58 protein-coding genes, 1 tRNA gene and 1 pseudogene (2 of these 60 running past the window's edge) are annotated in these 54075 nt (G+C 63.1%); 36 read left to right on the top strand and 24 right to left on the bottom strand.

Annotated features, from left to right (window positions below):
* From ACVILI_RS01410 to ACVILI_RS01400, 3 genes are all read left to right on the top strand, one after another.
* A protein-coding gene (locus ACVILI_RS01410; protein WP_038650140.1) for an NAD(P)H-quinone oxidoreductase crosses the window boundary here: on the top strand, positions 1-844 show its 3' portion. Its footprint begins 167 nt before the window's first position; the window shows 844 of its 1011 coding nt (coding positions 168-1011); its start codon lies beyond the left edge, outside the window; the stop codon is at positions 842-844.
* A 299-nt stretch (positions 845-1143) separates the two neighbouring features.
* Positions 1144-1284 (top strand): DUF1127 domain-containing protein, encoded by a 141-nt coding sequence (locus tag ACVILI_RS01405; protein ID WP_064981134.1) that lies wholly within the window; start codon positions 1144-1146, stop codon positions 1282-1284.
* A gap of 383 nt (positions 1285-1667) precedes the next feature.
* Positions 1668-2360, top strand: coding sequence for a DUF1013 domain-containing protein (locus ACVILI_RS01400; RefSeq protein ID WP_019861638.1), 693 nt, complete (start codon positions 1668-1670; stop codon positions 2358-2360).
* Between the two features lie 61 nt (positions 2361-2421).
* Here the strand turns inward: ACVILI_RS01400 and ACVILI_RS01395 are convergent, their stop codons facing one another.
* The 4 genes from ACVILI_RS01395 to ACVILI_RS01380 all read right to left on the bottom strand — a co-directional run bounded on the left by ACVILI_RS01395 (position 2422) and on the right by ACVILI_RS01380 (position 4584).
* Positions 2422-3141 carry a helix-turn-helix transcriptional regulator gene (locus ACVILI_RS01395; protein ID WP_457102289.1) on the bottom strand — a complete coding sequence of 240 codons (720 nt, stop codon included), beginning with the start codon at positions 3139-3141 and terminating at the stop codon, positions 2422-2424.
* 65 nt (positions 3142-3206) lie between these two features.
* Complete coding sequence (locus ACVILI_RS01390; protein ID WP_019861636.1) at positions 3207-3614, bottom strand: hypothetical protein; 408 nt, start codon at positions 3612-3614, stop codon at positions 3207-3209.
* Positions 3615-3680: 66 nt separating this feature from the next.
* Positions 3681-4271 carry a DJ-1/PfpI family protein gene (locus ACVILI_RS01385; protein WP_038650137.1) on the bottom strand — a complete coding sequence of 197 codons (591 nt, stop codon included), beginning with the start codon at positions 4269-4271 and terminating at the stop codon, positions 3681-3683.
* Positions 4272-4416: 145 nt separating this feature from the next.
* On the bottom strand, positions 4417-4584 hold the full coding sequence (locus ACVILI_RS01380) for a hypothetical protein (protein WP_019861634.1): 168 nt from the start codon (positions 4582-4584) through the stop codon (positions 4417-4419).
* Between the two features lie 287 nt (positions 4585-4871).
* On the opposite strand from ACVILI_RS01380, the gene ACVILI_RS01375 reads away from it, so the two are divergent.
* Positions 4872-5825: a ring-cleaving dioxygenase gene (locus ACVILI_RS01375; protein ID WP_038650134.1), complete on the top strand. Its 954-nt coding sequence runs from the start codon at positions 4872-4874 to the stop codon at positions 5823-5825.
* 114 nt (positions 5826-5939) lie between these two features.
* Positions 5940-6101 carry a hypothetical protein gene (locus tag ACVILI_RS01370; RefSeq protein WP_080643995.1) on the top strand — a complete coding sequence of 54 codons (162 nt, stop codon included), beginning with the start codon at positions 5940-5942 and terminating at the stop codon, positions 6099-6101.
* A gap of 28 nt (positions 6102-6129) precedes the next feature.
* Here ACVILI_RS01370 and ACVILI_RS01365 read toward each other — a convergent pair whose 3' ends face one another.
* From ACVILI_RS01365 to tkt, 7 genes are all read right to left on the bottom strand, one after another.
* The gene (locus ACVILI_RS01365) at positions 6130-6843 is read right to left on the bottom strand and encodes an SGNH/GDSL hydrolase family protein (protein WP_019861631.1); all 714 of its coding nucleotides are present in this window, start codon (positions 6841-6843) and stop codon (positions 6130-6132) included.
* A gap of 83 nt (positions 6844-6926) precedes the next feature.
* Entirely contained in the window at positions 6927-7664 is a 738-nt protein-coding gene (locus ACVILI_RS01360; RefSeq protein WP_019861630.1) for a DUF899 domain-containing protein, read from the bottom strand.
* A gap of 165 nt (positions 7665-7829) precedes the next feature.
* Positions 7830-8855: a class I fructose-bisphosphate aldolase gene (locus ACVILI_RS01355; RefSeq protein WP_027047477.1), complete on the bottom strand. Its 1026-nt coding sequence runs from the start codon at positions 8853-8855 to the stop codon at positions 7830-7832.
* Between the two features lie 255 nt (positions 8856-9110).
* Complete coding sequence (locus ACVILI_RS01350) at positions 9111-10307, bottom strand: phosphoglycerate kinase (protein WP_038650132.1); 1197 nt, start codon at positions 10305-10307, stop codon at positions 9111-9113.
* A 158-nt stretch (positions 10308-10465) separates the two neighbouring features.
* Positions 10466-12349, bottom strand: coding sequence for a potassium/proton antiporter (locus ACVILI_RS01345; RefSeq protein WP_038650129.1), 1884 nt, complete (start codon positions 12347-12349; stop codon positions 10466-10468).
* Positions 12350-12545: 196 nt separating this feature from the next.
* Positions 12546-13556 (bottom strand): type I glyceraldehyde-3-phosphate dehydrogenase, encoded by a 1011-nt coding sequence (gap, locus tag ACVILI_RS01340; RefSeq protein ID WP_038650127.1) that lies wholly within the window; start codon positions 13554-13556, stop codon positions 12546-12548.
* A 213-nt stretch (positions 13557-13769) separates the two neighbouring features.
* Positions 13770-15761, bottom strand: coding sequence for a transketolase (gene tkt, locus ACVILI_RS01335; RefSeq protein ID WP_038650124.1), 1992 nt, complete (start codon positions 15759-15761; stop codon positions 13770-13772).
* A gap of 262 nt (positions 15762-16023) precedes the next feature.
* Between tkt and ACVILI_RS01330 the strand changes: the two genes are divergently transcribed.
* From ACVILI_RS01330 to ACVILI_RS01315, 4 genes are all read left to right on the top strand, one after another.
* Complete coding sequence (locus ACVILI_RS01330; protein ID WP_006200774.1) at positions 16024-16296, top strand: DUF4164 domain-containing protein; 273 nt, start codon at positions 16024-16026, stop codon at positions 16294-16296.
* A gap of 10 nt (positions 16297-16306) precedes the next feature.
* On the top strand, positions 16307-16669 hold the full coding sequence (locus ACVILI_RS01325) for a cell division protein ZapA (RefSeq protein ID WP_019861624.1): 363 nt from the start codon (positions 16307-16309) through the stop codon (positions 16667-16669).
* 163 nt (positions 16670-16832) lie between these two features.
* On the top strand, positions 16833-17492 hold the full coding sequence (locus ACVILI_RS01320) for a peroxiredoxin (RefSeq protein ID WP_019861622.1): 660 nt from the start codon (positions 16833-16835) through the stop codon (positions 17490-17492).
* 153 nt (positions 17493-17645) lie between these two features.
* Positions 17646-18506, top strand: a complete 861-nt coding sequence (locus ACVILI_RS01315) for an MBL fold metallo-hydrolase (RefSeq protein ID WP_394811829.1) — start codon at positions 17646-17648, stop codon at positions 18504-18506.
* Between the two features lie 285 nt (positions 18507-18791).
* Here the strand turns inward: ACVILI_RS01315 and rpoH are convergent, their stop codons facing one another.
* Positions 18792-19703, bottom strand: coding sequence for an RNA polymerase sigma factor RpoH (gene rpoH, locus ACVILI_RS01310; protein ID WP_019861619.1), 912 nt, complete (start codon positions 19701-19703; stop codon positions 18792-18794).
* 213 nt (positions 19704-19916) lie between these two features.
* Positions 19917-20972 (bottom strand): RluA family pseudouridine synthase, encoded by a 1056-nt coding sequence (locus tag ACVILI_RS01305; protein WP_038653457.1) that lies wholly within the window; start codon positions 20970-20972, stop codon positions 19917-19919.
* Positions 20973-20997: 25 nt separating this feature from the next.
* Between ACVILI_RS01305 and ACVILI_RS01300 the strand changes: the two genes are divergently transcribed.
* The 7 genes from ACVILI_RS01300 (at position 20998) to ACVILI_RS01270 (ending at position 25206) form a co-directional block, all read left to right on the top strand.
* On the top strand, positions 20998-21399 hold the full coding sequence (locus tag ACVILI_RS01300; protein ID WP_019861617.1) for a hypothetical protein: 402 nt from the start codon (positions 20998-21000) through the stop codon (positions 21397-21399).
* 52 nt (positions 21400-21451) lie between these two features.
* On the top strand, positions 21452-21859 hold the full coding sequence (locus tag ACVILI_RS01295; protein ID WP_019861616.1) for a VOC family protein: 408 nt from the start codon (positions 21452-21454) through the stop codon (positions 21857-21859).
* A gap of 90 nt (positions 21860-21949) precedes the next feature.
* Positions 21950-22024, top strand: a tRNA-Glu gene (locus ACVILI_RS01290).
* A gap of 203 nt (positions 22025-22227) precedes the next feature.
* Complete coding sequence (locus tag ACVILI_RS01285; RefSeq protein WP_196774170.1) at positions 22228-22617, top strand: hypothetical protein; 390 nt, start codon at positions 22228-22230, stop codon at positions 22615-22617.
* 459 nt (positions 22618-23076) lie between these two features.
* Entirely contained in the window at positions 23077-23658 is a 582-nt protein-coding gene (locus ACVILI_RS01280; RefSeq protein WP_019861615.1) for a VOC family protein, read from the top strand.
* Positions 23659-23686: 28 nt separating this feature from the next.
* On the top strand, positions 23687-24568 hold the full coding sequence (locus ACVILI_RS01275) for a glutathione S-transferase family protein (RefSeq protein WP_038650121.1): 882 nt from the start codon (positions 23687-23689) through the stop codon (positions 24566-24568).
* A gap of 269 nt (positions 24569-24837) precedes the next feature.
* The gene (locus ACVILI_RS01270; RefSeq protein WP_051726875.1) at positions 24838-25206 is read left to right on the top strand and encodes a hypothetical protein; all 369 of its coding nucleotides are present in this window, start codon (positions 24838-24840) and stop codon (positions 25204-25206) included.
* 31 nt (positions 25207-25237) lie between these two features.
* Here ACVILI_RS01270 and ACVILI_RS01265 read toward each other — a convergent pair whose 3' ends face one another.
* Positions 25238-25453 (bottom strand): hypothetical protein, encoded by a 216-nt coding sequence (locus ACVILI_RS01265; RefSeq protein ID WP_457102288.1) that lies wholly within the window; start codon positions 25451-25453, stop codon positions 25238-25240.
* A gap of 324 nt (positions 25454-25777) precedes the next feature.
* Between ACVILI_RS01265 and ACVILI_RS01260 the strand changes: the two genes are divergently transcribed.
* Both ACVILI_RS01260 and ACVILI_RS01255 read left to right on the top strand, forming a co-directional pair.
* Positions 25778-26692, top strand: coding sequence for a DUF2865 domain-containing protein (locus tag ACVILI_RS01260; protein ID WP_038650119.1), 915 nt, complete (start codon positions 25778-25780; stop codon positions 26690-26692).
* 119 nt (positions 26693-26811) lie between these two features.
* Entirely contained in the window at positions 26812-27048 is a 237-nt protein-coding gene (locus tag ACVILI_RS01255) for a hypothetical protein (RefSeq protein WP_038650115.1), read from the top strand.
* Positions 27049-27077: 29 nt separating this feature from the next.
* Here the strand turns inward: ACVILI_RS01255 and ACVILI_RS01250 are convergent, their stop codons facing one another.
* Entirely contained in the window at positions 27078-27407 is a 330-nt protein-coding gene (locus ACVILI_RS01250) for a hypothetical protein (RefSeq protein ID WP_240564988.1), read from the bottom strand.
* 205 nt (positions 27408-27612) lie between these two features.
* Between ACVILI_RS01250 and ACVILI_RS01245 the strand changes: the two genes are divergently transcribed.
* The 7 genes from ACVILI_RS01245 (at position 27613) to phoB (ending at position 37512) form a co-directional block, all read left to right on the top strand.
* A complete protein-coding gene (locus ACVILI_RS01245) occupies positions 27613-31785 on the top strand; it encodes a PAS domain-containing protein (protein WP_457102287.1) in 4173 nt (1390 codons plus the stop codon).
* Positions 31786-32309: 524 nt separating this feature from the next.
* On the top strand, positions 32310-33365 hold the full coding sequence (gene pstS / locus ACVILI_RS01240; protein ID WP_081295890.1) for a phosphate ABC transporter substrate-binding protein PstS: 1056 nt from the start codon (positions 32310-32312) through the stop codon (positions 33363-33365).
* A gap of 66 nt (positions 33366-33431) precedes the next feature.
* Positions 33432-34415 (top strand): phosphate ABC transporter permease subunit PstC, encoded by a 984-nt coding sequence (pstC, locus tag ACVILI_RS01235; protein WP_019861606.1) that lies wholly within the window; start codon positions 33432-33434, stop codon positions 34413-34415.
* A gap of 3 nt (positions 34416-34418) precedes the next feature.
* Complete coding sequence (gene pstA / locus ACVILI_RS01230; protein ID WP_019861605.1) at positions 34419-35270, top strand: phosphate ABC transporter permease PstA; 852 nt, start codon at positions 34419-34421, stop codon at positions 35268-35270.
* A complete protein-coding gene (pstB, locus tag ACVILI_RS01225) occupies positions 35267-36070 on the top strand; it encodes a phosphate ABC transporter ATP-binding protein PstB (protein ID WP_020629059.1) in 804 nt (267 codons plus the stop codon). Before pstA ends, pstB begins: the two co-directional genes overlap by 4 nt.
* A 25-nt stretch (positions 36071-36095) precedes the next feature.
* Complete coding sequence (phoU, locus tag ACVILI_RS01220) at positions 36096-36803, top strand: phosphate signaling complex protein PhoU (RefSeq protein ID WP_010911897.1); 708 nt, start codon at positions 36096-36098, stop codon at positions 36801-36803.
* A gap of 19 nt (positions 36804-36822) precedes the next feature.
* Positions 36823-37512 (top strand): phosphate regulon transcriptional regulator PhoB, encoded by a 690-nt coding sequence (gene phoB / locus ACVILI_RS01215; RefSeq protein WP_010911896.1) that lies wholly within the window; start codon positions 36823-36825, stop codon positions 37510-37512.
* A gap of 12 nt (positions 37513-37524) precedes the next feature.
* On the opposite strand, the gene ACVILI_RS01210 is transcribed toward phoB, so the two are convergent.
* The gene (locus ACVILI_RS01210) at positions 37525-38775 is read right to left on the bottom strand and encodes an ROK family protein (RefSeq protein ID WP_038650105.1); all 1251 of its coding nucleotides are present in this window, start codon (positions 38773-38775) and stop codon (positions 37525-37527) included.
* A 273-nt stretch (positions 38776-39048) separates the two neighbouring features.
* On the opposite strand from ACVILI_RS01210, the gene xylF reads away from it, so the two are divergent.
* The 4 genes from xylF to ACVILI_RS01190 all read left to right on the top strand — a co-directional run bounded on the left by xylF (position 39049) and on the right by ACVILI_RS01190 (position 44195).
* Positions 39049-40089, top strand: coding sequence for a D-xylose ABC transporter substrate-binding protein (gene xylF / locus ACVILI_RS01205; protein WP_019861602.1), 1041 nt, complete (start codon positions 39049-39051; stop codon positions 40087-40089).
* Between the two features lie 145 nt (positions 40090-40234).
* Positions 40235-41566: a sugar ABC transporter permease gene (locus ACVILI_RS01200; protein ID WP_069090310.1), complete on the top strand. Its 1332-nt coding sequence runs from the start codon at positions 40235-40237 to the stop codon at positions 41564-41566.
* A 13-nt stretch (positions 41567-41579) separates the two neighbouring features.
* Entirely contained in the window at positions 41580-42404 is an 825-nt protein-coding gene (locus ACVILI_RS01195) for an ATP-binding cassette domain-containing protein (protein ID WP_019861600.1), read from the top strand.
* A 150-nt stretch (positions 42405-42554) separates the two neighbouring features.
* Positions 42555-44195 carry a CHASE domain-containing protein gene (locus tag ACVILI_RS01190; RefSeq protein ID WP_038650101.1) on the top strand — a complete coding sequence of 547 codons (1641 nt, stop codon included), beginning with the start codon at positions 42555-42557 and terminating at the stop codon, positions 44193-44195.
* A 98-nt stretch (positions 44196-44293) separates the two neighbouring features.
* Here the strand turns inward: ACVILI_RS01190 and ACVILI_RS01185 are convergent, their stop codons facing one another.
* The gene (locus tag ACVILI_RS01185; RefSeq protein ID WP_019861598.1) at positions 44294-44539 is read right to left on the bottom strand and encodes a YMGG-like glycine zipper-containing protein; all 246 of its coding nucleotides are present in this window, start codon (positions 44537-44539) and stop codon (positions 44294-44296) included.
* 83 nt (positions 44540-44622) lie between these two features.
* Positions 44623-44949, bottom strand: coding sequence for a hypothetical protein (locus ACVILI_RS01180; RefSeq protein WP_027047471.1), 327 nt, complete (start codon positions 44947-44949; stop codon positions 44623-44625).
* 237 nt (positions 44950-45186) lie between these two features.
* On the opposite strand from ACVILI_RS01180, the gene ACVILI_RS01175 reads away from it, so the two are divergent.
* Complete coding sequence (locus ACVILI_RS01175) at positions 45187-45477, top strand: hypothetical protein (protein ID WP_457102286.1); 291 nt, start codon at positions 45187-45189, stop codon at positions 45475-45477.
* 4 nt (positions 45478-45481) lie between these two features.
* On the opposite strand, the gene ACVILI_RS01170 is transcribed toward ACVILI_RS01175, so the two are convergent.
* The 3 genes from ACVILI_RS01170 to ACVILI_RS01160 all read right to left on the bottom strand — a co-directional run bounded on the left by ACVILI_RS01170 (position 45482) and on the right by ACVILI_RS01160 (position 47994).
* A complete protein-coding gene (locus ACVILI_RS01170) occupies positions 45482-46516 on the bottom strand; it encodes a sensor histidine kinase (RefSeq protein WP_038650096.1) in 1035 nt (344 codons plus the stop codon).
* Between the two features lie 189 nt (positions 46517-46705).
* The gene (locus tag ACVILI_RS01165; protein WP_010911886.1) at positions 46706-46870 is read right to left on the bottom strand and encodes a DUF1328 domain-containing protein; all 165 of its coding nucleotides are present in this window, start codon (positions 46868-46870) and stop codon (positions 46706-46708) included.
* A gap of 329 nt (positions 46871-47199) precedes the next feature.
* Entirely contained in the window at positions 47200-47994 is a 795-nt protein-coding gene (locus tag ACVILI_RS01160; RefSeq protein WP_010911885.1) for a response regulator, read from the bottom strand.
* Positions 47995-48217: 223 nt separating this feature from the next.
* Between ACVILI_RS01160 and ACVILI_RS01155 the strand changes: the two genes are divergently transcribed.
* Entirely contained in the window at positions 48218-48421 is a 204-nt protein-coding gene (locus ACVILI_RS01155; RefSeq protein WP_019861594.1) for a NepR family anti-sigma factor, read from the top strand.
* Positions 48422-48424: 3 nt separating this feature from the next.
* On the top strand, positions 48425-48976 hold the full coding sequence (locus ACVILI_RS01150) for a sigma-70 family RNA polymerase sigma factor (protein WP_019861593.1): 552 nt from the start codon (positions 48425-48427) through the stop codon (positions 48974-48976).
* A 32-nt stretch (positions 48977-49008) separates the two neighbouring features.
* Here ACVILI_RS01150 and ACVILI_RS01145 read toward each other — a convergent pair whose 3' ends face one another.
* Entirely contained in the window at positions 49009-49329 is a 321-nt protein-coding gene (locus ACVILI_RS01145) for a response regulator (protein WP_051112925.1), read from the bottom strand.
* A 208-nt stretch (positions 49330-49537) separates the two neighbouring features.
* Between ACVILI_RS01145 and ACVILI_RS01140 the strand changes: the two genes are divergently transcribed.
* The 3 genes and pseudogenes from ACVILI_RS01140 (at position 49538) to ACVILI_RS01130 (ending at position 51321) form a co-directional block, all read left to right on the top strand.
* Positions 49538-50299, top strand: coding sequence for a Crp/Fnr family transcriptional regulator (locus ACVILI_RS01140; protein ID WP_038650091.1), 762 nt, complete (start codon positions 49538-49540; stop codon positions 50297-50299).
* A gap of 227 nt (positions 50300-50526) precedes the next feature.
* Positions 50527-50854, top strand: a pseudogene (locus tag ACVILI_RS01135) (DUF883 family protein).
* Between the two features lie 8 nt (positions 50855-50862).
* Positions 50863-51321, top strand: a complete 459-nt coding sequence (locus ACVILI_RS01130; RefSeq protein ID WP_019861588.1) for a hypothetical protein — start codon at positions 50863-50865, stop codon at positions 51319-51321.
* A gap of 26 nt (positions 51322-51347) precedes the next feature.
* On the opposite strand, the gene ACVILI_RS01125 is transcribed toward ACVILI_RS01130, so the two are convergent.
* Entirely contained in the window at positions 51348-52880 is a 1533-nt protein-coding gene (locus tag ACVILI_RS01125; RefSeq protein WP_038650088.1) for a sensor histidine kinase, read from the bottom strand.
* A gap of 154 nt (positions 52881-53034) precedes the next feature.
* Between ACVILI_RS01125 and ACVILI_RS01120 the strand changes: the two genes are divergently transcribed.
* A complete protein-coding gene (locus ACVILI_RS01120; protein WP_081295889.1) occupies positions 53035-53208 on the top strand; it encodes a hypothetical protein in 174 nt (57 codons plus the stop codon).
* Positions 53209-53237: 29 nt separating this feature from the next.
* Here the strand turns inward: ACVILI_RS01120 and ACVILI_RS01115 are convergent, their stop codons facing one another.
* A protein-coding gene (locus tag ACVILI_RS01115; RefSeq protein WP_027047468.1) for a diacylglycerol/lipid kinase family protein crosses the window boundary here: on the bottom strand, positions 53238-54075 show its 3' portion. The gene runs 83 nt beyond the window's last position; 838 of the gene's 921 nt are visible here — the last part of the coding sequence; the start codon falls outside the window, past its right edge; the stop codon is at positions 53238-53240.

The raw sequence follows: 54075 nt of genomic DNA, 5'->3' as shown, positions 1-54075 counted from the left end.
GCGCAAGGGCGCCTATCCACCGCCGCCCGGCGCATCGGACCTTCCGGGCCTCGAAGTGTCGGGCGAAGTGGCTGCCCTTGGCGACGAGATATCGCGCTGGCGCATCGGCGACCGGGTGTGCGCGCTCACCCCCGGCGGCGGCTATGCCGAATATGTCAAGGTTCATACCGGCAGCGTGCTGCCGCTGCCCGCCGGTTTCACCCACACGGAAGCAGCGGCCGTGCCGGAAAACTATTTCACCGTCTGGCACAATGTGTTCGAACGCGGCGGCCTGACGAAGGGCGAGACGCTGCTGGTGCATGGCGGCTCGTCGGGCATCGGCACGACGGCGATCCAACTGGCCTCGGCCTTCGGCGCCTATGTCATCACCACCGCCGGATCCAGGGAGAAATGCGACGCCTGCCTGAAGCTCGGCGCCGACCGGGCGATCAATTACCGCGAGGAGGATTTCGTCACGGCGGTCAAGGAGGCGACGGAAGGCAAGGGCGCCAATGTCATCCTCGACATGGTCGGTGGCGACTATGTCCAGCGAAACTACGAGGCGGCGGCGGTCGAGGGCCGCATCGTCCAGATCGCCGTGCAGGCGGGTGCTGTCGCCAGCGCCGATTTTTCCAAGATCATGGTCAAGCGGCTGACCCATACGGGGTCGACGCTCAGGCCGCGCACCGTCGAGTTTAAGGCGGCGATCGCGGCGGCACTGGAGGCACAGGTGTGGCCGCTGCTCGGCACGCGCAAGGTCGCACCCGTCATGGACATGATCTACCCGCTGACCGATGCCTGGCGCGCGCATGAGCGGATGGAAGAGGGCGAGCATATCGGCAAGATCGTGCTCGACGTCGGCTAGGACGTATCGATATTCCGGTGAGGCCGGCCTGCAAATGGCTAATACCTGCGCTTCCGGTGCTCGCGTACGAAAAGTACGCTCCGCTCCGGTTCTCGGTACCAACCATTTTCGACTCGGCCTGACCGGAATCTCGACACGTCCTGGGACAGCGCCCTTCGCCCCTGCCTACAAGATGAACAGAGGCTTAATGGTGCAATGCAGCATTTGCATCATTGCTATGCAAAATCGGCCGTTCAAGTCCTCATCGATGATCACTATCTGTGCAGCATCGAAACGAACACCCCATCAGGAGGACTACCATGAACCCGATCCGCGCTTACCGTAACTGGCGCATGTACAACGAGACCGTGCGCGAACTGAACCGTCTCAACGCCCGTCAGCTCAGCGATCTCGGCATCAACCGCGCCGACATCGAACGGATCGCCCGCCAGGCGATCTGATATCAAGCATGATCCGGCCGCAGGGCCGGGCTCATGTTGAGAAGTAGAGCCGTCGCAGACGTTCCCCGTTTCCGGTTCCGAGCCCGCTGGACCTTGTCCAGCGGGTTTTGTCTTTTTGGGGCCAGTGCAATTGCCTGGCGATTCCAGGAGCGCGCGCGGCACTTGCGCGGCCTGCCCAAAAGTGCGGGTCCCCTTGGCTAATGTCGCTGGCGGCCCAGCCATCCGAACGTGCTTGCCTGCTCCCGAACCCATCGGAGCGGCCGCGCTTCCAAAAACATTGCGAAACGGCAAGGGAACGGTTATACAGGCCGCGAATTTCCCATTTTGGTGGCTCTAAACCACCGCCCGCGCGGGAACGCGGGCGAACGAGAAGGATTTTTCTAATGGCCAATACGCTGTTGATGCCCAAGGCGACCGCCGTCTGGCTGGTCGACAACACCGCGCTCTCCTTCGAGCAGATCGCGCAGTTCTGTGGGCTGCATCCGCTCGAGGTCAAGGCGATCGCCGACGGCGAATCGGCGCAAGGCATCAAGGGCATGGACCCGATCATGACCGGCCAGCTGACTCGCGACGAGATCGCGCGCGCCGAGAAGGACCCGAACCAGCGCCTGAAGCTTTCCGACCCTAAGGTGCGGGTGCCGGAATCCAAGCGCAAAGGCCCGCGCTACACGCCGCTGTCGAAGCGCCAGGACCGGCCGAACGCCATCCTGTGGCTGGTGCGCAATCATCCCGAACTCAAGGACGCGCAGATTTCGCGTCTCGTCGGCACCACCAAGTCGACGATCGAGCAGATCCGCGAACGCAAGCACTGGAATTCGGCCAATCTGCAGCCGATGGATCCTGTGACGCTGGGTCTCGCCTCGCAGATCGACCTCGACATGGAAGTCAACCGCGCCTCGCGCGGCCGCGAACAGGCGCAGCCGGTCGGCGACACGCTGCTGCCGGCGGCCCTGACCGAGCGGCTGGTTCCGGCCCCCGAAAAGCCGAAGGACGAGGATGCCGAACTCGACGCCAGCGCCGTGTTCGCCAAGCTCTCGGCGCTGAAGTCGAAGAACGAAGACGCTGACGACGAGTAAGGTCTGCGACAGTCCAAAAAAAAGCCCGCTTCGAGCGGGCTTTTTTATTCCATATGCAATCTCAGTTTCGCGCCACGCGGTCCGGCGCCATACCGTAATCCTCGCTGCGCTCCACGGCCCGGTAGAAGTCGGCAAGCTGCTTGCCGCGCTCCGGCTTGAAGATGCGGCCGGCGATCACCACCGAGGCGATGCGGTCGATGCGGAAGGCGCGGAAGTCGTCGCGCATCTCGCACCAGGCGACCAACGTCCACACCTTGCCCCAGAACCACAGGCCGAGCGGCCTGATGTCGCGCGCGGTGCCGCGCCCGGCCTCGTCGCAATAGTCGATGGTCAGCACCTGGCGCTTTTCGACAGCACGCTCGATCAGATCGATCGCCTCGCGGGCGGCGTCGCTGACCACCCACATCGGCGTGTGGATCTCGGTACGGGCGATGCGGTCCTTCTCGGCATCGGGCAGCACCGCGCCGATCTTGACCAGCGCCTCGTTGGCGGCCCGTGCCATGGCGGCGCCGCCAAAGGCGCGCACCATGCGCGCACCGGCAACCAGCGCCACGATCTCGTCACGCGTGAACATCAGCGGCGGAAGATCGAAACCCTCCCTCATCATGTAGCCGACGCCGGCCTCGCCGTCGATCGGCACTCCCGTCGACTGCAGGTCGGCAATGTCGCGATAGATCGTTCGCTCGGAAACCTCGAGCCACGTGCCGAGCTTCTGGGCGGTGACCAGACGGCCACCCCGCAGATGCTGCACGATCTGAAAAAGCCTGTCGGCGCGGCGCATCGTTTGCTTCCCAGTGTTGTTGCTGGAGCGTCTCCTGGACCGGAGCCGCTTCCAGACGGCATTCATTACGGTTTCAGTCCTTCGCGCTTGCGCTGCGCGGCGACGAATTCCGCGCCAAAGGACAGTTTCTTCGTTGTCGGCGTCTTCGCATCGAGTACGCGCCAGAAGGGCGCGATGTCGCTCATCGTCATGCCGCGCTCAAGGTCTTCCTTGGCGGCCTCGGCAACCGTGCGCAGATGATAGCCAATAGTCACCGGACATGTCACTTCGGCGCCGTGTTCGATGGCAAGGGCCGTGCGCAACGCGCGGACATCCATCTCGACGCCTTTCGGAATCGAACGGATGAAAGTGTCGACCTGGCGCGCGGTAGGCACCAACATCGGCTGGCCTTCGACCACGTCACCCACCGTGCGTGGCGTCGGTTTCACGCCGTGGATGCCAGGCGTGTTCAGCCTGTCGTTCCAGCTCTTCATCGATCTTTCTCTCGGCCGGCCATGCGCATTATCCCACCATCGCACGTCTCTCCTGACAGCATACTGTCAGGAGGGTTCAGCATATTCCCTGGCAAACAACGTCCGCATCTGCGCGAGATCGCCGCCTCGTTCGGGATAGAGCGTCTTCAGAAAGGCAAGGGCAAAGGTGCCAGGCGCCGAACCCGGCGCGGACACGATCTTGCCATCGGCGACCGCATGCGGCACGTCCTGATAGTTGCTGTCGCCGGCATAACCGGCTTCGTGTCCGTTGATCCAGTCGCGGCGATTGCTGGTATGTTTGGCTTGTTCGAACATGCCAGCCCGGGCCAGTGCCAGCGTACCGGCGCAGATGCCGCCGACGACGCCGCCGCGCGTTGCAACGGCATTGAGCAGTTGAGCGACATCCGGCGGCGTCTTGCCCGCCCATTGGTCGGAACCGATGACGGCGACTGCGTCGAGATCGGCATTCTCGTCGACGCCGGCCGAACGGTCGGGCGTCAGCCGAAAGCCGCTGATCCCGGTCACCGGCTTGCCTCCAGGGGTCAATGACACGGCACGAGCACCGAACCACTCAACCGCCGAGGCTGCCAGCAAGCCGTATTCCCAGTCGGCAAAACCTTCGATGAAGACGAAGCCGATTGTCTTCTGATCAGGCATAAGCTCGCTCCGTCCCCCAACGCGCCGCGTCTTTGTTTTCATGCATGTCGCACCCCCCAAAACCGGAGGCCACTTTTGGGCGACATGCATTGATATCTGGGTATTGGCGCGCCCCATGTCCAATATCGATGTCGAAAAATTCGCCTCAATTGCCGCGGGAGCGACGTTCCGCATACATATCGGGCCAGCCGATATCCTTGCGGATGTCCGCGGGCAGCGCGTTCATGAAACGCTGCGTGCGAATTTCGTTGCGCATGGTGCGAACCTTGCCGACATAGTGCTGCATGCCGCGCAGGATGGTAAAACCGTTCATGGCTATTCTCCTCTCTCTAACTGGAGGCAGTATCGCACACCCCTCCTGACAGCAGTCTGTCAGGAGGGTGGCAGGGCGCGCGGCGATCGTTCCGGCTGGTGGAAATTGTCCACAACACGTGATCTTCGGCCCAGTTGCGAATGGAGGATTGTTCACCGCGAGGCTGCCTACGGAGCATCATTGTTCAGTTGGAGACGACGGACTGTCGGGATAGGCGACCTTCAGCGAGGTGACCGGAGTTCTGATATGAAGGGAGAAAATTCTTCCCCAAAACCAGGGAGACGACCATGAGCCTGCAACTGACAGGAATCCACCATCTGACCGCCATCACCGCCAACGCTCCTGGCAATCTTCATTTCTATACGAAGGTGCTGGGCTTGCGGCTGGTCAAGAAGACGGTGAACCAGGACGACACGTCGGCCTATCACCTTTTCTATGCCGACGGCGAAGCGACGCCAGGCACCGACCTGACCTTCTTCGACTGGCCGGTTGGCCGCGAACGGCGCGGTACCCACAGCATCGCGCGGACCAGCCTAAGGGTCGGCAGCCCGGAGAGCCTGGCCTGGTGGAAGCAGCACCTGGCCGGCGAAGGCATCGTGACAGGAGAGATTGCCGACAACGGCGGCTATCCGTCGTTCGATTTCGAGGATCCCGAAGGCCAGCGCCTGCGGCTCGTCAGCGATGGCGGCAAGGGTGGCAGCCATCCCTGGGCGCAAAGCCCGGTGCCGGCCGATTATCAGATCCGCGGGCTCGGGCCGATCGTCATCAGCGTCCCCGACATCACAAACACCGAGGCGGTGCTGACCAGGGTGATGAACATGCGCAAGGGCCGCGACTATGCTTCGCCGGATGGCGAAGGCCAGGTCCATGTCTTCGAAATGGGCGCTGGCGGGCCGGCGGCGGAGCTTCATGTCGCCGTGCAGCCCGGGCAGGCTCCCGCAAGGCAAGGCGCCGGTGCGGTTCACCATGTCGCCTTCAGGGCGCCGGACCAGGAGACGCTGCATCAATGGACCGCCCGTCTGGCCGAATTCCGCCTGCCGTCTAGCGGCGAGGTCGAGCGCTATTACTTCCGCTCACTCTATTTCCGTGAGCCCAACGGCATCCTGTTCGAGATCGCCACAGACGGGCCGGGTTTCACCGCCGACGAGCCGCTGGAAACGCTGGGCGAAAGCCTGGCCCTGCCGCCGTTCCTCGAACCGAAGCGCGCCTCGATCGAAGCCGGCCTTAAGCCGCTGAAGTAGATCGCCGCCTGAAAGGTGGGCGCCGCGTTTCCGGTTCGGGACGCGGCCCCTGTTCTTTCCCAGAGATCGAACAAGGCGCTTTGACAGCCGGCAACGTTGCTGATCAAAAGCGGCATGACGAAACTCCTCGCCCTTGTCATCATCGGCTTCATGGTGATCCAGCTGATCAAACCGATCGGCTGGCCAGGGCTCAAGCGCCGCGGCGATTTCTGGAAGCTGGCGCTGCTGGCCATGGCCGCAATCTCGCTGGCGGCCGTGCTCGGGCATTTGACATAGGTCTGCAGGCCGCATCGGCCGTCGGTGTTCAGCTGGCGAGCACCAGGCCGACGAGATGCTCGGCCCAGGCGCGGTAGCCCGCCTCCGAGGCGTGGAAGCCGTCCGAGGCGAAACCCTGTTCGGGATTGGTGATCGGCAGGCGCGGGGCCGGCACCGCGCCGCGCTCCAGGCAAAGCCGTTCACCCATCCGGTTCATCGCGGTGGCGCGGATTTCGAGGATCTTGCCGAGCAGCGGCGGCATGGCCGGCGCCCGCGTGAACTCCAGCACCGGCGACCACACGACGCGTGCCTCCGGCCATTTGGCGCGCAGGCCATAGAGCAAGCCGCCGAACTCCTTCTTGAAGCGCGGCACCGAATGAAAATTCTTGGTGTCGTTGGTGCCGATGGCCAGCACGATATGCGTCCATGGGTCGGCCGACAGGTTGGGCAGGACATGGTCGCGGATCTGGCCCGATGTCGCCGAATTGAAGCCGGCGGCGCGCCAGCGCACGGCGCGGCCGGTGCGCTGCGCAATCAGCATGGCGAGCTGCGCGGCAAGCCCGTCCTCCGAATTGCCGATGCCGACCGAGGCAGCCGAGGAGTCGCCCAGCACCAGAAGCGAGATATCAGGCGCCTTGCCAGCGAGTTCGTGCATGACCGGTCCCTGTGCCGGCAGCATGCGCGTGGTGCGGCGGCGCACGCCGAGCCCTTGCCAGACATAGACGGGGAAGGCGAGCCAGGTGAGAGAGGCCGGGAAGCGCATGGCGGAACCGTGGAATGATCTGCGGCAGGCTTAGCGCATGTTTGGGCCGAGGTGAACGGATCCTTGCATGGCCGGCCGGTGCCCTAAGGGTATATGTCGTCCTGTTGGGACCTGTTCCCATATTCATCGTGCAGCCGCACCCAGTCCATGAAGGTCCCGTAAGGACCGGTCTCGTCACGACCTTTCGGAGCGATGTCGAGATACTGATAGGCGCCGATGAACTGCTCGCTGCCGCGGGCGCGCGACATGAAGGTCAGGAAGATGTCACCGGTTTCGCCCTTGTAGAAGACAGTGGTGCCGGGCAAGTCCTTCGACGTCAGCACCGGTGTTTCGAAATTGTAGACCGCTTCGCCGGATGCGATCTGTTTGTCGGTGAAGGACACCTGCATATCGAAGTTGAAGTCGGACGCATAGGAAGACACCCAGTCGAATGTCCAGCCCATGCGCTGCTTGTAAGGCAGCAGCTCGGCCAGCGGCGCCCGCGATATGGTGACAAGCGACACGTCATGATGCCTGAGATGCCGGTTGGCGCCATCGATATGGTCGGCGACGAAGGCACAGCTTTCGCAGTGATGGGTGGAACCTGGCGCGAACACGAAGTGGTAGACGATCAACTGGCTGCGGTTGGCGAAAAGCTCGGCCAGTTTCTTCGGCCCTTGCTCCGTCTCAAAGACGTAGTCCTTCCTTAGTTTCAGCCAGGGCAGTTCCCGCCGCTCGGCCGCAACACGTTCCCGCAACCGCGTCAGTTCCTTTTCACGCGCCAGATGCCCCTTGTGCGCCTGGAACCAGTCCTCGCGTGAAACGACCTTGTTGCGATGCATGAACCTCTCCCTGTCTCTCATCCCAAGGACGTTCGGGACGAGCGCAAACCGACATCGCCGGCAACGCCCAGAGGAAATAAGGATGAGGAGGTCTTCCCCCAAATCGCAGACAACGAAAACCCGGGCGCGTTGGCCCGGGTTTGAACGGTGACGGAAGCGGTGTGCTCAGGCGGCCTGTTCGAGGCTCGCCTTCCATTTTCCGAGTGCGGCCAGATAGTTCATGTGGGCGCGATGGGTGAAGGCGGCCTGGCCGGCGGCGACGTTCGACGCCTTGCCGCTCCATGCCTTCTGCGGGGCAGCCTGCAGCGCGCGGCCATAGGAGAAGGTCAGCTTCCACGGATGCGGCCCGATGGCATTGATGGCGTTGAGGTTGGCGGTTGCCTCCTCGTCCTCCTGGCCGCCGGAGAGGAAGGCGATGCCCGGGACCGCCGCCGGCACCGTCTCGCGGAACAGTTTTATGGTCATCTCGGCGACTTTTTCGGGACTGTCCACCGTGCCCGACTTCTTGCCCGACAGCACCATGTTGGGCTTGAGGATCGTGCCTTCCAGCACGACGCGCGCCGCATGGAGTTCATCATAGAGTTTGATCAGCGTCGCCTTCGAGACCTCGTAGCAGGTGCCGATGTCGTGGGCGCCGTCCATCAGCACTTCCGGCTCGACGATCGGCACGATGCCGGCTTCCTGGCAAAGGGCGGCATAGCGGGCGAGCGCATGGGTATTCGCGCTGATCGAATTGGTCGAAGGCACGCCCTTGCCGGTATCGATGTCGATCACCGCGCGCCATTTGGCGAAGCGGGCGCCGAGCTTGTAGTAGTCGGCAAGGCGCTCACGCAGGCCGTCGAGGCCCTCGGTGACGGTGTCGCCGGGAAAGCCGGCCAGCGGTTTGGCGCCGGCATCGACCTTGATGCCGGGGATGGCGCCTGATGCCTTGATGATGTCGACCAGAGGCGTGCCATCCGCGGCCTTCTGGCGGATGGTTTCGTCATAGAGGATGACGCCGGAAATGTATTTGGTCATCGCGTCCTTGGCGCGGAACATCATCTCGCGATAGTCGCGGCGACTGTCGGCTGTCGATTCAACGCCGATGACATCGAAGCGCTTCTTGATGGTGCCGGAACTTTCGTCGGCGGCCAGCAGGCCCTTGCCGTTGGCCACGATCGCGGCGGCTATGTCTTCGAGACGTTCGCTCATTATGCTTCTCCTGAAAGGGGTTCGTTCCGCGCTTAGCGGAAGTCTACCGCCAAAGGAATGGCATCGGAAAGCTCGAATCGATTGAAAGTCCCGGGCGCCTCTTTGTGTTGATTGCCTTGCTTGTTCCAGCCGCATTTCTGTGGCGCCAGGCGTTTCCGCCTGGCTGCAAAATGCGCTTCAGTCTTGACGCAATTCCCAAGGGAAAGCGCTACGCGCTTTTCCCGGGAAAACCGTTCACAGTTTTCCCGGAACTGCTTACCGCTTCAGCACGTCGACGCCGGGCAGCGGCTTGCCTTCCATCCACTCCAGGAAGGCGCCGCCGGCGGTCGAGACATAGGTGAAGTCGTCGGCGACGCCAGCGTGGTTGAGGGCCGCCACCGTATCGCCGCCGCCGGCGACGGAGACCAGCTTGCCGGCCTTGGTGCGCGCGGCCGCGTGTTTTGCCGCCGCCACCGTGGCGTGATCGAACGGCTCGATCTCGAAGGCACCGAGCGGGCCGTTCCAGACCAGCGTCGCGGCGCGGTCGATCCATTCGCCGATCGTCTTCACGGTCTTCTCGCCGACATCGAGGATCATGCCATCGGCCGGGACTTCGGAGATGGCGACGGTCTCGCAGGCGGCGCCCGCCTTGAATTCCTTGGCGACGACACCGTCGACCGGCAGGATGATGGCGCAGCCGGCTTCGGCAGCCTCGATCATGATCTGCTTGGCAGTGGCGGCAAGGTCATGCTCGCACAGCGACTTGCCGACATTGGTGCCGCGCGCGGCAAGGAAGGTGTTGGCCATGCCGCCGCCGATGACCAGCGCGTCGACCTTCTTCACCAGGTTCATCAAAAGGTCGATCTTGGTCGAGACCTTGGCGCCGCCGACGATGGCGACGACCGGGCGGACCGGGTTGCCCAGACCCTTCTCCAGCGCTTCGAGCTCGGCCTGCATGGTGCGGCCAGCAAAGGAAGGCAACAGACGCGCCAGCCCTTCTGTGGAAGAGTGGGCGCGGTGCGCCGCGGAAAAGGCGTCGTTGACGAAAATGTCGCCATTGGCCGCGAGCCGCTCGCTGAAGGCCGGGTCGTTCTTTTCCTCGGCCTTGTAGAAGCGGGTGTTTTCGAAGAGCAGCACGTCGCCCTTGTTCATGGCCGCGACGGCACTTCCCGCTGTGTCGCCGACGCAATCCGAGGCAAAGCCGACGGGGCGGCCGAGCACCTCGGCGGTTGCCCTGGCGATCGGCTCCAGCGAGAATTCCGGCGATGGCCCATCCTTAGGCCGGCCGAAATGGGCAAGCAGGATGACCTTGGCGCCCTTGCCCGACAGTTCGGCGATGGTCGGCGCGATGCGTTCGATGCGGGTGGCGTCGGTGACCTTGCCGTCGGCGACGGGAACGTTGAGGTCGACGCGCACCAGCACGCGCTTGCCGCTGATGTTGCCGATATCGTCCAGGGTCTTGAAGGCGGCCATGCGGGTTCCTTTCCTCGGGAAAATCGCGGGGACCATACCCCGCATCGGTGCCGATGCAAGGCTTTGGCCGCGATGCGGCGCGAAATTTTGAGGCGGGCGGGAACATAGTCCGTGAAGATCGCCCGGTGATGACGGGGCAGGGCCAGCGATCGCCCTTCTCAGCTCCCGGTCGTGGCTTTTTCAACCGGCGGCTTGGAGGCGTCTTCGGCCTGTGCCGCCGCTTCCTGCGTCTCGGTCGGCTTGCGCCAGTTGCGGATGAAGGCGCCGAGGCGGTCGCCCATCTCGCCGGCACTTAGGAACACCGGCACCCGCGCCACCGGCGCGGTCGGCTCGAAGGAAAGGCCGAGACCCGTGATCCTGCCCTTGTCGTCGACATCCCTGACGATCAGCTCGATCGAGCCGATCAGCACGCGATCGGCATATTCGGCATGGCCGCCGAGCCGCGCCGTGACCAGAGCGCCGACGGTGAGCTTCTTCTCCGCCTCGGTCAGGCCCGGTGCGTAGGCGGCTTCCAGTTCGGCGCCGGAGCGTGCCGGGTCGACGGCGAAGGCGCCGAAGAAATCGGCATCTTCCGGGTCGACCACCGCGCGGCTGGCGAACAGCTTGTCGAGCAGGCGCGGATAGCGGTCCGGCACGAAAATGTAGACTTGGTCGCCGGCGGCGAGCCGGCCCATGTCCTGGAAACGCATGGAGCGGCCGTCGCGCAGTACCAGGGAGGGCCGCGCCCAGCGCGGAATGCGCTCGCCGCGCGCCACCGGGCTGCCATGCGCCACGCGATAGGCAAGGAGCTCGTGGTGGGCGGAGCCGGGGAGTTCGAGTTCGACCTTGTCGAGTGGGCCAAGGCGGGCCGGCACGATGAGGCCAAGGCGACGCGCCAGCGGGCCGACCGTCCAGCCCTGGATGACAAGCGACACCAGCACGATGATGAAGGCGGCGTTGAAAATGGTGCGGCCGTTTTCCAGCCCGCCGAGCAATGGGGTGATGGCGAGCAAAATCGAAACCGCGCCGCGCAGGCCGACCCAGGAGACGAAGGCGACTTCGGGGCGCGGCAGGCGGAAAGGGATCAGGCAGAGCCAGACAGCGATCGGGCGGGCGATAAACATCAGGAAAAGGCCAAGCGCTATCGCCGGCACCATGATCGCCGGAAATTGCGAAGGGGTGGCGAACAGGCCGAGGATCAGGAACATGATGATCTGCGCCAGCCATGACATGCCGTCCTGGAAACGCTTCAGGATGGTGACGGCGCGGATGTCGGAATTACCGGCAATGAGGCCGGCGATATAGACCGCCAAGAAACCGGAGCCGCCGATGGCGCCGGCGGCGGCGAAGACCATCAGCGACAGCGTCAGCACGAAGATCGGCAGCAGGCCGTGGTCGAGATTGAGCCGGTCGACGAGACGCACGATGGCAAGGCCGCCGAGTGCGCCGACGACGGCGCCAAGGCCCATATTGACGAGGAAGCCGAGGATCAGGCTGGTGACCAGGACATTGGTTTCGGGGTTGGCATGGGCGGCGATGACCTCGACCAGGGTGATGGTCAGGAAGATGGCGATCGGGTCGTTGGTGCCGGATTCCACTTCGAGCGTCGAGCGCACGCGCTCACGCAGATTGATCTCGCCGGCGCGTAGCAGGAAGAACACCGCCGCGGCGTCGGTCGAGGCGACGGCGGCGCCGAGCAGGAAGGATTCCAGCCAGCTGAGATCAAGCAGATAGTAGGCCGCCGCTCCGAACAGGCCGGTGGTGAGAAGCACGCCGAAGGTCGCCAGCGACAGCGCCGGGCCGGCCGCCTGCCGCAAGGCGTTGAGCGGTGTGCCGAAGCCGGAATCGAACAGGATGACCGCCAGCGCCAGTGAGCCGGCAAAATAGGCGATGCGGGCATTGTCGAATTCGATGCCGAGGCCGTCGGTTCCGGTGGCGAGCCCGATGCAGAGAAAGAGCAGCAGGAGGGGGGCACCGAAGCGGAAGGCGATCAGACTCGAAAACGCGGCGGCGACAACGAGCGCCGTGCCGACCAGCGTGACGAGATAGATCGCATGCTCCATCCGTGATTTGCCCCTCGAATTCCTCTTTATATCGATTTACGGGAGAGTGGGGCGAAGGCATGGCCAGTGCAAGGCGCGGGGGTGGTTTTTTGGGGCGAGCCGTTGATTTTCCGGTGGTTCGGCGTTGCTGCTCCGGCAAATGAAAAACGCCCGGACGAAGCCGGGCGTTTCAGGTGTCGAGAAGACGGGTCCGCGATCAGGCGATGGTCTTGCCGAAGGCGACGGCGGTGTCGCCCATGCGGTTGGAGAAGCCCCATTCATTGTCGTACCAGGACAGCACCGAAACGAAGTTGCCGTCCATCACCTTCGTCTGGTCGAGCGCCATGATCGAGGAACGCGGATCATGGTTGAAGTCGATCGAGACATTCGGGTGATGGGTGACGCCGAGAATGCCCTTCAGCTTGCCGTTGGAGGCGGCGATGACCGCTTCGTTGATTTCCTGCACCGTGGTGGCGCGCTTGGCGATGAACTTGAAGTCGACGACCGAAACGTTCGGGGTCGGCACGCGGATCGAGATGCCGTCGAGCTTGCCCTTGAGGTCGGGGAGCACGAGGCCGATCGCCTTGGCCGCACCGGTCGAGGTCGGAATCTGCGACAGGGCCGCTGCACGGGCGCGGTAGAGATCCTTGTGCATGGTGTCCAGCGTCGGCTGGTCGCCGGTGTAGGAATGGATGGTCGTCATCATGCCTTTTTCGATGCCGACCGTCTCGTGCAGCACGGCGGCCAGCGGCGCCAGGCAGTTGGTGGTGCAGGACGCGTTCGAGATGACGATATGGTCCTTGCTCAGCTTGTCGTGGTTGATGCCGTAGACCACGGTCAGGTCGGCGCCATCGGCAGGTGCGGAGACCAGCACGCGCTTGGCGCCGGCGGTCAGGTGCGCGGCGGCCTTGTCGCGGGCGGTGAAGATGCCGGTGCATTCGAGCGCGATGTCGACGCCGAGCTCCTTCCACGGCAGCTGCGTCGGATCCTTGATGGCGGTGACCTTGAACTTTTCCTTGCCGACGGTGATCTGATCGCCGGACACCGACACTTCATGCGGGAAACGGCCGTGCACGCTGTCGTAGCGCAGCAGGTGGGCATTGGTCTCGACTGGGCCGAGATCGTTGACGGCGACGACGTCGATGTCCTTGCGGCCGGATTCATGGATGGCGCGCAGGATGTTGCGGCCGATGCGGCCGAATCCGTTGATGGCAACTCTGACGGTCATTTTTCTCTCCCTGGGAGCTGGAAGGCTGACGATGGGTCCGCAGCTTCATAGCGGCGGACGGCCAAAGAATCCAGCCAAAGCGACGCAGATTTAAATCGATTAGGTTGGGCCAGCCCCGGCGAAATCGCTTTGCGCGGCTTCGCCGGGGCATTTTTGTTTTGTGCATGCCGTTACCCCAAAACCGCACCACGATTTTGGGCGGCGTGCACGGCCTTACTTGGCGTGCAGGCGGGCTTCCGCCGCCTTGGCCGCCGCCTCGGCGGTGATGCCGAAATGCGGGTAAAGCTGTTCGATCGTGCCCGAGGCGCCGAAGCCGGTCATGCCGACGAAGATGCCGTCCGAGCCGATGAGATGATCCCAGCCCTGGCGGATGCCGGCTTCGATCGCCATCTTGATCGGCGCGTTGCCGATCGTCTTCTTGCGGTAGTCGTCGCTCTGCTTGTCGAACAGTTCGAAGCAAGGCACCGACACGACGCGGGTCGGGTGGCCGTGCTTCTCGAGCAGGTCGCGGGCGCCGAGCGCGATCTCGACCTCGGAGCCGGTGGCGAAGATCGTCACCGCCGCCTCGCCGCTGGCCGCGGCCAGTTCGTAAGCGCCCTGGCTGCTGAGGTTGTTGGCCGAATGCTCGGTGCGCACGGTCGGCAGGTTCTGTCGGGTCAGCGCCAGCGTCGACGGCGTCTTTTCGGATTCGAGCGCGATCTGCCAGCATTCCGCGGTCTCCACCGCGTCGGCGGGGCGGAAGACATTGTGGTTGGGAATGGCGCGCAGGGCCGCCAGGTGCTCGACCGGCTGGTGGGTCGGGCCGTCTTCGCCCAGACCAATGGAATCATGGGTCATGACGAAGATCGAGCGGATGCCCATCAGCGAGGACAGCCGCATCGAGGGGCGGGCATAGTCGGAGAAGCACATGAAGGTACCGCCATAGGCGATGAGGCCGCCATGCAGCGTCAGCCCGTTGATGGCCGCCGCCATGCCGTGCTCGCGGATGCCGTAGTGGACATAGCGCTGGCCGTAATCGTCCGGCGTGATGTTTTTGGTCTGGCTGGTCTTGGTGTTGTTGGAGCCGGTCAGGTCGGCGGAGCCGCCGATGGTCTCCGGCACGGCGCCGTTGATGACCTCAAGCGCCATTTCCGACGATTTGCGGGTGGCGACCTTCGGCTTGTCGGCCGAGAGCTTCTTCTTGTAGTCGGCGATGACGGCGTCGAAATTGGACGGCAGCTTGCCGGCGAGGCGGCGCTCGAACTCGGCCTTCAGCTTCGGCTCTGCCTTGGCGAGACGGCCTTCCCAGTCGGCGCGCGGCTTGGCACCGGCCTTGCCGGCGGCGCGCCAGGCATCGAGGATGTCGGCCGGAATCTCGAAGGGCGGCGATTCCCAGTTGAAGAACTTGCGCGCGCCGGCGATCTCGTCGGCACCGAGCGGCGAGCCGTGCGCCTTGTTGGTGCCGGCCTTGGTCGGGGCGCCGAAGCCGATGGTCGTCTTGCAGGCGATCATCGTCGGCTTGTCGGAATGGCGGGCCGCCTCGATGGCATAGGCGATGGCTTCCGGATCGGTGCCGTCGATATGGCTGGCGTTCCAGCCGGAGGCCTGGAAGCGAGCGACCTGGTCGGTGTTGTCGGCGAGCGAAACCGGGCCGTCGATCGAGATGTTATTGTTGTCCCAGAAGACGATCAGCTTGTTGAGCTTGAGATGCCCCGCCAACGCGATGGCTTCCTGGGAAACGCCTTCCATCAGGCAGCCGTCGCCGGCCAGCACATAGGTGTAATGGCTGACCAGGTCGTTGCCGAAGGCAGCGTTCATGATGCGCTCGCCGAGCGCGAAGCCGACCGAATTGGCGAGGCCCTGGCCGAGCGGGCCGGTCGTCGTCTCGATGCCGGTGGCGTGGCCGTATTCGGGATGGCCGGCGGTCTTGGAGCCGAGTTGGCGGAAGTGCTTGATCTGGTCGAGGGTCATGTCCTCGTAACCGGTCAGATGCAGCAGCGAATAGAGCAGCATCGAGCCATGGCCCGCCGACAGGATGAAGCGGTCGCGGTCGGGCCAGTGCGGGGCCTTGGGATCGTATTTCAGGAAGCGGGTGAACAGCACCGTGGCAATGTCGGCGCAGCCCATGGGCAGGCCGGGATGGCCGGAATTGGCCTTCTCGACGGCATCCATGGAGAGAAAGCGGATCGCATTGGCCATCCGGTCATGTTGTTCACGCGACGTCATGGTTCCTCCAAAGGTGGGGGTTTGGGGGCTTGGGAGCGCCCTTGAAAAGGTGCGCGACACATAGCAGGCGCGGGCTTTTAGTCAACAAATCGGGCGCAGATTTGCCGGTCTTGTGATGCTGACTGTGGCCCTACATTAGCGTTAGCAGGGGACAGTCGCGAGAGCTTTGTTGACGTTGCCTTCACCCGGTGCCTAATGTTTCAGGGATAACGCGTTCTGAACGCGAACGATTCGGTGATGGGCAGGGCACAGGACGAAGGCCATGACCGGGGAAACCACACTCAAGGAAGTCATCGCCAGGCTGGGCAAGGCCATCGAGGGGCTGGAAAACGCCGTCGCGGCCAAGCTGGAGCATGAACGCGATTACTCGGAAGCCGAGGCCGAGGTGCAGCGGATGAATGCCGACCGCTCCAGGCTGGCGCAGGAACTCGACAATTCCGAAGCGCGCGCCGAACGGCTGGAGGACGCCAACAAGGAAGTATCGCGACGGCTGGTGACCGCCATGGAAACCATCCGCGCCGTGTTGGACAGATAGGAGCTGGCCCATGGCACAGGTCACGGTTTCAATCGACGGCAAACAGTATCGGATGGCCTGCGACGAAGGCCAGGAAGATCATCTGATCGACCTCGCCGAACGCTTCGACCGTTATGTCTCGCATCTGAAGGATTCTTTCGGCGAGATCGGCGACCAGCGGCTGACCGTCATGGCCGGCATCATGGTGATGGACGAACTCTCGGAACTGCAGAAGCGCGTCAAGGGCATGGAAAGCGAGGTGCTGACCTTGCGCAAGACGCGCGACGAGGCGCTGACCAAGGCCGACAAGAGCGACAGCGTGCTGACCAACGCGCTTGGTGCGCTGGCGCAGCGGATGGAAGACCTCGCCACGTCGCTGGCCGTGAAATCCTAGACTTTCGCGACGCCGACAGCGAAATTTCCATATTCCCCCAGAAATGGCGAAAATTTTTCGCGGCCTGCATCACTGCCGGCGACCGCACCGTTTTGAAGGTCGCAGATGGAGTGGTAAAAGGGTGGCCGCCCGCCAACGAGCGGCATTCACAGGGGTAGGAACCATGAGCCTTCGTATCAACGACATCGCGCCGGATTTCACGGCCGAGACCACGCAGGGGACGATCAGCTTTCACGACTGGATCGGTGACGGTTGGGCAATCCTCTTCAGCCACCCGAAGAATTTCACACCGGTCTGCACCACCGAGCTCGGCACGATGGCCGGGCTGGAAGGCGAGTTCAAGAAACGCAACGTCAAGATCATCGGCATCTCCGTCGATCCGGTTGCGAGCCACGACAAATGGCAGGCCGACATCAAGACGGCGACCGGCCAGACGGTGCACTATCCGCTGATCGGCGACAAGGACCTCAAGGTCGCCAAGCTCTACGACATGCTGCCCGCCGGCGCCGGTGAGACCTCCGAAGGCCGCACGCCGGCCGACAACGCCACCGTGCGCTCGGTCTATGTCATCGGGCCGGACAAGAAGATCAAGCTGGTGCTGACCTATCCGATGACCACGGGCCGCAACTTCGACGAGATCCTGCGCGCGGTCGATTCCATGCAGCTCACCGCCAAGCATCAGGTGGCGACGCCGGCAAACTGGAAGCAGGGTGAGGACGTCATCATCACCGCTGCCGTTTCCAACGAAGATGCGATCAAGCGTTTCGGCGCCTTTGAGACCATCCTGCCTTATCTCAGGAAGACCAAACAGCCGTCCGCCTGAAGCGGACGCCGGAACGGTTTTTGCCTTTTCCGCCCTTGCGGGCCAAGTCATGCTTGACTGGCCCGCAAGGGTGGACAACCATACTCCTGTTGGAGCCTGGCGGAGAAAAACGTTCCTGCTGGCTGGGTTGGGGAGTTCGGTTTGGACTTGGCTTTGGCAAAACCTGAGGTCAGGGGCTTTTACGACAAGCCGACCGGTGCCATTCAGTATGTCGTCACCGATCCGGCGACAAGGCGATGCGCCATCATCGATCCGATCCTCGACTTCGACGAGAAATCCGGCGCGACGGGTACGAAGAGCGCGGATGCCCTGCTCGATTTCGTCGGGGAGAACGGGCTGAAGCCCGAGTGGATCCTCGACACCCATCCGCATGCCGATCATTTCTCGGCCGCGCACTATCTGAAACGCAAGACCGGGGCGCGGACGGCGATCGGTAACAGGATCGTCGACGTCCAGAACCTGTGGAAGGCGATCTACAACTGGCCGGATTTTCCCGCCGACGGTTCGCAGTGGGACAGGCTGTTCAGGGAAGGCGAGACGTTTCGGATCGGCAGCCTACCGGTCCATGTGCTGTTCTCGCCGGGACATACGCTGGCCTCGATCACCTATGTGGCTGGCGACGCCGCCTTCGTGCACGACACGCTGTTCATGCCCGACAGCGGCACGGCGCGAGCTGATTTCCCCGGCGGCAGTGCCGCGCGGCTGTGGCGCTCGATCCAGGACATACTGGCGCTGCCCGATGAGACGCGCGTCTTCGTCGGCCATGACTATCAGGCCGGTGGCCGCGAGCCCTTGTGGGAGAGCACGGTTGGCCTGCAGAAGGCCAAGAACATCCATCTTGTCGCCGCGCACAGCGAGGCCGAATTCGTGGCGCTGCGCGAGGCTCGCGACAGAACATTGCCGATGCCGCGGCTGATCCTGCACGCGCTGCAGGTCAACATGAATGGCGGCCGGCTGCCGGAGCCGGAAGCCAATGGCCGACGGTATCTGAAGTTTCCGCTGGATGCGCTGTGAAAGTGATGCGCCGCGCGGGTAGTCCCTTCTCCCCGTCATTATACGGGGAGAAGGTGGCGGCAGCCGGATGAGGGGCGGCGCCAACGTCCGTTATGATCGCGCCGCTGGCTCTGTGGCTGTAAACCCGCAATCCCGGCGCTGCCCCTCATTGTCCCGCCGGACATTTCTCCCTGTATAGTGACGGGGAGAAATGTCGGCTGCGCCGGTTTCGCCAAATCGCTGGCGTCACAAAAAACGGCGTCAGTTTCCTGACGCCGCCTTGATGTTTTGTCGCCGAAGCTGGGCTTAAGCCGCCGGCTGAGCCTCGATGGTGCGCAGTGCCTGGGTCTGGCGCTTGGCGGCGGCCTTGACGGCATCCTGCACCTTCTCGAAGGCGCGCACCTCGATCTGGCGCACGCGCTCGCGGCTGATGTCGAACTCGGCCGACAGCTCTTCCAGCGTCAGCGGCTCCTCGGCGAGGCGACGGGCCTCGAATATGCGCCGCTCGCGCTCGTTGAGCACGGCAAGAGCGCCCGACAGCATGCCGCGCCGGTTTTCCAGTTCGTCCTGCTCGATCAGCATCTCTTCCTGGCTTTCGTGGTCGTCGACCAGCCAGTCCTGCCATTCGCCGGACTCACCTTCCGTCGCCCGGATCGGCGCGTTGAGCGAAGCATCACCGGACAGGCGGCGGTTCATCGACACCACCTCGGCTTCGGAAACGTTCAGCCGCGTGGCGATCTCGGCGATCTGGTCGGGCTTGAGGTCACCGTCATCCAGCGCCTGGATCTTGCCCTTCACCTTGCGCAGGTTGAAGAACAGACGCTTCTGGTTGGCGGTCGTGCCCATCTTGACCAGGCTCCACGAGCGCAGGATATACTCCTGGATCGAGGCCTTGATCCACCACATGGCGTAGGTCGCGAGGCGGAAACCGCGCTCGGGTTCGAATTTCTTGACGGCCTGCATCAGGCCGACATTGCCTTCCGAGATCACCTCGCCGATCGGCAGGCCGTAGCCGCGATAGCCCATGGCGATCTTGGCGACGAGCCGCAAATGGCTGGTGACGAGCTTGTGCGCGGCGGACGTGTCTTCATGCTCGGCATAACGCTTGGCGAGCATGTACTCTTCCTGCGGCTGAAGCATGGGAAAGCGGCGGATTTCTTCCAGGTAGCGGCTGAGGCCGCCTTCGCCGGAAACAATACTAGGTAGTGACTGGGCCATGATAGCGCCCCCTCTCTATTGGAGTGATGCCCCCGAAACGCGGCGGGCATGTGACGCGAACACCAAAAGGCTCGCTCGCGGCATAAGGTCTTATATAGGAACAAAACCAGAAAAGACAGGCATTTGTTCAACACGAAACAGTGTGTCACGCTGAAGTGAACAATGCCAGTCAGGTTTTTTGATGGCTGGTTTCGAGCTTGTTGAAGGCGGGGTTTAGAGATTGCGAAAGCCGCTGACGAGTTCCTCCATGTCCCCCGGGATCGGCGCCTCGAACCTCACCAGTAGATGGGTATCGGGATGGCGAAATGCAAGGAGCCAGGCATGCAAAGCTTGCCGTGAAAATGCGTTGACCTGACTTTTCAGGGGTTCCGGCAGCCGGTTGGCCTTGGTGCGGAAGGCCTGGCCGTAGTCGGGGTCGCCGATGACCGGGTGGCCGATATGGGCCATATGGACACGGATCTGGTGGGTCCGGCCGGTTTCCAGCCGGCATTCGACCAGGCTGGCGGTGGCGAATTCCTGCTGTTTTTCGCCGAAACGCTCCTGAACGGCAAAGTGGGTGACGGCATGGCGGGCATCGTCGCGGCCTTCCGGCACCACGGCGCGGCGCACCCGGTCGGCGGCGCGGCCAAGCGGCGCGTCGACCGTTCCGGTCGGCCGCTGCGGTATGCCCCAGACCAGCGCCAGATAGGCGCGTTCGAGATCGCCGGTCCGGCCGTGATCGGCGAAGGCCTCCGACAGCGCCTTGTGGGCGCGGTCGGTCTTGGCCACCACCATGACGCCGCTGGTCTCCTTGTCGAGGCGGTGGACGATGCCCGGCCGGCGCACCCCGCCAATGCCAGACAGGCTGTCGCCGCAGTGATGGATCAGAGCGTTGACCAGCGTGCCGGTCCAGTTGCCGGCGCCGGGGTGCACGACCAGCCCCGCCGGCTTGTTGATGACGATCAGCGCGTCGTCCTCATAGAGCACGTCGAGCGCGATGGCCTCGCCCTGCGGCGCGGCCGGCTCCGGTTCCGGCATGGCGACCGACACGCTTTCGCCCGCGATCATCTTGCGCTTGGTCTCGTCGGCCGGCTTGCCGTCGATGCTCACAGCGCCTTGCCTGATCAGCATCTGCACGCGGCTGCGCGACATATCAGGGCCGAGGCTGGCCGCCAGCCATTGGTCGAGGCGCTGGCCGGCCGCATCCGCGCCCACCACCAGCACCGTCGGTTCGGCCGCGATGAATCGATCCTCTATCAATTCGGGGGCCTCTTCGTTATGAGCGCTCATCGAAAACCGTTCCGGAATATTTGCCATGGCCCGGCCCGATGCCGACGAAGACTCTTTTGCTGCCAAAGGCGGGGAAAAGCCACTCGACCCCGAGGTCGAAAAGATGCGTGGCAAGCTCGTCCGCTTCATGGCCATCAATCTCGGCCTGCTGTTGCTGGCTCTTATGGTGGTGATCGCGGCGATTGTCTACAAAGCCCGCAAGGCACCGCCGGCAAGCCCGCCGCTGGCCGGTGACATCCAGGTGCCGGCCGACGAGCCGCTCAGCGGCGACATCGTGCTGCCGGTCGGGGCGAAAGTGGTCAGCCAGTCGCTGTCCGGCAATCGCATCTCCATCGACGCCGAGCTTGCCGACGGCGGCCGTGCGATCTTCGTCTATGATATCGCCGAGCGCCGCCTGATTGGGCAGTTCGCAATTCGCAGCAAATGACCGGCGGCAATGCAACAAGCAAGTTTGCCGCAGAAATGAACAGGCCTCAGTCATGACAGGCTTCGCCGGACATCGTCGTGTCGCGACCGTGGCGCTGGTCGTCGCCAATTATGACGAGGCGATCGCCTGGTATGTCGGGCGGTTGGGTTTCCTGCTCCTCGAGGACGTCGATCTCGGCGGCGGCAAGCGCTGGGTCACGGTCGCGCCGGCCAACGGGCAGGGCGCCAGGCTGCTGCTGGCGGAGGCGTCCGACGAGGCGCAAAGGAAAAGTATCGGCAACCAGACAGGCGGCCGGGTCTTCCTGTTCCTCGAAACCGACGACTTTGCGCGCGACCATGCGGCGATGCTGGACAACGGTGTCGAATTCCGCGAGGCGCCGCGTTTCGAACCCTATGGCACGGTCGCGGTTTTCGCCGATCTGCACGGCAATCTCTGGGACCTGATCGAACCGAAACGCTAGGCTTGCGGCCAGCTTTTCTTCGATGTGGTAAAGCTGGCCAACCCCAGTTGCTTTTTCCCAGCCGTCAGCCTATATCGCCGGTTCTTGAGCGCGCCCATCGTCTAGCGGTCAGGACACCGCCCTCTCACGGCGGGAACAGGGGTTCGATTCCCCTTGGGCGTACCAAGCTTCCTTCTGGCTACATTGGCAACTTTTATGGCTCGGCTCCCGCCGAGCATGCGCCTGACCGGACGCTGACTGTCAATGGCATCGCTCACCTTGCGCGAGGAAGGTACAGGGATGATGATGACAGCCCGCAGGCCCAGTCGTATCGATCGACCAAGACCTGCGCCGACTTCCAGGGGCCTGTCAAAATAGATGTTGCCTTCATGATCGACACACCCAAGCGTCAGGACCCCGATGAGACCAACGAGCGGGGTTTGCAGGCGATTGAGGCGCGTAGAGTTCCCTTGCCCGTCGGCTACCGACAGGGTGTGATCTCCGCGATCACCGTGTTGCTCGGGTTTTCGCTTCTTTTCCTGCGGTATTGGAATTTCGAAGCTGATGGCGGATGGACGACGGCCTCGATCCTGGCGACGCTGCTGCTCGCGCTGTCCATCGTCCTCCAACTCGTCGCACTGTGGCGTTCGCTGCTCCCGCGCGACGACGACGAGCCGGTCTATCAGGTCACGCTGCGCTGGTTCCTCGCCTCGATCATCGCTCTCCTTGCGGGCGTGCTGCTGGCCGGGCTGATCGCTTCGCACGTCTTCAATTTTTGATCGGCGCAATGCCGGGCCGGTCGACCATCGGCTATGCGCCGTAAGGTTGTCGTGTCGACTGCACGGAAAAGCCCCGCCGACCGGGAGTCAAGCGGGGCCCTTGGAGTAGCCGCAAAGGGGACTAGCTTCGGACTACTCATTGATCCGTAGGATCATCTTCAATGTAGTCCACACGAAGAGATGCCGCATCGCTCGAATAAATGAAGGAAACAACCCTTTCCACATTTCAAGGCCATTCTTTCTACGAATTAGATGGCCTGCACAATATTCGAGGACGCAGCTTTGCGACCAGGAGCGGTTTCACCGTCCTGCAAAGATGGGACTTGCCGCTTCTGGCGCGGCGAGGCCGATTGCATTAGCATCAGGTGATGGATCTTAGAGGCACGGTTCAAACGGCGCGCAGAACGCCGGGTGCCAGGCAGATCCTGACGACCAATCGATGCCGCGGGGAGAAGGCCAATGCAGAAACTGCAAGCGCAAGGCGTCCACCACATCACGCTGGTCGGCGCCGGGCGCCAGACCTCGATCGATTTCTGGGAAGGCGTGCTCGGCATGCCTTTCATCTTCGAGCAGCCCAACCTCGACAAGGCCAGCGAGAGCCATCTCTATTTCGATCCGGGCGACGGCCGGCTGATCACCATCTTCACCGATGAGAGCCGCGTGCCGCAGAAGCGACGCACGCCGACCGACCCGGGCTGCGTCCACCACATCGCGTTCGCGGTGTCGCGGGTCACCTTCCTGCAGGCGGTCGCCCGGCTCGACGAGCGCGGCATCAAGCACAGCGGCGTCAAGGATCGCGGCTTCATGGATTCGATCTATTTCGAGGATCCACTCGGCCTGCTGATCGAACTCGCTTCCTACCGCTTCGAGCCGCCGGCGGGTTTCACCCATGCCGATGTGCTGATGCAGGCGCACAGGCTGCGTGTCGGGCGCGGCGACTACAACATCGCCGAGGTGCATCTTGCGGACGCGATCCAGGCGCTTGTCGAGAGCTCCCGTGCGACCTTGTCGGACGACCGGGCGCCGAAGAATCCATACTGACGGCCAACAAAACAAAGGGAGGACAAACATGGCAAAGACAGTGACCAAGAGTGCTGGGAAATCGGCTGCCAAGGCAAAGGCAAAAGCAGCCGCGAAGCCCGCAGTGAAGGCAGCCGCAAAGGCCGCACCGAAGGTGGCCGCGAAAGCCGCAGCAAAACCGGCGGCGCAAAAGCCGGCGCCCAAGACCGCCAAGGCCAAGCCGGCGAAAAAGCCGGCGTTGAAGCTCAGCATGCTGAAGCCGAGCGTCAACAACATGACAGTGCGGGTGTTTGCTCGCGCGGCCGGGTTCGACGCCGCCGAGACCGACGCCTGGGGCCACACGCGTTCGCCCGAATATCTGGCGCGCAATCCGGCGCATCTGACGCCGATGATCGAGGACAAGGGGTTGCCCAGGGGCGTGCTCTGGGAAAGCTGCGCCATCATGCAGTATCTCGCCAACAAGCACGGGCTGGAGAAATTCTATCCCAAGGCGCCGGCCAAGCGGGCGATGATCGACAGCGCCATGTTCTATCTGATCGGTACGCTCTACCCCTATGTGGCGCGCGCCACCTATCCGGCGCTGGGTTTCCCGCAATATGCCGGCGAGGTCGGCCACAGCGATGCCCATCCCGACAAGAAGTCGGAAGCACAGAAGGCCGCGATGGCGGCGATCGCCGAGCCGCTGGAGGTCTTCCATAGCTTCTTCAGGGACGGCAAGCCGTTCATCGGCGGCGCGAACCCGTCGATCGCCGACATAAGGCTGGCGGCGACGCTCGAATTCCTGGCGGTCATCGACTATCCGCTGCCCAAATGGGCGCAGGAGTACATGGCGGCCATCGAGAAGAAGCTCGGCAAGGCCTATGCCGAGCCGGCCGGCGACGTGCGCGGCTATATCGCCTATGTGCGGTCGCAGGCGAAGGCTTCAGCTTAAGGATTCGTTAACCAAAGCCCTGTCTACTGGCGGGAATTCACCGCGCGACCACGGATGTACTGGCGCATATCGGTGTAAGGAAAGGTCGGCTCAGTGCCGGCCTTTTTGCTTTTTCGGACCCCATGCCGGGACATCGCGCGACGGTGACAAGGCAATGCCGGAGCATCAACTTTTCGCGTCGGGATATTGTCATCGCCGACGTTGCCTCTAACATTCCGTTCAGCGGATCCGGCTTGGAACGCCGGCCTGGAGTGAGATGAGGGCTTGCGATGAAATGCGTGGCAATGCTGACGGTCGCCGGTGGAATGCTGGCCGGGACGCTCCTCCCGTCTGAGGCAGCAGTGCTCAATACGATGGATGATGTCGGGGATGCGATCCAGGCCTGCTGGACGCCGCCGGCGGATGCCGGAAATTCGACCGTAACCTTGAGTTTCAGCTTTAAGCGCGACGGCTCGCTGATCGGTCCGCCGCGGCCGACCGCCGCCAAAGTGGCCGGCGATGACAAGGCGCGAAAGGCGTTCATCGACGCGGCCATCGCCGCCGTCAAGAATTGCACGCCTCTGAGTTTGTCACCGGCTTTGGCGCAAGGCATTGGTGGCAACGTCTTCACGTTGCAACTGGTTTCCCCAAAGAAATAGCGGCTGGCGCCGCCGCTTCGGAGCCAATTGCTCAGTGGCTCAGGCGCCGTGCCTTGGCATGCCGGGCCAGATCCGGGGTCTCGAAGACATAGTCGCTCCAGGCCGATTCCGGGATGTGCCCGGCCAGATAGCACTCAAGCAACAGGCTTTCCTCGGGATTGAGCGGTCGTGGCGCGCGCTCGTGATCCAGCCCGAGAGAATGAAAAAGGTTTCTTGTCAGTTCCGACACCGCGAAGTGGATCGACATCTGCGTTCTCCCTATGCCTTCAACGCGGCAGTCAGGCAAAGGTTTCAGCGTCAAGCGTCGGTAACGTCGGATTGATCGTTCGCCTCGAGAGCCACGCCCCGGTGATTCCGATAGTCGCCGGCATGGCTGCTTGGTTTTGTGGTTCGTCTCAATCTTGAAATAAAAATGTAATATCGAATTTACAGGAGCCATTCTACTACACTAAATGAAAGTCTTTTCGATCATGAAAGCTTCAATTATTAGGTATTACTCATTTATCTGAAGCTTATCCAAGTCGAAAGAATGTGATTCCAGGCTATCAGCAGCAAGGACCATGTCGTCCCGATGATCCGTTTCTGGCTTCTCATGATGATCGCGCTGGTGACGGTGGCCGCCCTTGTGCTCGGCACGACGTCTTCCTACGCGGATAGTTGCAGCGCGATCAGAAGTCAGTTGCTTTCTGGCGGCCGCAGCAGCGGCGTGAGCCCCGAACTGGCGCAGTTGCGCCGTCAGCTTGCGGCGATCCAGGGCCTGGAGAGGCAGCGTCGGTGCACGGCGCAAAGTGCCGCGGGTGGCTTCTTCAATGCATGCGCCGACCTTGGCAGAAACCGGACGGAAGTGCAGCGCCGGATGGCCGCCGCGTCCAATTCCGGCCGGGACCTTTCAGGCCTGCAGGCACGCCTCGCGGCGCTTGGCTGCGGGGCAAAGGAGCAGCGCCAGGCGCCGAAAAGCCAATCCGCGCAGGCAGCGGCGGGGCCAACATATGCCGGCAATACGATGCTGTTTTGCGTGCGCCTGTCGGATGGATATTTTTTTCCCGCGCCCAAATCGCAATTCGCCGGCAGCGACGATGTCAGGGACATGGCCGATCAGTGCCGTTACATCTGCGATGACCCGGCCGTCGATCTCTACACGCTCAGCGACGCCAGTCTGGAAACCGAAAAGATGGTCGCGCTCGATACGCGCAAACCCTATATCGAACTGCCTTCGGCTTTTCGCTACCGTGACGATGCCAATTTCAAGGCCTGCGACGTCAAGCGCTATTACCGGCGGGTAGCCGAATTGAGGGCAAGGACGGTGACGCCCACAAACATGACCAATGCCATCATTCCGTTGCCGCAGCCAAAGCCGGATTTCGACAGTGTCGCGGCAATCCCGCAATCCGGCACCGAGGCCTCTGGGGCCGCTCAGTTGCAGTCGATCGAAGCCGGTACGCGGCCGGTGCGTGTGGTCGGCCCGGCCTTCTTTCCGGCTGAATGACCTCTCCTCTCTGGAATAACCGCCTGCAGCGTGCCGTCATGATGAAGCCGGCTATGGGACTCGTCTGGAACGGAGGGGCGCTCACGGCGTTGTGATCGACAACAGCCGGGAGAAACGCCATGGCTACGTTCAGGGAAATGCGGGTTCTGGAGATCGTCGAAAACGGCTCCCTGACCCGTGACGAGAAGGTCGCGGAACTGCGCGAGATCGAATCCGAGGCCCGCGGCCTGCAACGAGCCGCGTCGGAGAGTTCCATGGGTGATGATGACGGCTGGCAGGACGATCTGCGCCAGGTTCGCCTTGCGCTCGACAAGCTTGGCGCGAAGGAACCGAAGAAGGGCGCGGCATCGCTGTAAGGCTGCGGGGAGCTCTCCCCGAATTGAGCCTATTCGCAGACCATGCGAACGCGCTCGCCTGGTGCGCTCACGTTCCTGCATGCCAGTTGCTTTTCCGGGCCTGGCGGCGGGGGAGGCGGCGGTGAATATCGCGTCTGATGCCGTCTGTGCCCGGCAGGTTTCGAAACCCTGCGTTCGGCAAACTGTCCGGGCGGCTGCGGCGACGCCGGAAAGGCGCCGTTGTCGGCCGGCGGCACGTAGTCGACATTGGGTGGCGGCCGGTCCCAGAAGCGCCTGGCGTCGAGCGGCCGCGGGATGATGACCGTGCCGTCATAGCTGCGCGCACAGCCGCTGCCGAAAAGCAGCGCTGCGACCAGCAAGAAAGGCCCTATCCGTCGATACATTAGCAACACCCCTGCGCGGCTTATAACGCGGGCTTGGCCCGCCCGACAACCCGACGGACTAACGCAGAAAGAGCATGCCGGTTGCGCCGTTAAGGTTAGCGGATCGTTAATGCTTCTCGGGCACATTCCGCCGACGAACCGCGGAGGGAGGGTTCGGCCTTGATTTTCGGGTGGGGACAGGATGGCGGAAGCGGACGAAGCAACCGGCGCGCGCGGCAAGCGTAGGCCTGAAAAGCCGGTGCATCGCGGCGACGCGCCGCCATGCGCGGACATGGATTCGCGCGACGCGCTTCGCCAACTGCTCGAGGCAGGCTCGGACTGGGTCTGGGAGACCGACGCCGAACTGCGCTTCTCCTGGCTCTCACCCAGCTACCAGGCGGCCACAGGCATCGATCCGGCCGATGTGCTGGGCCGGTTCCGCTTCGATTTCCTCAACCAGGTCCTGAAGGGTAATCACAGCGCGGCGGCGCATCTGGAGGATCTGCAGGCGCGCCGGCCGTTCCGCGACTTCGTCTATGAACTGAAGGGTGGCGGCGCCGACTGCCGCTGGGTGCTGACGTCAGGCTTCCCACGGTTCGACAACGAAGGAAAATTCGCCGGCTACCGCGGCATAGGCCGCAACGTCACCGCACTGGCCGGCGCCTTCGAAACCATGGAGCAAAACCCGTTGTCGGGCAGCGATCCCGACCGGCATCTTGCCGATCTCGAACGGACGATGGACGCCATGCACATGGGCGTCGTGCTGCTCGATGGCAAGCTCGACACGCTGATCGTCAACAAGGCCTATCGCGACCTGTCTAGCATTCCGGACGGCGCTGTGACCGTTGGCGCTCCGTTCAGCCAGTTGATGGAACTGAACCGCCGCAACGGCATCTATGGCGATATCGACGAACAGCAGTGGCAGCGCTACCTCGCCAGCCGTATCGAGGAGATTCGCGCCGGCTCCGTCGCGCCTCGCGAATTTGTCCATGCCAGCGGCAGGACGATGATGTTCTCGGTGACGGCGCTGTCCGGCGGCAAGCGGCTCTTGACCTACTATGAGGTCACCGAACTAAAGCGTCGCGATGCCGAGATCGAAGGCGCCAACGCCAAAATCGCCGAGACCTTCGTCAATCTCCGCACCATGGTCGATGAGATGCCGATCGGTGTTCTCGTGCTGGATGCCGATATGCGCGCCGAAGTCATCAATCGCGCCTTCTATGACTTCTGGAGGATCGATCCAGGCCGCGCCGGGATCGGCTCGGCCTTTCGCGAACTCATGGAAGCCAGCCGCGCCATTGATCCTTACGGCGCCGATGACGTCGCCTGGCAACGCCATACCGCCGAGCGCGAAGCCGAAATCAGGGCCGGTGTCGCCGGCTCAAGACAATTGCCGCACAATGACGGGCGCACACTTGTCGCATCGCTGGCGCCGCTGCACGGCGGCAAGCGGCTCATCTCCTATGTCGACGTCACCGACATGAAGGGGCGCGAGACCGAGGCACAAGATGCGCGCAAGCACCTCGCCAGCGTGCTGGAATCGCTGCCGGCCGGCGTCATCATCTACGACCGCGACGACAAGTTCGTCTTCGCCAACCGCAAGCTGCAGGACACGCTGCCGGCGCTGAAGCCCTTCTGGCAGCCTGGCTGCAGCTTCCGCGAGGCGTTGGAATTCGGCCAGTCGATCGGCTATTTCCGCTCGAGCGGCGATGCCGAGATCGACAAGCTGTACGGGGTCGAACCCGAACGCTGGCTCGACGGCATACTGGCCCGCTACCACCTGCCGAATTCTTCCTACGAGCGCCTCAATGCCGATGGGCGCTGGTACCAAGTCTATGACATGCGCACCGATGACGGGACGTTCATCGGCGTGCGCGTCGACATCACCGACATCAAGAGCCGCGAGGCGGCGCTGCGCGACTCGATGCGCCAGATCGATCTCTTCCGCCACGTCATGGACGAGTTGCCGGTGGCCGCCTTCATCAAGGCGCAGGACCTGAGCATCGAATTCGTCAACAAGGCCTGGTGCGCGCTGACAGGCATCGCCAAGGAAGACGTCATCGGCCGGACCGACCGTGAGCTGTTCGGCACACAAGACGCGGAAAGCTACAGCAATGACGACACCGAGGTCGTCGTAACCGGCAAGGGCCTCGAGGTCGAAGAGCCCGTCACCCATCGTGACGGCACCGTGCGACAGTTGATGACGCGCAAGAGCCGCCTGGTGGCGACCGACGGATCGGTGCATCTGGTCGGCTCCAGCACCGACATCACCGACGTCAAGGCGCGCGAGAAGGCTCTGGAAGAGAGCATGCGCGAGAACGAGGTGTTCCGCAGCCTGATCGACAATGTACCGGTGTCGATCTACGCCAAGCGTTCCGATCTCAGGCAGTTCTATGTCAACAAGGGCTGGTGCGATCTGACCGGCCTCAGCAGGGAAGACGCGATCGGCAAGACCGACATCGAGATTTTCGGGGAGGACGGCGAGGCTTTCGTGGCCGGCGATCTGGCCGTGCTGCGCACCGGCGACACCCAGGAGGTCGAGGAGACGGTGCGGCTTGCCGACGGCACCGTCAGGCATCAGTTCGCGCGCAAGGGTGCAATGATCGCGTCGGACGGTTCGCTCTACCTGATCGGATCGACCACCGACATCACGGAACTGAAGATGCGCGAGGCGGAGCTCAGCGAGGCGCGCCAGCGTGCCGTGCTCGCCGACCGCGCCAAGTCGGAATTCCTCGCCAATATGAGCCATGAGATCCGCACGCCGATGAACGGTGTGCTGGGCATGGCGGAACTTCTGGCCAAATCCAATCTCGATCCCAAGCAGAAGACGTTCACCGACATCATCGTCAAGTCGGGCAACGCGCTGTTGACCATCATCAACGACATCCTGGATTTTTCCAAGATCGATGCCGGCCAGATGGTGCTCGATCCGGCGCCCTTCAACCTTGCCGAGGCGATCGAGGACGTGGCGACGCTGGTGTCGACACGCGCCAAGGAAAAGGATCTCGAACTCATCGTGCGTGTCGAGCCGAGGCTCGAAAACCTGTTCGTCGGCGATGTCGGCCGCATCCGGCAGATCGTCACCAACCTGGTCGGCAATGCGGTGAAATTCACCGACGAAGGCCATGTGCTGGTCGACGTGACCGGTGAGAGGGTTCCGACCGGAACCAGGCTGACGATCTCGGTCACCGACACCGGGATCGGCATCCCCGAGGAAAAACTGAAGCTGGTGTTCGAAAAATTCAGCCAGGTCGACACCTCCTCGACACGGCGGCATGAGGGCACCGGGCTTGGCCTTGCCATCACCTCACGGCTGGTCGAACTGATGGGCGGCACCATCGGCGTCGAGAGCGCCGAGGGCAAGGGCTCGACCTTCTGGTTCACCGTGACGCTGCCCAGGGCCGGACAGAGCGGGCAGCGCATCATGCCGGTGGACGTGACGGGCGCACGCGTGCTGATCGTCGACGACAATGCCGTCAACCGGGCCATCCTGACCGAGCAGATGACTTCCTGGACGTTCGATTCCTGCGCGGCCGAAAGCGGCGCGGAGGGCCTCAAGGTGCTGATCGCGGCCGCCGCCTATGGCGTGCGTGTGGATTGCGTCGTGCTCGACTACCAGATGCCCGAGATGAGCGGCGCCGAAATGGCGCGCATCGTGCGCAGCACCGAAGGCCTCGCGGACACGCCCATCATCATGCTGACCTCGGTCGACCAGTCGCTCGCCAACACAAGCTACCGCGATCTCGGCATCGATGCCCAGCTGATCAAGCCGGCACGCTCCTCGGTGCTCCTGGAGACGCTGGTGGCGACCATCCAGCGCCATCGCCACGCCACGGACAGCCAGGCCATCCAGCCGCTTGCAGCCGAAAGGCCTGATGCTCCCCAGCCGCAGCCGCTGGCGCTGTCCGAACAACGCGCGCAATTGCAGCCGCCGCCGGTTCGGCCCCGGCTGCCCGCCACTGGCGGTGATGGACACAGGCTGGACATACTGGTGGCCGAGGACAATGAGGTGAACCAGATGGTCTTCACCCAGATCCTTGGCGAGACCGGCCATAGTTTCGAGATCGTCGGCAATGGCCGTAAGGCGCTCGACGCATTCGGCAAGCTCAATCCGTGCATGATCCTGATGGATGTCTCGATGCCGGAGATGAGCGGGCTCGAGGCGACCGCCGCCATCCGCCAGCTGGAGCAGGAAACAGGCATGCATGTGCCGATCGTTGGCGTGACCGCGCATGCGCTCAAGGGCGATCGCGAACGCTGCCTGGAGGCGGGCATGGACGACTATCTGCCCAAGCCGATCAGCCCCAGGGCCCTGCTGGAGAAAGTCGAGCGCTGGCTCGGCGCCGGGCGCCAGGTCCAGCGCAACGCGGGATAGCAGGGCGTCGCCCGGTTCCAAGAGCCAAGCCGAGGGAATCAATCGCGGATTCTGCTGCTACCCCTGCGTGCAATGCCTATGGTGCGATCGCACCATACCAAAGGCAGTGCCGACCCGGGACAATGGCAAAATCGAATTCCGCCCTTGCAGTTACGGGCGGGAGCAGCGACCGCCGGCAACAAACAGCGTCAACCTACCCCAACGGACCTGTTTTTGGCGATGGCCCGGCCATGACACGCTCTGGCCTTGAGCAACGCGCTCCCGTCCGGATTTTCTTCATCCGACAAAGCCCCGTCGAATCCGGCGGCGGCTCCGGCCGGTGGATGGCTCAAGTCCCTGATTCCGGGCGCAAACTCGGATCAGGCCACGGCCATCCGACGCGACTGCTTTTTGCAGTGCCGGCGACGCGTTACCGGGCTGACACGAAACTGTCATGCGACTGTAATAATCCAAGGCTATTGGCCTCAGCGGGCGCTGGTTAGCAGTGGCGCCGAGAGACCATCTTCCGAACAGGAGCAGGCCACATGAGACATTTCATCCGCTCGGCGGCCGTTGCGATCGCAATGGCTACAGCGTCTACCTTCACCCTTTCCGCAGCCGTCGCAGCTGACCTTTCCGGCGCTGGTTCGACCTTCATCTATCCGGTGTTCGCCAAGTGGGCCGACACCTACAAGAAGGACACCGGCATCGGCCTCAACTATCAGTCGATCGGTTCGGGCGGCGGCATCAAGCAGGTCATCGCCAAGACCGTGACCTTCGGCGCCACCGACAAGCCGATGTCCGACGCCGATCTGGAAAAGAACGGCCTCGTGCAGTTCCCGATGGTGATGGGCGGCATCGTGCCGATCGTCAACCTGACCGGCGTCAAGCCGGGCGAACTCGTCCTCGACGGCAAGACGCTCGCCCAGATCTATCTCGGCGCCATCACCACCTGGGACGATGCCGCGATCAAGGCGCTGAACCCCGGCCTCACCCTGCCGTCGACCGCGATCGCCGTCGTGCATCGTTCGGACGGCTCGGGCACCACCTTCAACTTCACCAACTATCTGGTGAAGCTCTCGCCCGACTGGAAGGACAAGGTCGGTTCGGACACCGCCGTCGAATGGCCGACGGGCGTCGGCGCCAAGGGCAGCGAAGGCGTTGCCAACACCGTCAAGCAGACGGACGGCGGCATCGGCTACGTCGAATATGCCTATGCCAAGCAGAACAACCTGTCCTATTCCAAGATGCTGAATGCAGCCGGCAAGGTCGTCGAGCCGTCGCTCGAATCCTTCGGCGCGGCCGCTTCGAATGCGGACTTCAAGGGCGCCAAGAACTTCAACGTCATCATCACCAACGAGCCCGGCGACACCACCTGGCCGATCGCGGCCTCGACCTGGGTCCTGATCCACAAGGCTCCGGATGATGCCGCTGCCACTGGCGAAGCCCTGAAGTTCTTTGCCTGGGCCTACAAGGACGGCAAGGAAACCGCCAAGGCGCTCGACTATGTCTCGATCCCCGACAGCGTCGTCGACCTGATCAAGGCTTCGTGGAAGGCCGACATCCAGGCCGGCGGCAAGCCCGTCTACGTTGGCGAGTAACATCCTCCAAAGGAGCGCCGCGCCCGCGGCGCTCCTTTTCCTTCAACTGAAAGAGCCGAGCTTGACATGAGCGCTGTCCAGGAAGCCTTGCCAGCCGTTAGAAGTTCGCGCGATGCCACCGTTCGACGGTTCGCGCTGACCGACGCAATCTTCCATGCGACAACCCGCGCCGCCGCGATATTGGTGCTGGTTCTGCTCGGCGGCGTTGCGATCTCGCTGTTTGCCGGTTCCTGGCAAGCCCTGTCGACCTTCGGCTTTTCCTTTCTGACCAGCGAAAGCTGGAATCCGGTGACGGAGAAGTTCGGCGCCCTGGCACCGATCTACGGCACCATCATTACCTCGGCCATCGCCATCCTGATCGCCGTGCCGCTCGGTATCGGCATTGCCATCTTCCTCACCGAGCTTTGCCCACGCCCGCTGCGGCGTCCGATCGGCATGGCGGTTGAACTGCTGGCCGGCATCCCTTCGATCATCTACGGCATCTGGGGCCTGTTCGTGCTGGCGCCGTTCCTGCAGACGACGGTGCAGCCCTTCATCATCAGCGTGTTCCACGGCATTCCCGGCCTCAACGGCCTGTTCGCGGGCCCTCCTTATGGCATCGGCCTGCTGACCTCGGCGATGATCCTGGCCATCATGATCCTGCCGTTCATCACCTCGATCACCAAGGACGTCTTCGATACGGTGCCGTCGGTGCTCAAGGAATCGGCCTATGGCATCGGCTGCACGACCTGGGAGGTCACGCGCCGGGTCGTCATTCCCTACACTCGCATCGGCATCATGGGCGGCATCATGCTCGCTCTCGGCCGCGCGCTCGGTGAAACGATGGCGGTGACCTTCGTCATCGGCAACGCGCACCGCATCTCGACGTCGCTGTTTGCGCCGGCAACGACCATCTCGGCGACCATCGCCAACGAATTCACCGAAGCGGTCGGCGATCTCTACACCTCCTCGCTGGTCGCGCTCGGCCTTATCCTGTTCGTTATCACCTTCCTGATCCTTGCCATCGCCCGCTACATGCTGATGCGCATCGACGCCCGCACGGGAGCCTGACCGATGTCGACAGCCGCATCGCTTCACCAAAGCCGCAAGCGCAAGAATGGCGTGATGATGACGCTGTGCGTCATCTCTGCCGGCATAGGCCTTGCCTGGCTGGCGCTGATCCTTGGCGCCTTGCTCTACAAGGGCCTGGCCGGCGTCTCCCTCTCGGTCTTCACGGAGATGACGCCACCGCCCGGCGACGCCGGCGGCCTGCTCAACGCCATCTACGGCAGCATCGTGATGACCATCATCGGCATCATCGTCGGCACGCCGATCGGCGTGCTGGCCGGTACCTATATGGCCGAATATGGCCGCTTCTCGAAGCTCACCACGGTGGTGCGCTTCATCAACGACATCCTGCTGTCGGCGCCGTCGATCATCATCGGCCTGTTCGTCTATGAGCTTATGGTGCGGCCGATGGGCCATTTCTCGGCGATCGCCGGTGCCGTAGCACTCGCCATCCTGGTCATCCCCGTCGTCGTGCGCACCACCGAGGACATGCTCAACCTGGTGCCCAACGCCTTGCGCGAAGCCGGCACCGCGATCGGCGCGCCGCGCTGGGTGGTCATCCGCTCGGTTGCCTATCGCGCCGCGCTTTCGGGCATCGTCACCGGCATATTGCTGGCCATCGCCCGCATCTCCGGCGAGACCGCACCGCTTCTTTTCACGGCGCTGAACAACCAGTTCTGGTCGAGCAATCTCAACGCGCCGATGGCCAGCCTGCCTGTCACCATCTTCCAGTTCGCTCTCAGCCCCTATGAGGAATGGCAGCAGCTGGCCTGGACCGGTGCACTCATAATCACATTGACGGTTCTCGCGCTCAGCATCTTCGCGCGCAGCCTGACCGGACGCAGAGAGGACAAATGAGCCAGATGTTGTCTCCAGACATGACGATCGCCGCCGAGGCGGTGACCAAGGCCAAGATCGAGGTCAAGAACCTCAACTTCTACTACGGCCAGTCGAAGGCGCTGAAGGATATCACGCTGTCGCTGCCCGAGCGCAGCGTCACCGCCTTCATCGGCCCGTCGGGTTGCGGAAAGTCGACGCTGCTGCGCGTCTTCAACCGCATCTACGAGCTTTATCCCAAGCAGACCGCCGAGGGCCAGGTGCTGCTCGACGGCCAGAACATCCTCGACCGTTCGCAGGATCTCAACCTGCTGCGCACCAAGATCGGCATGGTGTTCCAGAAGCCGACGCCGTTCCCGATGTCGATCTACGAGAACATCGCTTTCGGCGTCAGGCTCTACGAGAAGATCAGCAAGGCCGAGATGGACGGCCGTGTCGAGCAGGCGCTCAAGCGCGCGGCGCTGTGGACCGAGGTCAAGGACAAGCTCAATGCCAGCGGCCTCAGCCTGTCGGGCGGCCAGCAGCAGCGGCTGTGCATCGCCCGCACCGTGGCGGTGAAGCCGGAGGTGATCCTGCTCGACGAGCCGGCCTCGGCGCTTGACCCGCTGTCGACCGCCAAGATCGAGGAGCTGATCGACGAGCTGCAGGCCGACTACACGATCGTCATCGTCACCCACAACATGCAGCAGGCGGCGCGCGTCTCGAAGCAGACCGCCTTCATGTATCTGGGCGAACTGGTCGAGTTCGACCGCACCGAGAAGATCTTCACGTCGCCTCGCGAGAAGCGCACGCAAGACTACATCACCGGCCGCTTCGGCTGATCGCACGCATACGAGGACCAGGATCATGGCCGAACACACAGTCGCAGCCTTCGACGAGGATCTCGGACAGATCAGCAGGCTGATCAGCGACATGGGCGACCTCGCCGGCTCGATGGTCGGCGGCGCCACCAAGGCACTGCTGAACTCCGACAATGCTCTCGCTCAGCGCGTCGTCTCCGACGACGCCATCATGGATGCGCGCCAGCGCGAACTCGACGACCGCGCCATCACGCTGATCGCCAAGCGCCAGCCGATGGCCGACGACCTGCGCCATGTCGTCGGCTCGATCCGCATGGCCGGCGACCTCGAACGCATTGGCGACCTTGCCAAGAACATCGCCAAGCGCGTCGGCACTGTCGGCCTCAGCGCCACGCCGCGCGACCTGTCGCATTCCATCGACGCCATGGCGCAGCTGGTGTTGATCCAGGTGCAGGGTGTGATCGAGGAGTATGCGGCGCGCGATGCCGCGGCACTGGCGAAGCTGCGCGCCGACGACGAGCGCATCGACGTCAAATACACCTCCGTCTTCCGCGAATTGCTGACCTATATGATGGAAGACCCGCGCAACATCACGGCTTGCACGCATCTGTTGTTTTGCGCCAAGAATCTCGAACGCATCGGCGACCATGTGACCAACATCGCCGAGAATGCGTACTATGTCCTGACCGGCACGCAACTGCCCGCCAACCGTCCAAAACAGGACGAGACGGCGATGTCGGCGCCGGCGGCCTGAGCGCAGGGGTAATCAATCGATGATCGCACCACGCATCATGGTGGTGGAGGACGAGGAGCCGCTCGGCGTGCTCCTCCGCTACAATCTGGAATCGGAGGGTTACCAGGTCGAGGTGGTGACCCGCGGCGACGAAGCCGAAATCCGCCTGCAGGAGAACGTGCCCGACCTCCTTGTGCTCGACTGGATGGTGCCGGCGGTGTCCGGCATCGAACTCTGCCGGCGCCTGCGAATGCGGCCCGAGACCGAGCGGCTGCCGATCATCATGCTGACCGCCCGGGGCGAGGAAAGCGACCGTGTACGTGGGCTCTCCACCGGCGCCGACGACTATCTGGTCAAGCCGTTCTCGACGCCGGAATTCATGGCCCGCGTCAAGGCGCTGCTGCGCCGCGCCAAGCCGGAAGTGCTGTCCAGCGTGCTCAAGGTCGGCGATATCGTGCTCGACCGTGAATCGCACCGGGTCTACCGCAAGAAGAGCGAGATCCGGCTCGGGCCGACCGAATTCCGCCTGCTCGAATTCATGATGCGGCACCCCGGGCGCGTGTTCTCGCGCAGCCAACTGCTCGACAATGTCTGGGGCGAGACGATCTACATCGACGAGCGCACCGTGGACGTGCATGTCGGCCGGTTGCGCAAGGCGGTCAACAATGGCCGCATGCCGGATGTCATCCGCACCATCCGTGGGGCGGGCTACGCGATCCGCGAGGATTGAGCACGACCTGACTCAGGCGACGTTTTTCTTCGCGGCAGGGCCTGCTTTCGTTTGCACGCCGGGCGCGAAAATCTCCTGGTCGACGAAGGTCAGCGCGCGCATGGCACAGCCTTCGCGGATCAGCGGCAGTTCGTTCGGCTCGGTGTCGAAGGAGATCGATTTCGAGTGCTGGCCGCCGGCGGTCTGGGCGATGGCCTCGCGCAATGCCGGCTCGATCAGGTCGAAGGCAGCGGCGCTGACGCCGACCATGGCGACGGGCGCGGGATCGATCAGCGCAAACAGGCTGCCGAGGCCGTAGCCGAGTGCCTCCCCGGCCTTGCGGTAGGCTTCGCGCTCGGGCCCGTCCCGTTCCCGTGCCGTCGCGGCCAGCGCCCGCATCTGCGCGTCGCTGACATCGGCCACCGGCTCGGTGTCCTCGCTGAGCTGCCTGGCGTTGCGCCAGATGGCGTAATTGCCGGCATAGGCCTCGACACAGCCGCGCCGCCCGCAGCGGCAGAGCGCGCCGCCCGGCCGGTGGATCATGTGGCCGAATTCGCCGCCTGAGGAATGGGTGCCAGTGAACAGCTCGCCCTTCAGCACCAGCCCCATGCCGATGCCGTGCGAAAGCAGGATGGCGATGAAGTCGTCACGGTAGCGCTCGGGATCGCGCCAGCGCAGCGCCACCGCCATCATGTTGCAGTCGTTTTCCATGGTGGCGGGGATACCGAACTCGGCTTCGAGTATGTCGGCGAAGGCGATGTCGGTCTGCGGTGTGATCGGCGACCACAGCATCGCCCGGGCCTCGGTGTCGGTGATGCCCTGGATCGCCAGCGCGATGCGGGCGACGCTGCGTACGTCGATGTCGGGATCCTCGAGGCGCCGCCGCACTATGGCCACGCACTCGCCGATCAGCGCCTCGCGCGACATGGTCAGCGTGTCCAGCCGGCGCTGTTCCTCCGATATCACCTGGCCGGCATAGTCGATGACTGCAACCGATAGGAAATTCAGCGACAGCACCACGGTCATTACAGCCGTGGCCTCCGGATTGAGGCCGAGGCCGACCTGCGGCCTGCCGCGTTTCAGCGCGCCGGCCTCGCTCGGCTTGCCCTCGGCCAGGATGCCTTCACCGATCAGGTCGGAGGAAATCGCCGATATGGTCGAATGGCTGAGGCCGGTGGTCGCTGCGATCTCGGTGCGCGAGGGCCGGCCGGCCCGGCGCACGGCCGCGATCACCATGGCGCGGTTGCGCCGGCGCAGATCGTCGTGGCGGATTCCGACCGACATGTTTTTCACATCCTCCCGGTCGCCGCGGTTCTTCCGGTCCTCCCTCGAACGCTGCCGGCGACACGGTCAAATACTGGCAGAAGCGGCCTGTGCTGTCATTTATTTATTGCGAAGCTCGAAAAAAATTCAGAGGGACATCTAAATCCATCAGAATCGTTGTTGACAGCGTTCCGGTGTTGGATCAGTGTTTTTTCGAGGCTCGAAAAAATAGGGCCTCTGTGCCGGCCTTAGGGCCAGTTTGGTCGCGCCATACGCGGCGCAGGGAGGAATATCATGAAGAGATTCACAGCCGCCATCCTGGCGGGTGTCGCCATGTCGCTGACGCTTGCGTCGGTCGCGCAGGCGAAGGACAAGGTCATCGGCGTTTCGTGGTCCAACTTCCAGGAAGAGCGCTGGAAGACCGACGAGGCCGCCATGAAGAAGGCGATCGAGGCCGCCGGCGACAAATATATTTCCGCCGATGCGCAATCCAATCCCGGCAAGCAGCTTACCGATGTCGAGAGCCTGATCTCGCAGGGCGCCAATTCGCTGATCATCCTGGCCCAGGATGCCTCGGCCATCGGCCCAGCCGTGCAGAAGGCGCTGGACGAAGGCATTCCGGTCGTCGGCTATGACCGCCTGATCGAGAACAAGGACGTCTTCTACCTGACCTTCGACAACAAGGAAGTCGGCCGCTTGCAGGCCAGCGCGGTGTTCAAGGCCAAGCCGGAAGGCAACTATGTCTTCATCAAGGGCTCGGGCGCCGATCCGAACGCCGACTTCCTGTTCGCGGGCTCGATGGAAGTGCTCAAGGCTGCCATCGACAGCGGCAAGATCAAGAATGTCGGCGAGGCCTATACAGACGGCTGGCTCCCCGCCAACGCCCAGAAGAACATGGAGCAGTTCCTGACCGCCAACGACAACAAGGTCGACGCGGTCGTCGCGGCCAATGACGGCACCGCCGGCGGCGTCGTCGCGGCGCTGACGGCGCAGGGTCTTGCCGGCACCGTGCCGGTTTCGGGTCAGGACGGCGACCATGCCGCGCTGAACCGCATCGCGCTTGGCACCCAGACCGTGTCGGTGTGGAAGGACGCGCGCGAACTCGGCAAGAACGCCGCCGAGATCGCCTCGCAGCTGGCCGACGGCAAGAAGATGACCGACATCGCCGGTGTGAAGGACTTCACGACGCCCGGCGGCAACACCGTCAAGTCGCTGTTCCTGACCCCGGTGGCCATCACCAAGGACAATCTCAACGTCGTCATCGACGCCGGCTGGATCAAGAAGGACGAAGTCTGCGCGGGTGTCGCCGCCGGCAGCGTCGCCGCCTGCAACTAAAACGGCGCAATACCGTTCGATATCGACGCCGCGGCCCAAAAGCCGCGGCGTTTCTCAAGGGGCTTCCCGCTTCAAATGACCGCGGAAAGCAAATAGCATCCATGTTCGGTACCCGCGCCAGACGGTAAACCGGTGGGAGGATAGCATGACCGACACGACCTCTAATCAACCGGTCGGCAGCACTACAGCGGACAAGGCGCGTGCATCCGAACTCAGCGCCGTCGGACGGTTCCTCAAGGCTACCGAGCTCGATACGCGCATGCTCGGCATGGTCGGTGCACTGCTGGTCATCTGGGTCGGCATCCATATCCTGTCGGGCGGGCTTTTCCTGACACCGCGCAATCTGTGGAACCTGTCGGTGCAGACCTCGTCGGTCGCGATCATGGCGACCGGCATGGTGCTGGTCATCGTCATGCGCAACATCGACCTCTCGGTTGGATCCGTCGAAGGCGTGATCGGCATGATCATGGGCGTGGCGCAGGCTGAATTCCTCATCCGCGTCGTCGGTTTCCAGCTTGGAAACCCCTGGCTCTGGATCATCGCGCTGGCGGCTGGCGTGGCGCTTGGTCTCCTGATCGGCGCGTTCCAGGGCTTCATCATCGCCTATATGGAGGTTCCGGCCTTCATCGTGACGCTGGGCGGCCTGCTGGTCTGGCGCGGCATGGCATGGCTGATCACCAGCGGGCGCACGGTCGCGCCGCTCGACACGACTTTCCAGCTGATGGGCGGCGGACCACGCGGCTCGATCGGCGCCACCGCCAGCTGGATCGTTGGTGTCGTCGCCTGCGTGGCGGTCGCCTTCATGCTGCTCAACGGCAGGTCGCAGCGCAAGCGGTTCCACTTTCCGCTGCGCCCTGTCTGGGCCGAGACCTTGCTTGGCGTGGTTGCCTGCGCCGCTATCCTTGGCGCCGTCTGGATCGCCAATTCCTATCCATGGCCGATCGGCATCGTGCGCCAGTATGCCCAGCAGAACGGCATTACCGTTCCCGAAGGCGGGCTGTACATCGCGCATGGCATTGCCATACCGGTGCTGATGGCGGTGGCCGTGGGCATCATCATGACCTTCATCACCAAGCGCACGCGTTTCGGCCGCTACGTCTTCGCTATTGGCGGCAATCCGGAGGCGGCCGAACTTGCCGGCATCAACACCCGCTGGGTGACCATGAAGGTGTTCATGATCATGGGCGTGCTGGCGGCGGTCAGCGCGGCGATCTCGTCGGCCCGGCTCAACGCGTCGACCAATGCGCTGGGCACGCTGGACGAGCTTCTGGTCATCGCCGCCGCCGTAATCGGCGGCACGTCGCTCGCCGGCGGTTCCGGCACCGTGATGGGCGCCATGCTGGGCGCGCTTCTGATGCAGTCATTGCAGTCGGGCATGGTGCTGCTCGGCATCGACTCGCCGCTGCAGAGCATCGTCGTCGGCGCCGTGCTGGTCATCGCGGTGTGGCTCGACACCGTCTATCGCAAGCGGGTTTAGGGGAGAAACGATCATGGCCGACAAAATCGCTCCCGCAACTGCCCCCACAACTGCGGCCCCTGGCACGCCGCTGATCGACATGCGCAACATCTCGATCGCCTTTGGCGGCATCCGCGCCGTCGACGATGCCTCGATCGATCTTTTCCCCGGCGAGGTCGTGGCGCTGCTCGGCCATAACGGCGCCGGCAAATCGACGCTGATCAAGATCCTGTCAGGCGCCTACAAGCGCGATGCCGGCCAGATCTTCGTCAATGGCGAGGAGGCTTCGATCTCCAACCCGCGCGACGCCAAGAAATACGGCATCGAGACCATCTACCAGACGCTCGCCTTGGCCGACAACGTCGACGCCGCCGCCAATCTGTTCCTCGGCCGCGAGCTGATGACCGGCTGGGGCACGCTCGACGACGTTGCCATGGAGGCCGAGGCCCGCAAGGTGATGGGCCGGCTCAATCCGCGCTTCCAGCGCTTCAAGGAGCCGGTGATCAAGCTGTCGGGCGGCCAGCGCCAGTCGGTGGCGATCGCGCGCGCGATCCTGTTCAACGCCCGCATCCTGATCATGGACGAGCCGACGGCAGCCCTTGGTCCGCAGGAGACGGCGCAGGTCGGCGAACTGGTCAAACAGCTAAAATCCGATGGTATCGGCATCTTCCTGATCAGCCATGACATCCACGACGTCTTCGAGCTGGCCGACCGGGTCTGCGTGATGAAGAACGGCCAGGTCGTCGGCACCGCGCGCACCACCGATGTAACCCAGGACGAAGTGCTCGGCATGATCATCCTGGGCAAATGTCCTCCGGGCGCCATCCCGGGGCCGGGCGCGCTGAAGATCGCCGCCTGAGGCCTGCCGACCGCCCGAAATGCGCTGATCGGCATGGCCGGTTGCCGCTCACGTGATATGCCAGTGATCGCGATGGCTTGGCCTTGCCATTGTGTTGGCCTGACGACTTGCCCATAAAGGTCCGGTATTGCTCATGGACCGCATCATCCGTTGAAGAAACTTTTTCCAATCGTTGCGTTCATCGCCGTAGCGCTGATCAGCATGACCATGGCGGGGTTCGCCTATTTCGCGACGCAGGAAGCCTCCCGCATCAAGTTCGAAGCGGCGGCCGACGACGCGCTCAACCGGATCGAGAGCCGTATCGATCTGCATTTGTCGCTGCTGCGGTCGACACAGGCCCTGTTCGACGCCCGCAATGGAGATATCTCCCACAGCGAGTTCAAGGCGTTTTTCAACGCGCTGGACATCGACAACAATTTCGCCGGCCTGCGGGGCATCGGATTCCTCAGGCTCGTCAAGACGGGTGACGAGGCGGCGGCCGAACGCGACATCCTGCACGATTTCGGCGCCAGCCATCCGATCTATCCGGAGACGACGCGGCCCTGGCGCACGCCCATCATGCTCTTCGAGCCGCTGGATCCGTCCAACCAGACGGGCATCGGCTACGACATGTTCAGCGAACGAGTGCGGCGCGCGGCGATCGAGCAGGCGATGGCCGACGACAAGCAGCACGCGAGCGGGCTGGTGCAACTGGGCCAGGGCACAGGCGCGACACAGACCTTCCCCGGCTTCCTGGTTTTCGTGCGGCTCAACGTCGAAACCGCGCCAGAGGTCATCAACGCATCGCGATCCTCGACCGCGGGCTTTCTCTATGCGGCCTTCCGGGCGCGGGATCTTTTCCAGATCGCGCTCAGTCGCGCGCCGCTGCTGCCGGTCAACACCGAGATCTATGACGGCGCGGTGAGCGGCGACAATCTCTTGTTCCGGTCGGAGACCCCGCCGGCCTCCGCCTTTGGCGACCGGCTGCTGGTCACCCGCAAGCTCACGGTAGCCGGCCGCCCGTGGACGGTGCTGTTTCGGCCGACCAGCGCCTTCTCGCAGCCGTCGTCGCGCGCCATCCCTGTGATGCTGGGGCTGTTCGGCCTGCTCGCGGCGGGCGCCATCGCGCTGGTGGCGCGCTATCAGGAGCGCGCCTATGAGGCGGCCTCGCGCCTGCACGAGACGACCGAAAAGAGCCTGCTCGAAAAGGACCTGATGCTGCAGGAGATGAAGCATCGCATCAAGAATTCGATCACCCGGGTGCTGGCGATCGCGCGGCAGACGGCGTCGCGGGCGACCGACGTCAACGAGTTTTCGGCGTCTTTTTCGGCCAGGCTGCAGGCGATGGCAGCCTCCCAGGACATGCTGACGCGCTCGCGCTGGCAGAAGGCCGATCTCGCAGACCTCCTGCGCATCGAGCTTGGCCAGGTGTTCGGCAAGGACCTCCCCGAGGGGTTGTTGTCGGGGCCGGAGGTGCTGCTCGACGAGACCACGACGCAGGCGCTTGGCCTGACCTTCCATGAGTTGGCGACCAATGCGCTCAAATATGGCGAAGCCGGCAATTCCGCCAATTCGCTCAGGAGCGACTGGGCGCTCAAAGTCGAGTGGTCGGTGGAAGGGCGCGGGCGGGAGCGGACACTGGCGCTGAACTGGCGGGAGGCCGGGAAGAAAAAAGTCGAGGCGCCGGCCGAGACCGGATTCGGCACCAAGCTGATCGACCTCAACGTCACGCGTGAACTGCGCGGCACGATCAAGCGCGATTTTCAGGCCGACGGTCTGAAGGTGGAAATCAAAATTCCGCTGACAGGCTGAGACGAATATTCAGGCCGACAGCAAATGGCACGCCCATACGTGCAAAATCCGGAGGCCGGCGAACCGGCCTCCGGATCGAAGTTTCGACTATCGCCGAATCAGTTGCAGCGGGCCGTGTAGATCCGGCCGCGATGATCGCGATACTGGCAGTAACCATTGCGCAGGTTGCGCACCAGCAGGCCGGAACCGGCACCGACAGCCGCACCGATCAGCGCGCCCTTGCCGCCGCCGACCAGACCGCCGATACCGGCGCCAATCAAGCCGCCGCCAACCACGTCCTGCTCGGTCGAGGTGCAGCCGCTGAGAGCGGCAACCGCAACCATGGCAATAATCATCTTCCGCATAGAGTCACTCCTCACTTTGTGTCCACACTTTGGTAAGCTCCAGCAGCCATTTAGCATGAAATGACGGCCTTTGCTGCGCGAATTTATTCTTGGCTAAGATAGTCTTTTTCTGGGCGCGCCGCATTCGATGCCATGACAAGGCTGGAAATGGCAAGAGAGGCGTCGAGGCTGCCGTCGGGAAGCACCTTCCAGACGACCTGGTCGTAGTCATCCTCAAGTGCTGGATCGACAGCGAGACATCTGGCGACGATGTGCTGCGCCTGCCCCTGCACGTCGCCCATGGCAAACGGGCGTTCGGCGGTGCATTCGTCGGCGGTTTCGAAAATGCTCACCGGCACCTGCAGCTCACGACAATCGGTCATCGAATTGCTGCAGCCTATGACAAGCAACAATGCAGCGATGTGTTCCATGGCGACATGTCCTCTCGCCTCAACAACGGCCCGTATCGGCCAAAAGTTCCTGAGCGGTCGGGGTGACATGCGAATAATGCCGGCGCTGAACCGGTTAACAGCGCGCACTGTTGCCAGCAGGGGATTCGGTCAGGTCAGCTGGAACATAGCGATCAGGAGAATTGTCGAGGCCGCCGCCAGGACGATGCCCCACAGCAATGTGTGATGCGGCGAGCTAAGCGGTTCCGCGGATGCTTCGTGATCCTGGAATTCGCCCATCGAAACACGGGCAGCCTGTTCAGTCTGTTCATGTCGGCGACCGCCAAGCATTCCTCCCACACCGTGCCGCAACCCAGCGGATTGCAGCGGCATCTGGGAAAGACAGCATCCGCCCCTATGGTGAACAGCCGGTTAAGGATCGTTGATTGCGGCCAGAGCCGGATGATTTCTGGTCGGATCGACCTGAAATCTGAATCCGCCTCTAAATCAAAGAGATGGCGCAAGATCTCTGGGCAAACGGTCTCCCTTTGTCCAGACATCACGCTCTAGTCGTTCACTGCGTCTCGAAATTGCTGTGTGGGACGACAAGACGGTATTCAAGGCGGCCGTCCGCGATGTCGAGGCTTGCGGTTCCGCTCAGGGATGCCGGCACCACCCGCTCCAGCGCGACGCTGCCGAAACGCTTTTGGCTCCCTCGGCCGCCATTGGTTCCTATCGCTTCGGCCCATGTCAGCGAGAGTGTGACCTCGCCAGGGGCGATGATGTCGAGATTGGCGGTCACTTCGACGAATCCATCCGGCCGGGACAGGGCGCCGTAGCTGACCGAGTTGACGGCGAGCTCATGCATCGCCAGGCCGATATGCAGCGCGGCATTGGGATTGAGATAGGGGTTGGCGCCCCGGAGGCGAAGGCTGTGCGATGTGTTCGTCCCATAGCGGCCGACCTGGCTCGTCACCAATTCATGAAGCGCCGCACCTCGCCAGTTGGAAGATGTCACCAGATCCTGGGAGGAGGAGAGCGACTGCAGCCGGCCGCGAAAGCGCGTGAGGAAGTCGCCGATGCCGTCGGAATAGCGACCGGTCTGCGTCGCGATGCTCTGGATGATCGCCAGCAGATTCTTCGAGCGGTGGCTGACCTCGCGCAGCAGCGTCGTCAGCGTCTGTTCGCGCCGCTTCTGCTCGGTCGTCTCGACCATGGTGGTGACGACACCTTGCACGTCGCCGGCGTCGCCGCGGTCGGCATCGACCCAGACCTGGAACCAGCGTACGCCGTTTTCGACAGGAACACTGATCTCAAGGCGCTCCGGGTTGCCGGTGGCGACCACTTCGCGCTTGGCGGTGCTGATGCGGTCGGCCTGCGCCATCGGCAGGATGCCATTGCCGTCGGAGTTGTCTGAAATCCAGGGCGCGCGCATGTTGCGGGCCCAGACGGTTTTCATGTCGCGATCCTGATAGAGGACGGAAATGCCGGCATTGTGCAGTGCGTGAAGAAGAGCCCGGCCAAGCTGCATGCCACTTTCGGCCGGATGCATGGCAATGACTTCGTCGCTCCGTGCGCCTTCCGTCTTATCTGCAGTCCTGGAACGCATCGGTCGATCTGTCCACCCAACTCACGCTGAACGGCTCACTATGAAATGGGTTCCCAAATGAAGTTTCCGAGGAGCCATCCCCCCAAAAACGGTCCGCCGGACGGTCTCCTTTGAAGGATACCGCCCGGCGGTGGCTGGAAACCGTTTGAGGGGTGCGGCTTCCAGTGTTCGCTCGGAGAAGCGTTCGCCTCACGCCCGTCTAAACAGGCCGGCCAGGAGCGAAATGACCAGGAAGGCGAGAAAGATGAAGAACAATATCTGCGCTATGCCGGCGGATGTACCGGCGATGCCGCCGAAACCAAGCGCGCCGGCGATAATCGCCACAACGAGAAATACGAGCGCCCAGTAAAGCATGGTTCATCTCCTTCCGAATGCTGCAGGGAAAACGTGGGTGGGTGCGGTTTGTTCCACCCTTTGCCGAAAAAGGCGATGCTTGCAAACCGTTAGAGCAACTCCAGGAAAAGTGTGAACGATTTTCCCGGGAAAGCGCGTAGCGCGTTCCCTTGGGAATTGCGTCAAAACAACAACTTAGAGCAGCTCGACGTTTCCCTGACACGGTGAACTGCTCGAGGCAAAGCGCCTCGAAATTCGCGACGGATGGGTCCGGTTTGGCAAAAAAACCGCCCGACGCATTCGCATCGGGCGGCCTTTGGGTTTGGCTTTCCCGGCTGGAAAGCAGCGACTTATGCGGCGGCCTTCGCCTGACGATCGAAGAACAGCGCCTGGCTGATCAGTGCCTTGACCATGTCGGGATTGAACGGCTTGGTCACCAGGAAGGCCGGTTCGGGGCGTTCGCCGGTCAGGAGGCGTTCGGGAAAGGCAGTGATGAAGATCACCGGCACAGAGGTTGACGAAAGGATCTCGTTGACCGCCTCGATGCCCGAACTGCCGTCGGCGAGCTGGATGTCGGCCAGCACCATCTTCGGCCGCGTCTTGCCGAACATCGTCACCGCTTCGGCGTGCGTGCGCGCGGTTCCAACGACACGATGGCCGAGGCTCTCGACCATCTCCTCTATGTCCATGGCGATCAGCGGTTCGTCCTCGATGATGAGCACATCGGTCGCCACCTGGCGGGAAATCTCGTTGCTTGCCTGGGCAAGCAGCTCGGAGAATTGCTGGTCGCCGACGTCGAGGATCTCGGCTGCCTCGTCCTCGCTGAAACCCTCGACGGCAACCAGCAGGAAGGCCTGGCGCGGAAGGGGCGCGATGGCGTTGAGATTGGCGGCGGCGCGCTGTTCCCACGCCGATTGGGCCTGCTCCTGCGGCACGCGGATGGCGACGGACGTGAAAAGTTTGGCGAAGACCTTGTACAGAGCGATACGGTCGCTCGATGCATCGGGGAAGATGTCGACATCGGCGATGATGGCCTCAAGCATCGCAGCGACCAGCGCGTCGCCGCTCTCTTGCGATCCCGAGACGGCGCGCGAGAAGCGGCGCAGGAACGGCAGGTGCGGTGCGATGGTAGCGGATAAACTCATGATAAGACGTCTCCCTCAGTATGACGCGATTGCCCGGATTGCAGGTCAAGCTGATTGCAAGCCCCGCTAATACAACGCGGGTTTTCTCAAAAAGTTCCGGCCGATATGGAACGAAAAGCCGATAACGGCGTTTTGCGGTCGGGATGGGCAACCAGACGAGGGAGCCGCTTGCCTTGTGTCGAGTTGAGTATGAGCGGCCTAGTGCTGGGAATATAAGGGCGAAATGAAGGATATGACGAAAGATATTTTGGCTGGCGCCGAGGGCAGGCGCCGGAACGGCGTCGGTGACCCGCTCGGGGCCAACTCCGAAATCGGGCGCAAACTCAAACAATATTATGACGAGCTGGTCTCTGACGATGTGCCGGATCGCTTTGCCCAGCTGCTCAGCCAGCTGGAACAGGCCGAACCCGCACAGAAGAAGGACTGAGCCATGCCAGCGGTCTCCCAAGGTTTCAAGACCGATCTGCTTGGGGCAATCCCGAGCTTGCGGGCCTTTGCCGTGTCGTTGACGCAGAATGCCGACAAGGCCGACGACCTCGTTCAGGAAACGCTGGTCAAGGCCTGGGACAAGCATGAGAGCTTCCAGCCCGGCACCAACCTCAAGGCATGGCTTTTCACCATCCTGCGCAATGAATTCTATTCGCAAATGCGCAAACGCGGCCGCGAAGTGCAGGACAGCGACGGCATCATGACGGCCAGGCTCGCGGTGCATCCGGCCCAGCACGGCCAACTCGATCTCAAGGACTTTCGTGGCGCTCTCGAGCAGTTGCCGGAAGATCAGCGCGAGGCCATCATCCTCATCGGCGCATCGGGCTTTTCTTATGAGGAGGCCGCTGAAATCTGCGGTTGCGCGGTCGGAACGATCAAGAGCCGCGTCAGCAGGGCGCGCACGCGCCTGCAGGAGATTCTCAAGATTTCCGGCGAGGACGAATACGGTCCCGATGCGATCTCGGCCCAGGTCACGGGGACTGCGGCGCATTGACGTGAGATCCGGGTAGCGGACCCGGATCGATCTCACCCCGGAGATCCGCGTCCATAGGCCAGCGCCACCGCTTCGACGAGATCTTCGCCCGAATAAGGCTTGGTGACGAGCTTCACCCCTGGAAAGGATGCCTTGATCTCGTCCGCATCGGAATAGCCGGAGGCAAACACGAAAGGCACGCCTGTCTCACGCAGGCCGGCGGCGAATTCGAGCGTCGAGGTGCCGCCCAGCATCAGATCGACGATGGCCGCGTCGAATTGCGTTGCCACCTTTCGGCCATCGATCTCGGCCAGGTCGCGGGCAACCACCACCTCGCCGGCGCCGTGGTCGCGGCAGAGCTGCTCGACATCCATGGCGATGAGGAATTCGTCCTCGAGGACGAGAATTCGCAATCCGTCAAGCAAATTGGGCACGGTAGTGGCTCCTTGAAACGCCGGGAGTCATGATCGCAATTCGGCGCGCTGTCATTTAAAAAAGACATGGCCCTAGCGCGGAACTCCGATCCTGGCAAAACGTTTTAGACATACCTGCTGACCGGCAGGCTTTCGAAGAGGGGTCGAAATGCCAGGCCAAAATGGGCGCTCCCTATCCAGTCGACAATATCCTTGCGAGAAGTGCCCTTTGCGGCCATTGCCGGTTTTCCGCGAGTTCGAAAAGCAGGAGTTGGCCTTCATCAGTACCTTCAAGAAAGGGGAACTGGCGGTCGACAAGGGCGCCACGGTCATCGTGGAAGGAAGCCACAGCGCTCATCTCTACACGGTACTGACCGGCTGGGCGTTCCGTTACAAGCTGTTGCCGGACGGTCGCCGGCAGATCCTCAACTATCTCATGCCCGGCGATCTCATCGGCCTGCAAGGCAGCGTCATGGGGGAAATGCAGCATTCCGTCGAGGCCCTGTCGCCAATGCTGCTTTGCGTCTTCGAGCGCGACAGTCTGCATGAACTCTACCGCAACCATCCTGGTCTCGCCTACGACATCACCTGGATCGCGTCACGCGAGGAACGCATGCTGGACGAGAACCTGCTCAGTGTCGGCCGCCGCAGCGCGATCGAGCGCGCCGCCTATCTAATTGCCTTCATCGGCAGCCGTGCCAAGGTCGTGGGGCTGAACGGCAAGCAATCCATCCAAATTCCGATCACGCAACAACATATCGCCGACACGCTCGGCCTTTCGCTGGTTCACACCAACAAGACGATCCGCAAGCTGATGGATCGCAAGCTGATTCTCTGGCGCGATGGTGGTTGCGAGGTGGTCGATGCGGAAGGGCTCAAGCAACTCGCCGGCTGGGAAGGGCTGGGCGAGGGGCGTCGCCCGCTGATCTGAGACGCGTTTCTGGCCATGGATTGGCGATTGGTGCGCATGCGCACGTTTTCGGCTAGAGCAGTTCACTGTTTCACGGAAATAGCGAACTGCTCTATCTCTATGTTTTGACGCAACTCCGGACGGAAAACCGTTTCACACTTTTCCTAGAGTTGCTCTAGTTTGTCCCAATGCCGGAACCTTGAGGCGCAAGGCGCGTTTGAAATCGAGCAATCACAAGGAGTTAAGCAATGGCAACCGCCGCAGGAAAGAGCGCCAACGAGGCGCGGGCGAATTCGGACCTCGAAGCCGACATCAGGCAGTTGAAGGCGGATATCGACAAGCTCACCAAGCAGTTGGCCAAAACCGGCGAACACGGCTATGGCACTGCCCGCCCGCGCGGCCACCGAGGGCGTTGAGCAATTGCGCGCGCAGGGCGAAGCGGCCTTCGACAGCCTGCGCGGCAGTGCCAAGGACATCGAGGCGCAGTTGCTGGCAAATGTCCGCGAGAAGCCGGTGACGTCGCTGGCGATCGCCGCCGGCGTCGGCTTCCTCTTCGCGCTGCTCGCACGTCGCTAGTTCCCCAAATGGGACTGTTGGCATCCCTGCTCTCGGGTTTCGCCTCGGGTGAAACCGTGGCCGCCATACGTCGCGCACGTACGGCGGCCATCGTCTATGCGATTGCCGCTTTGGCGGCATTGTGCGGTCTCGGCTTCCTGGTCGGGGCAGGCTATATCTGGGCCGCCGTCCGCTATGGATCGTTCGCCGCCGCGCTTGGCTTCGGTGTCGGTTTTCTGGTGATCGCCGGGCTCGTTCTCCTGGTCCATCGTTTGATGTCGGGCGCCCGTGCCCGCCGCGAGGCAAGGCGGCGCAGTGCCGACATGAAGGCGATCGGCATCACGGCCGCCCTCGCCGTGCTGCCGACCTTGCTCAAGGGAAAAGGTGGCCTCGGTGTCATTCTAGGGCCGGCCCTGGCGCTCGCCGCCTATGCCATCTACCGCGAGAACGTGAAGCCCGACGATCCGGATGATGGGGAGGGGAAATAACGCCCCGGCCTGGGATCAAAGATCCGTCACTTGGACAGATCTTCCAGCGGCATCGATATTTCGGCGAACACGCCTTCCGGCCGGAATTCATGGGTCACTTCGCTTGAAATGACCTTGGCCAGGCTGCGGCGGATGAGGATCGAGCCGAAGCCGTGGCGCTCCGGCGGGGCGACTGCAGGGCCGCCGCTTTCGCGCCAAGTCAGCACCAGGCGGCGGTTGCCCTTCCTGCCTTGTGTCTTCCAGCCGAGATCGACCTTGCCCGATGCAATCGACAGCGATCCATGTTGCAGCGCGTTGTTGGCCAGTTCGTGCAGGATAAGCCCGAGCCCGACGGCCTGGTCCGGCGACAGCAAGAGATCGGCGCCGGAGACCGTGATACGCGGCTGGTCGGCGGTGTCGAACGGCCTGATCTCGATCTGGACGAGTTCGCGGATGCCGATGCCGCGCCACTCGCGGTCGGACAAAAGGTTGTGGGCGATGCCCAGCGCCTGAAGCCGGGCGCCGAAGGCATCGAGGAATTCGCTGGGCTGGCGGGCATGACGCACGGTCTGCGTCGCCAGCGCCTGGACGGTCGCCAGCGTGTTCTTGACGCGATGGTTAAGCTCGCGCAGCAGAAGCCGCTGCCGCTCCTCGCCGAGCTTGCGTTCGGAGATGTCGTAGTTGACGCCGAAGATCAGCGTCGGCTTGCCATCGCCGTCGCGCTCGATGACGCGGCCGCGCGTGGCCACCCAGCGCGGCGGATGAAAGCCCTTCACCCGGTATTCGCCGAAATAGTCGTCGCTGCCGGACAGGGCATCGCGAAAGCGGGTTTCGGTCTGGTAGACATCGCGCGGGTCGATGGCGGTCAGGATGTCGCGCGCTCGCAGCCGGGTGGAGCGCGGCAGGTTGAACAGTTCCGATAGCCGGACATCGCATTCGATCATGTCGGTGCGGATGTCCCATGCCCAGCTGGCGAGCGAAGCCGCGTCGAGCGCGATGGCGCGCCGCTTTTCCTCGCGCGCCAGGGCCGCTTCGGCAATGGCGCCGCTGCGGGTGGCGTCCTTCAAGGTGAACAGGCTGGCGGCGAGGCCGGCCAGCGTCTTCAACTGGTCGAGCTTGGCCCCGGAAGGATAGGCGTGCGGTTTGCGGTCGAGCACGCACAGCGTGCCGATCCTGGCGCCTGCCACCACCATCGGCGCGCCGGCATAAAAGCGCACATGATGTTTGCCGGTGACCAGCGGGTTGGTTCTGAAGCGCGGGTCCGTCGTTGCGTCCGTCACCACCATGGGCTCGTCGCCGGCGGCGATGGCATGGGCGCAGAAAGAGATGCCGGTCGCGGTTTCGGTCTCGTCGAGGCCAAAACACGACTTGAACCATTGCCGCTCGATGTCGACGAGTGTGACAAGGGCGGTGGGCGCCTGCATCACGGCCGCGGCAAGGCTGGTGATGCGGTCGAAATCCGGGTCAGCCGCCGTATCGAGCATCTCCAGCCCGTGCAGCACGGCCAGCCGGTCTTCGGCATTGACCGCCAGCGCCACCTCGGCCGGCAGGCTCGCTCGTATTTCTACCTTGTTATCCACCCCAAACCCCAAATGCCCATGCCGGTCTTCGCCGTCCTGCCGACGCACCGGCCCGTGACAAGCTTGCCTCCCGGAACCATCCTAGCGAGGAACCGTTACCCGACCGTGATTTGCCGAGTGCGCCGACGGGCGCAAAACGAAACAGGGACCGGCCATGACCAAGATCATTCCCGAGGACAAAGCGCGGCAGGGGCGGTGGGGCTGGCATGGCCTGCGCATCTTGATCGCCGGGCTGCTTCTGGCCTTTGCGGCCTGGGGCATCGCCGAAATCTATGGTGAGGTGGTCAAGACACCGGCGACGCAGCAAGGAAGCGCGCCGGGCGGCTAGATTTTCGGCCGTCATGGTTGGAGATTGCATCAGGCGGCCTTTGCCTCGGCGATGCTGGCCGGCACCAGGACATTCAGCGCGCCGGGCTGGATTTCGATCGTCGTCTCACGCTCGAGCCTGACCAGTTCGCCATCCATGACGGCGCGGAACTTTCTGCTGCCGGAATGGATTTTCAGGACGGTGCGGTCAGCCTGGTGAATCTCGACATGTTCGTTGTCGCGCCATTTGCCGCGCGCCACGTTGAATAGGAATTTCATCAGTTCGGCGCGCTGTTGCGCCACCGTGACGTAGATGCCGAGCACGCCGCCCGAAGGATTGTCCGCATAGGGCAGATGGCCTTCACCGAACAGATTGTTGGTGACGCCGATGCCTGAGATGCGCGCCGTCATCTCGGCCTTGCCGATAGCGAGCGTGACGTTCATCGCCGGCGGGTTCTTGATTGTCGCCCATGCCGCCTTGGCCGAAGCGCCGATCTTGCCCAGGCGCGAGCCGAATTCCATTCCCTGACGCAGTTGCACCATCTTCGCATGCATGCCGATCGAGAATTGATGAACGAAGGGACGGCCATTGGCGGTGGCCATGTCGACGGCGATGATCTCACCGTCGGCGAAGGATTTCAGCGCGGCATCGAGCGACTGCGGAATGCCGAGGCCACGCGCGAACAAGTTCATGGTGCCGGCCGGCAAGATGGCAAGCGCCTTTTTCTTGCCCATCAGTCTCGCGGCCGCCGCTGAAATGGTTCCGTCACCGCCACCCGCCAGCACGACATCGACGGCGCGGCGCGAGGCGGCGCTGTCGAGGCTCTCCACGACGTCCTTGCCGGCAACCACTTCGATACTCAGCGAATGGCCTGCCGTTTCCAGCGTC

It is taken from the genome of Mesorhizobium sp. USDA 4775, assembly GCF_054062655.1.
Note: the sequence above shows the minus strand (reverse complement) of the source record. Positions and strands in the feature narration are given on the sequence as shown.

What these genes read in the sequence shown, in the direction of transcription:
- ACVILI_RS01355 (WP_027047477.1), bottom strand. Translation starts at nt 8,855, where the DNA reads ATGAGCGAACGTCTCGAAGACATAGCCGCCGCGATCGTGGCCAACGGC.
- ACVILI_RS01360 (WP_019861630.1), bottom strand. Translation starts at nt 7,664, where the DNA reads ATGCATCGCAACAAGGTCGTTTCACGCGAGGACTGGTTCCAGGCGCAC.
- pstB (WP_020629059.1), top strand. Translation starts at nt 35,267, where the DNA reads ATGAGCCAGATGTTGTCTCCAGACATGACGATCGCCGCCGAGGCGGTG.
- ACVILI_RS01305 (WP_038653457.1), bottom strand. Translation starts at nt 20,972, where the DNA reads ATGAGCGCTCATAACGAAGAGGCCCCCGAATTGATAGAGGATCGATTC.
- ACVILI_RS01120 (WP_081295889.1), top strand. Translation starts at nt 53,035, where the DNA reads ATGACCAAGATCATTCCCGAGGACAAAGCGCGGCAGGGGCGGTGGGGC.
- ACVILI_RS01180 (WP_027047471.1), bottom strand. Translation starts at nt 44,949, where the DNA reads ATGGAACACATCGCTGCATTGTTGCTTGTCATAGGCTGCAGCAATTCG.
- gap (WP_038650127.1), bottom strand. Translation starts at nt 13,556, where the DNA reads ATGACCGTCAGAGTTGCCATCAACGGATTCGGCCGCATCGGCCGCAAC.
- ACVILI_RS01295 (WP_019861616.1), top strand. Translation starts at nt 21,452, where the DNA reads ATGACAGGCTTCGCCGGACATCGTCGTGTCGCGACCGTGGCGCTGGTC.
- ACVILI_RS01265 (WP_457102288.1), bottom strand. Translation starts at nt 25,453, where the DNA reads ATGTCGATCCACTTCGCGGTGTCGGAACTGACAAGAAACCTTTTTCAT.
- ACVILI_RS01370 (WP_080643995.1), top strand. Translation starts at nt 5,940, where the DNA reads ATGACGAAACTCCTCGCCCTTGTCATCATCGGCTTCATGGTGATCCAG.
- ACVILI_RS01320 (WP_019861622.1), top strand. Translation starts at nt 16,833, where the DNA reads ATGAGCCTTCGTATCAACGACATCGCGCCGGATTTCACGGCCGAGACC.
- ACVILI_RS01145 (WP_051112925.1), bottom strand. Translation starts at nt 49,329, where the DNA reads ATGGATGTCGAGCAGCTCTGCCGCGACCACGGCGCCGGCGAGGTGGTG.
- ACVILI_RS01345 (WP_038650129.1), bottom strand. Translation starts at nt 12,349, where the DNA reads ATGGAGCATGCGATCTATCTCGTCACGCTGGTCGGCACGGCGCTCGTT.
- ACVILI_RS01255 (WP_038650115.1), top strand. Translation starts at nt 26,812, where the DNA reads ATGGCTACGTTCAGGGAAATGCGGGTTCTGGAGATCGTCGAAAACGGC.
- phoB (WP_010911896.1), top strand. Translation starts at nt 36,823, where the DNA reads ATGATCGCACCACGCATCATGGTGGTGGAGGACGAGGAGCCGCTCGGC.
- ACVILI_RS01130 (WP_019861588.1), top strand. Translation starts at nt 50,863, where the DNA reads ATGGGACTGTTGGCATCCCTGCTCTCGGGTTTCGCCTCGGGTGAAACC.
- xylF (WP_019861602.1), top strand. Translation starts at nt 39,049, where the DNA reads ATGAAGAGATTCACAGCCGCCATCCTGGCGGGTGTCGCCATGTCGCTG.
- pstS (WP_081295890.1), top strand. Translation starts at nt 32,310, where the DNA reads ATGAGACATTTCATCCGCTCGGCGGCCGTTGCGATCGCAATGGCTACA.
- ACVILI_RS01390 (WP_019861636.1), bottom strand. Translation starts at nt 3,614, where the DNA reads ATGAAGAGCTGGAACGACAGGCTGAACACGCCTGGCATCCACGGCGTG.
- ACVILI_RS01375 (WP_038650134.1), top strand. Translation starts at nt 4,872, where the DNA reads ATGAGCCTGCAACTGACAGGAATCCACCATCTGACCGCCATCACCGCC.
- ACVILI_RS01400 (WP_019861638.1), top strand. Translation starts at nt 1,668, where the DNA reads ATGGCCAATACGCTGTTGATGCCCAAGGCGACCGCCGTCTGGCTGGTC.
- ACVILI_RS01150 (WP_019861593.1), top strand. Translation starts at nt 48,425, where the DNA reads ATGCCAGCGGTCTCCCAAGGTTTCAAGACCGATCTGCTTGGGGCAATC.
- ACVILI_RS01365 (WP_019861631.1), bottom strand. Translation starts at nt 6,843, where the DNA reads ATGCGCTTCCCGGCCTCTCTCACCTGGCTCGCCTTCCCCGTCTATGTC.
- ACVILI_RS01330 (WP_006200774.1), top strand. Translation starts at nt 16,024, where the DNA reads ATGACCGGGGAAACCACACTCAAGGAAGTCATCGCCAGGCTGGGCAAG.
- ACVILI_RS01380 (WP_019861634.1), bottom strand. Translation starts at nt 4,584, where the DNA reads ATGAACGGTTTTACCATCCTGCGCGGCATGCAGCACTATGTCGGCAAG.
- pstC (WP_019861606.1), top strand. Translation starts at nt 33,432, where the DNA reads ATGAGCGCTGTCCAGGAAGCCTTGCCAGCCGTTAGAAGTTCGCGCGAT.
- ACVILI_RS01160 (WP_010911885.1), bottom strand. Translation starts at nt 47,994, where the DNA reads ATGAGTTTATCCGCTACCATCGCACCGCACCTGCCGTTCCTGCGCCGC.
- pstA (WP_019861605.1), top strand. Translation starts at nt 34,419, where the DNA reads ATGTCGACAGCCGCATCGCTTCACCAAAGCCGCAAGCGCAAGAATGGC.
- ACVILI_RS01275 (WP_038650121.1), top strand. Translation starts at nt 23,687, where the DNA reads ATGGCAAAGACAGTGACCAAGAGTGCTGGGAAATCGGCTGCCAAGGCA.
- ACVILI_RS01395 (WP_457102289.1), bottom strand. Translation starts at nt 3,141, where the DNA reads ATGCGCCGCGCCGACAGGCTTTTTCAGATCGTGCAGCATCTGCGGGGT.
- ACVILI_RS01385 (WP_038650137.1), bottom strand. Translation starts at nt 4,271, where the DNA reads ATGCCTGATCAGAAGACAATCGGCTTCGTCTTCATCGAAGGTTTTGCC.
- ACVILI_RS01210 (WP_038650105.1), bottom strand. Translation starts at nt 38,775, where the DNA reads ATGTCGGTCGGAATCCGCCACGACGATCTGCGCCGGCGCAACCGCGCC.
- ACVILI_RS01195 (WP_019861600.1), top strand. Translation starts at nt 41,580, where the DNA reads ATGGCCGACAAAATCGCTCCCGCAACTGCCCCCACAACTGCGGCCCCT.
- ACVILI_RS01170 (WP_038650096.1), bottom strand. Translation starts at nt 46,516, where the DNA reads ATGCGTTCCAGGACTGCAGATAAGACGGAAGGCGCACGGAGCGACGAA.
- ACVILI_RS01165 (WP_010911886.1), bottom strand. Translation starts at nt 46,870, where the DNA reads ATGCTTTACTGGGCGCTCGTATTTCTCGTTGTGGCGATTATCGCCGGC.
- ACVILI_RS01140 (WP_038650091.1), top strand. Translation starts at nt 49,538, where the DNA reads ATGCCAGGCCAAAATGGGCGCTCCCTATCCAGTCGACAATATCCTTGC.
- rpoH (WP_019861619.1), bottom strand. Translation starts at nt 19,703, where the DNA reads ATGGCCCAGTCACTACCTAGTATTGTTTCCGGCGAAGGCGGCCTCAGC.
- ACVILI_RS01185 (WP_019861598.1), bottom strand. Translation starts at nt 44,539, where the DNA reads ATGCGGAAGATGATTATTGCCATGGTTGCGGTTGCCGCTCTCAGCGGC.
- ACVILI_RS01405 (WP_064981134.1), top strand. Translation starts at nt 1,144, where the DNA reads ATGAACCCGATCCGCGCTTACCGTAACTGGCGCATGTACAACGAGACC.
- phoU (WP_010911897.1), top strand. Translation starts at nt 36,096, where the DNA reads ATGGCCGAACACACAGTCGCAGCCTTCGACGAGGATCTCGGACAGATC.
- ACVILI_RS01325 (WP_019861624.1), top strand. Translation starts at nt 16,307, where the DNA reads ATGGCACAGGTCACGGTTTCAATCGACGGCAAACAGTATCGGATGGCC.
- ACVILI_RS01270 (WP_051726875.1), top strand. Translation starts at nt 24,838, where the DNA reads ATGAAATGCGTGGCAATGCTGACGGTCGCCGGTGGAATGCTGGCCGGG.
- ACVILI_RS01245 (WP_457102287.1), top strand. Translation starts at nt 27,613, where the DNA reads ATGGCGGAAGCGGACGAAGCAACCGGCGCGCGCGGCAAGCGTAGGCCT.
- ACVILI_RS01350 (WP_038650132.1), bottom strand. Translation starts at nt 10,307, where the DNA reads ATGGCCGCCTTCAAGACCCTGGACGATATCGGCAACATCAGCGGCAAG.
- ACVILI_RS01200 (WP_069090310.1), top strand. Translation starts at nt 40,235, where the DNA reads ATGACCGACACGACCTCTAATCAACCGGTCGGCAGCACTACAGCGGAC.
- ACVILI_RS01280 (WP_019861615.1), top strand. Translation starts at nt 23,077, where the DNA reads ATGCAGAAACTGCAAGCGCAAGGCGTCCACCACATCACGCTGGTCGGC.
- ACVILI_RS01260 (WP_038650119.1), top strand. Translation starts at nt 25,778, where the DNA reads ATGATCCGTTTCTGGCTTCTCATGATGATCGCGCTGGTGACGGTGGCC.
- ACVILI_RS01300 (WP_019861617.1), top strand. Translation starts at nt 20,998, where the DNA reads ATGGCCCGGCCCGATGCCGACGAAGACTCTTTTGCTGCCAAAGGCGGG.
- ACVILI_RS01285 (WP_196774170.1), top strand. Translation starts at nt 22,228, where the DNA reads ATGATCGACACACCCAAGCGTCAGGACCCCGATGAGACCAACGAGCGG.
- tkt (WP_038650124.1), bottom strand. Translation starts at nt 15,761, where the DNA reads ATGACGTCGCGTGAACAACATGACCGGATGGCCAATGCGATCCGCTTT.
- ACVILI_RS01155 (WP_019861594.1), top strand. Translation starts at nt 48,218, where the DNA reads ATGAAGGATATGACGAAAGATATTTTGGCTGGCGCCGAGGGCAGGCGC.